A 54,266-nucleotide genomic window follows, 5' to 3' on the forward strand; every position below is an offset into this window, starting at 1 on the left:
CGGGCCGGGGCCGGTGTCAGCGTGCCTCGCGGAACAGAACGTGCTTGCCGGCGACCGGGTCGTACTTGCGCACGACCAGCCGGTCGGGGTCGGCCAGACGGTTCTTGCGCGTCACGTAGGTGAAGCCGGTGCCCGCCGTCGACCTGAGCGTGACGACGGGACGCGTGGTGCTGCGTGCCATGAGGACTCCTTCCACCACCACCGAGCACTTTGACTCGGTCATGTCATGCAGTGGTATGAACACGGCAGCCCATCACGTCATTCCCGACGGCGATCAGCAGGTCGAGTCGGCCGCGATCAGCACACGCCGAGCGGGGTTCCGCGGCGCGACCAGAACAGCCCCCATGCGACGACGGGCCGAGCAAGCGCAGCACCCCGAGCGCCCGGAGATCGGCAAGCCAACTTCCGCCGCCTGGTGGATTCTGACGGATACTCACTCTGGCAGGTACATGACCGAAGGCGGTGCCAGGGCATACCATCGCAACGCCCCGGAGGGGCGGTCGACGGCGTGCCCGGCCCCTGCCGGACCACCCGTACCGCTCCTTCGCGCTCCCGGTCCCGCCGGGGCCGGAGTCCCCCCACGGATGAAGGAGCAGCAATGCCCCTCGGCACTTGGCTCAAGGCAGGCACGTCCGCCGCAGCACTCGTCCTCGCCACTGCGGGGACCGCGGCCGCGGTCCCCGCTCCCGCCGCTGAACCGTCCGCCGCCCAGGCCGCACCGGTGACACTCCGCTACGACGACAGCCGCGCCGCAGGCTGGGAGAGCGCGGTCGCGGCCGCAGTGGCCACGTGGAACGCGAACGTGAGCAACGTCCATCTGGTGGAAGCGGCGCCCGGAGCCGCGGCCGAGATCGTGATCGTCGCGACCACCGGCTGGCCGCAGGCCACGCTCGGCCCCGTTCGTCCGGGCCGTCAGGTGCGCGTGGAACTCGGCAGTCAGGCCGTGGACCAGGGTTACAACAAGACCCGCATCGCCGCTCACGAAATGGGCCACAGCCTCGGCCTGCCGGACACCAAGCCCGGCCCCTGCTCCCAGTTGATGTCGGGATCGAGCGCCGGTACGGCCTGCACCAACGCCACGCCCAACGCCACCGAGCGCTCCCGCGTGCAGTCCGCCTACGCGAGCGCGATCACCACGCTCACACCGGCCCAGGAGCGGATCCTCGTCGACGCACCCTGAGGGCCCGGCTGTCGAACGGCCTGCCTTCCCGGGGACCTCTTGCCGAGGTCCCCGGGACATGACCCGCGGGGCGTGGATGGATTCACATGGATTCACATCCCACAGTTCTCAATTTCAGAACCAACAGTTGTTGGATTTCTGGATCGTCCATTTCTAGAGTGAGACCGCAGCGTCTCACCGCATCGCGCAATACGGGGGTTGCCCGACGAGGATGGAGTGACGATGACCGGAAGCAGAATTCGCAGCCGCAGCGGTCTCGGGGGCGCCCCTGACGACCAGTCCGCAGGCACCTCCGCCTGAAACGTTCACGTCACAGCGAAAGAGCCCCCATGAAGACCTTTACCCTGCCCGGCACCGACATGGTGGTCCCCAACGTCGTCCTGGGACTGATGCGCATCCAGGACATGACCGACGACGCGGTACGCACGCTCGTCAACACGGCACGCGACGCCGGCATCACGTTCCTCGACCACGCCGACGTCTACGGCACGGACGACCACGGTTGCGAGCGCAGGTTCGCTGAGGCCATGAAGCTCAGTTCGTCGGAGCGTGAGCAGTTCGTCATTCAGTCGAAGGCCGGCATCGTCAAGGACGGGCCCTACTTCGACTTCTCTCATCAGCACATCGTCGAGTCCGTCAACGGTTCACTCCGCGCACTGGACACCGACTACCTCGACATTTTGCTGCTGCACCGCCCCGACGCCCTCGTGGAGCCGGAGGAGGTGGCCCGGGCCTTCGACGAGCTGGCGGCGGCAGGCAAGGTGCGCGCTTTCGGCGTCTCCAACCAGACCCCCCGCCAACTCGACCTGCTGCGCAAGCACGTGACGCAACCCGTCGTGGCGAACCAGCTCCAGCTGTCGATCACCCACGCGCCGATGATCGCGCAGGGCGTCGCCGCGAACATGCAGGACCTCGATCAGTCGGTCGTCCGCGATGACGGAATCGTCGACTACTGCCGCCTGCATGACATCACCATCCAGGCGTGGTCGCCCTTCCAGGCCGGATTCTTCGACGGGCCGTTCATCGGTTCCGACCGCTTCCCCGAGCTGAATTCGGTGATCAACCGGCTCAGCGACAAATACGGGGTGCCGGCCGAGGCGATCGCGGTCGCCTGGATCACTCGTCATCCCGCGCAGATGCAGGTCGTCCTCGGCACGACGACGCCAGAGCGCGTGAGCGCCGCCGCGCTCGGCTCCGACCTCCCGCTCACCCGCCCCGAGTGGTACGAACTGTTCCGCGCCGCCGGATACAAGGTCCCGTAGCCTCAGCTCCCGGTTGTCAGGCCCGACAGCGCCGGAGCCCTTCGAAAAGCCACGACGACCACTGGTCGTGGAACTTTCGTCGGACTCCGGCGCACTCCTCGTGACAGGACCGGCGCCCCACGTCACCCCGCAGAAATGCGGAACTCGAACGTAGGCCGGTCCCACGGCACGGCCGGCGGGTTCGCGGGTGCGGTCCCGGTCCGCACCGCACCTACTCGGTGGTAGAAGTCCTGCGAGGGCACGTGCGACACGACCTCGACACGGTCGAGACCTGCAGCCCTCGCCTCCGACTCCATGTGCGCGACAAGCAGCCGTCCGAGCCCCCGTCCTTGCGCTTCGTCGGCGACGAACAGCAGGTCGAGCTCCGGTGGAGCGAGGACGAGCGAGTAGAACCCCAGGATCCGGCCGCCCTGTTCGTCAGCGCTCACGGCTACGAAGGTTCGGTGGGCTTCGATGTAGTCGGGACCGACCCGGTAGCCCGCGACCGCGGCTGCGTACTTGCCCGCATAGGCGCCCGAGCCTCGCACGAGCCGGGTGAGGCGTTTCGCATCCCGCGCGACCGCCCTCCGAATCGTGATCGGCCGGCTGGTCGGGGAAGTGCGGGAACTCATCGGAAGAGTAAATCGCACTGCGCAGTGCCTGCCGACGGCGGGTCGGCTGATGGCGGTCGTGCGCAGCAGGCGGGGGGCTGCTGCTGTCAGTCATGCGCAGCAGGCGGGGGGCTGCTGCTGCCGGTCATGCGCAGCAGGCTGGGGCTGCTGCGCGTGTTCCGTGGCTACCACCGTGGCCGTTCGGCCACGTGCCGGCACAGGATGCCTGCCCTACGGATTTGTCCCGGACTCTTGACGCCCACCTCCTGACTGCGTAGACATGTCTGCGCAGTCAGGCAGCGTTGCACTGCCGAAGCGACGGCCACCGGGAGACGTCATGGCGCGAGCACAGGGATGGGCCGTGAGTTCCGGCGCGTCCAGCGGTGCAGGACCGTCGACGGGCGCCGACTTATCCGCGCATCGGTAATCGGCAGCAACCTCCCCGAACCACCCGCCTCGTGGCCGTGCCCCACTGCTCCGTCGACCGGGACGCCGACGAGCAACCTCCCCTCGACCCGAGGGCAACACAACTCCCCCCAGGCCGATGAGCTTGACGCCTTCCCGTTCGCTCAGCCGTCACGGCCGAGCAGGCACCCCCGTACGAATACCTCACCCCCATGGTCCGACCTCCTCAGGTCGAACGACTTCGTCACCGTCGGGTGGCGAAGGGCCGCCCGGACGACGGCGGCCCGGATTCCGGCCGAAGCAGCTGATCAGGCGACGCGGTGACTCGTGCAAGCGGGTGTCCGCAGGCCGCGCCCACGCGGTCCGCCACAGGCCCTCGGCCCAACCGTGAGCAGGATGAAATGCGCGTAAGAAGCAGACTGACAAAGTTCGGCGCGGCGCTGGCCGCCGTCTGTGCCGTCATCGTGTCGCTCGTGGCGGCGCCGTCGGCCGGTGCCTACTCCCCCACCCCCGGGACCGTCTACCAACTCCCCTCCAACCAGGCGTGCCTGAAGGGGCGCGGCAACTGCGCGATCTACCCGAAGGCCGCGCAGCTGAACAACGGGCAGCTGGTCGCCTCCTTCGAGCTGGCGACGGTTCCCTCGTCCGGTTCGGCGGTCGGTGAGACGTTGCCGGTCTACCGCAGCAGTGACGACGGGACCAGCTGGTCCCTGGTCTCGCAGGTCCAGGCCCCGGCCTACCTGTCGAGCGACCCGCAGTACGCGAAGTACACCAGCGCATGGACCAACCCCTACCTGTACGTCCTGCCGCAGACCGTGGGCTCGCTCTCGGCGGGCACGCTGGTCATGGCCGCCGTGGTGTCCGGCGACGACTCCTACTACCTCGAACACAAGGCTGCCGACCCCAACTGGACCCCCTCCGGTGACGGCGACCGCAAGGACCTGGCGATCGCGCTCTACTCCAGCACCGACCAGGGCACCACATGGAGCTTCCTCAACATCATCACCGGCGGCGGCTGGCAGGGAGGCAGCGCCGGCAACATCGGCACCAACGTCTCGAACGCCAACACCTACCACCAGGTCGACCCGGTGTGGGAGCCGTACCTGATGGTCTACAACGGCCAGCTCGTGGCGTACTACTCCGACGAGAACGACTTCACGGCGTACGACAGCGGCACCGGCGCGCTGACCACGGACCCCGCCAACGGCACGGCGACGGACTCGCAGGGACAGATCATCGCCCACCGCACGTGGAACGGCTCGTCCGGCTCGGCCTGGAGCAGTGCCGTGGTGGACGTGACCGGGACGACCGTCACCATGGGCGGGACCAAGACGGAGATCGGCGGCGGACGCCCCGGCATGGCGAACGTCGTCCCCACCTCCGACGGCAAGTGGATGCTCACCTACGAGTACTGGGGCGGCGGCGACAACGTCCGGTACAAGGTCGCCAGTGACCCGCTGCACTTCTACTCCGTGGGCGGCACCGCCGGGACCGGTATCTCCACGCTGCCCGTAGCCGGCGGCTCCGCGGCCCTCGCACAGGGCGGCAGCCCCGTCGTCATCCGCCTGCCTGACGGCCGCCTGGTCTACAACGCGGCCGGAAGCGGCAGTGTCTGGATCGACTCGACCGGCAGCAGCACCGGAACCTGGACCCAGTTCCAGACCACCGTCCCCGGCGCCTACAGCCGTAATCTCACCTACGACGCGAACACCGGGCGTGTGGTGATCCTGGCCAACCAGGGCACCTCCACGATCATCAACGCCGACATCGACTTCGGTCACTCGCAGGGCACTCTGTACAAGATCGTCAACAAGCTGACCGGCCAGGTCATCGGCACCCACAACAACATCACCGACGCCAACATCGGCAACGCCAACTCCCCCGACGTCCGTCTGGAGGCCGCCGGTTCGGCGTCCAACGCCGAGACCCAGTACTGGCACATCACCACCAAGCCCAACGGCGTCACCCTGCTCAACGAGTCGGGCGGCCGGGCCGCGGAGATCTGGGGCAACAACGCGGTGGCGGGCGCGCAGATCGGCAGCTGGGTCGACAACACGAGCACGGCCCTGTGGACCATGGTCCAACTCGCCAACGGCAACGTGCAGTTCAAGTCCACCGGTAACACGAGCCTGTACCTGACCGGCGCCTCCTCCGGCGCGAACCTCACTCTCCAGACCGCCAGCAGCAACGGCTCGCAGGAATGGACACTCGTGCCGGCCAACGGCGGCACCCTCGCCGGCAGCGCGCGCAGCCTGACCAACGTCAACACCGGCACCTGCCTGGACGACTACCAGAGCAACACCGCCAACGGCGCGAGCGTGGACCTGTGGTCGTGCACCGGCAGCACGCTTCAGCAGTTCAACGTCAGCAGTGTCGGCAACGGCCAGTACACGATCAAGAACGTCAACTCCGGCACCTGCCTGGACGACTACCAGGCCGGCCTCACCAACGGGACGGCGGCCGACCTGTGGTCCTGCAACGGCGGCGCCAACCAGAACTGGTCGTTCATCCCGATCAACGGAGGCAGCTACCTGATCGTCAACCAGGCTTCGGGGCTGTGCCTCGACGACCCCACCTTCACCAAGACCAACGGCGTCCTCGTGGACCTGTGGACCTGCAACGGAGGCACCAACCAGCAGTGGCACTTCTAGCCCGACCCGGTGACGCCTGACCCTGTCCTGCGCTGCCGCCCGGTTCGACGATCCGGGCGGCAGCGCACCTGGCATCTGGCGTCAGGCATCTGGCATCAGGCATCCACGCGAAGGTCGTACGACTCAGTCCGCCCGCAGACCGAGCGCCAGCGTCAGTTCAAGGACCCGGTCCGGCGACGCGAGATCCGGGAACAGCTCACGCAGTTGCGACATCCGGTACCGGACGGTCTGGGGGTGGACGAACAACGCCGCCGCCACCTCGTCCCGCCGGCCCTGGTGCAGCAGCCACGCCCGCAGCGTCTCCTCCAGCCGCCGCGCGGTCGCGTCGGGCAAGGTCCGCAACGGCGCGAGGGCGCGGGCACGCAGGTCGGCGAACGCGTCCGTGTCGGCGGTGAGCACCAGCTCGGGCAGATGCTCCTCGGTGTCGCGGATGCCGGAGGAGAGGGAGCGGGCGCGCAGGGCTCGGCCGTACGACGCGGACGCCCGTGCCCATGGCCGGGCCGGGCCGACCACGGCGGTCCGGTCGGTCAGCTGCCGCAGCAGATGCGACCGGTCGGCGTCGGGGACGAACAGCACTCCGGTGGCGTCCGGCAGATCGTCTAGGACGAGGGTGCTCGGGTCGAGGGCGCGGTAGGCGGGCCGGGCCTGGTCGGCCGGCAGCAGGACCGCGGTCAGCGAGACCGGAGGCTGCCAGCCGGCCCGCTGAGCGGAGGCCAGCAGCACGTCCGGGCTCGCCCCGGCGAGGAGGTCACGGGCCAGGTGCTCCAGATGGCGCTCCTGAGCCCGGCCCCGGGCGGCCAGTTCGTCGGCGTGCCCTGCGGCGCTCGCCGCGGAGAGCTCGTCGATGTAGGCGAAGGTCAGCTCGGCGAACTTGGCGACCTCGGCGGCGGGCAGACCCGCGGGCACGGCACCCGCCGCCAGGCACCGCCAGGCCACGCGGGCACCGACCCGGTAGGCGCTGAGCAGGGCGTCCATCGACCGGCCGTCGCGCACCTCGCCGCGACCGAGTTCGTAGGCCGCGTCCCCGGCGTCGCCGCCCGTGGCGTTCCCGCTCGCGAGGTCCAGGTAGTGCCCGAGCGCGGTGCGGACGGCCCGGCGGATGGTGCCGCCCATGCTGCCCGACAGGGCGTTGGCGTACGGAGGCACCTCGTCGATGATGGCCTGGACGACCTCGTCGGCGGTGCTTCTCAGCTCGGCCCGCAGCGCGGTGACCGTCGTCTCATCCAGGGCCAGCTCACTGGCCCTCCGGACTGCATGGCTCACGTTTTTGTTCCCTGCGAACAATCCAACCCACCAGATTCACATCCTACGGTCAGGACTTTACGCCCTGAGGCGCAGCAAGCTGGAATCATGACGAGTACTGCCCTCCGCACCAGGGCGTGGAAACTGCTCGAGATGGTCACGACGCCACTGCTGCCGTCGGACTACCTCGACCTGGTCAGCCCGCTGCGTGCGGGCGCTGACCTGCGCGGCCGCATCGAGGCCGTGCACCCCGAGACGAGCGACGCCGCCACGGTCGTGATCAGGCCCGGGCGGGGCTGGCGGGGCCACACGGCCGGCCAGTACGTCCGCGTCGGGGTCGATGTCGACGGGGTGCGCCTGTGGCGTGCCTACTCCATCACCTCACCGACCGACCGCCGGGACGGCCGCCTCACCATCACCGTGAAGGCGATCCCCGACGGCAAGGTCAGCAATCACCTGGTCCGCAGAGCGAAGCCGGGCACGCTGATCCAGCTCGACCACCCCACCGGTGACTTCGTGCTGCCCCGGGCCAAGCCCGCAAAAGTGCTCTACCTGACGGCCGGCAGCGGCATCACGCCCGTGATGGGCATGTTGCGCGACACCGAGTTCGACGACGTCGTCATGGTCCACTCCGCACCCCAGCCGCAGGACGTGATCTTCCGCAAGGAGCTGCACGACCTGGTCGCCGGCAAGAAGCTGCGGCTCACCGAGGTGCACACCGCCACGGACGGCATGCTCGACATCGCCCGACTCGACGAACTCGTACCCGACTGGGCCGAGCGCGAGACCTGGGCCTGCGGGCCCGCGGGCCTGCTCGACGCCGCCGAGAAGCACTGGAGCGAGCACGGCGTACCGGAGCGCCTGCACACCGAACGCTTCCGCCCCACCGTGATCGCCACCGGCGACGGCGGCCAGGTCACCTTCAGCACCTCCGGCAAGACCGTCGACGCGGACGGCGCCACGCCGCTGCTGGACGTCGGCGAGGAGGCCGGTGTGCTCATGCCGTCCGGCTGCCGCATGGGCATCTGCTTCGGCTGCGTCTCACCGCTCAAGGCGGGCGCCGTCCGCGACCTGCGCACCGGTGAGATCACCGAGGCGGAGCCGGGCGTCCTCATCCAGACCTGCGTGTCCGCCGCCGCGGGCCCCTGCGACATCGAGCGTTAGGAACACCTTGACCGCCATCGACCCCACCGCCCACCTGACCGCCGAGCAGATCGAGGAGCTCGGCCGCGAGCTGGACGCGATCCGCGACGAGGTGATCGCCGGCCGCGGCGAGAAGGACGCCGCCTACATCCGCAAGGTCATCTCGGCGCAGCGCACGCTCGAGCTGGTCAGCCGGGGCGTGCTGCTGTTCTCGATGTTCCCGCCGGCGTGGGTGCTCGGCACCGCCGGTCTGTCCGTGGCGAAGATCATGGACAACATGGAGATCGGCCACAACATCCTCCACGGCCAGTGGGACTGGATGCGGGACCCGAAGATCCACTCCACCACCTGGGAGTGGGACCACGTCTCGCCGGCCGACCAGTGGAAGCACTCGCACAACGAGCTGCACCACACGTACACCAACGTGATCGGCAAGGACAACGACCTCGGCTACGGCATCATGCGCGTCGACGAGGACCAGAAGTGGCACCCCTTCCACCTCGGTCAGCCGCTGTGGAACTTCATCAACGCCTGCTTCTTCGAGTACGGCATCGCCGCCTACGACCTGGAGCTCGGCAAGAACCTGCACAAGCGCCGCCGCAAGAACCCGGAGTTCCGCGCGCGGGCCAGGGCCGTGGGCCGCAAGATCCGCAAGCAGGTCCTCAAGGACTACGTGATCCACCCGCTGCTGTCCGGCCCGTCCTTCCTGCCCACGCTCGCCGCCACGTTCACCGCGAACCTGGTCCGCAACCTCTGGTCCCACTCGGTGATCATGTGCGGCCACTTCCCCGAGGGCGTCCAGGTCTTCGAGCGCCGGTCGATCAAGGGCGAGACCCGCGGCCAGTGGTATCTGCGCCAGATGATGGGCTCGGCGAACATCAGCGGCAGCAAGGCCATGCACTTCATGACCGGCAACCTGTCCCACCAGATCGAGCACCACCTCTTCCCCGACCTGCCGAGCAACCGGTACGCCGAGGTCGCGGTGAAGGTGCGCGCGCTGTTCGAGAAGTACGAGCTGGAGTACGTCACCGGTCCGCTGCCCGTGCAGGTCTTCTCGGCGTGGCGCAAGGTCTTCCGGCTCTCGCTGCCGAACCGGAAGAAGCAGCCCGTGGTCCAGACGCCGGAGCGCGAGAAGGAACTCGTCGCGGCCTGACGGCCGGCACGGGTGCAGATGCGAGCGCGGTGGCGGCCCGAGAATGCGTCGAGGTGCCGCCGTGCTCCATCGGTCGATCGACGTGACGGGCGGCCGCCTCGGCCGCCGTACCCCTCGAACGGGTCGCCCGTGCCTGGGGACTAGCCTCAGCGGATGACTCCAGCGCCGCTGCCGAAGGTCGTCACCCGCCACCGCGACGGGCAGATCCATGCCTACGTCGTGGACTCCGACGCTCACGGGACGCTGGCGCCCGCCACGGTCTACCGGCCCCTGGCCGGCGACGAGGTCGTGGCGTCGGTGGTCCGGCGCGATCTGGAGCGGGTCGTGTACACCACGCTGAACAAGGTCGTCTGCCTCACGCGCGCCGGCGACCTCGGGTGGGCCTCCGACTTCGAGCCGCACTCCGACGTACGCCATGGCCACCGCCCTGGTTGCGCGCTGTCCCTGGACGGCCGAACGGTGTGGGTCTACCGGCCGGACGCGATGGCGGGACGCGCAGGCGGCGACCAGTGGGTCGTCCACGACGCCGAGACGGGGGTGATCCTCGCCCGCCGAGAGCTGGAGACGGTCGGACACGGCGCCTTCCACTTCGTGCACCCCGTGGACGGCAGCATCTACCTCGACATCGGGGAGGGGCAGGACGGCTCCGTGATCGTCCGAGGAGCGGCGGTCGGCCCGGACAGTGAGCCGGAGTTCGTGCCGTTCCCGTGGTCGGACCGCTGCCTGATCGACCTGGCCCCGTCCGGGCGGCAGTTCATGACCGTCGACCACAACCAGACGGACGTCGCCTTTCACACCCACCCCGACGGGGACGTTCTCTTCACCCTCCCCGTCGAGGCCTTCGGGTACGACCCGGACGCGTGCTTCGTGGAATGGAGCGGCGGCTATCTGACCGACGAGACGGCTGTCGTCACCCTGGGCGGTGAGAGCGAGGACGAGGAGGAGTGGTTCCGGCACCATCTCGTCGACGTGCGCACGGGCACGGTCGGCGGGGAATTCACCGTCGACGTGAGCAATCCGTATGCGCTGATGCCCTTGGGCGACGGATCCTGGCTCACGGACAGCGCCGAGGGTCATCCCGTGCGCTGGTCCGGCGCCCCGCAGCCGTTCTCACCCCGCAGTTGACGGAGGCGGAAACCTCGCTGCTGCCTATACTCCTGGCGTGTTGAACACCCCGCGCCACTTCCACGTCTCGTCCGTGCTCAACCGGCAGTCGATCGCCCGGCACGGCCTGGACTGGACCCGGATGGGAGCCGCACGGGGCATCGCCGGCAGCCGCCGCCCCGAGGTGGAGGGGATCTTCGTCTGCCGGGACGAGGACGTGTCGTTCTTCCTCCAGATCAACAACACCGGTGGGCCGGTTGACGTCTGGGCCGTGGACGACGTCGACGAGGAATCCCTCCTCGACAACGGCAACGGCTTCTTCTACCTGCCCGAGCGCATACCGGCCGCGCGCATTCGGTTGGTGCGGTCGGATGTTCCTGCTCAGTGACGTTCTTGACTTCGCGTGACCACACACCAGAGTGGGGAGTTCATGTCCTTCGGCTTCAAGACGTCCTGGCTGGCCGTGCGTGACACCGGGCCGGAAGAGGTGGCCGATGCCCTCGGGCTACGGCACCGACAGCGCATGGACTGGGAGACCGGCACCGAACTCGCCTACTCGCACGGTGTCTTCGTCGCCAGGCCGGTCCCGGGGTGGACACTCGCCCACGGCAGGATGCATCTGACGCACCCGGCGGAACCGGAGGATCCGGAGTTCCCCGCCTGGCTGCGGTCGCTGGCCTCTCGTGTCGGGGACCTCCAGTACTTCCGCAACGAGCGTGTCAGCGACTACCACGTCTGGGCCAAGGTCGAGTCCGGTGAACTGACCCGCGCCTACTCCTACATCGGCATGAGCGGGGAGGTTCCGCTGCGCCTGGGTGAACCCACCGCCGTCGAGAGGGAGCTCGGTGTCGGTCTGGTCGGGCGGGAAGAGGTCCGGCCGGACTGGGGAGACACCGAATGGGACGCCTGGCACGCGGCGATGCCGACGGAACACGAGGTGATGCGGATCGCCGCCGACTGGAGTGTCTGCCCGGCACTCATCGACGATGCGTCCGTCACCGAGCCCGGGATCCACGGATTCCCACCGGGTGTCGATCCGGATCGCGCATGACCGACCTGAAGCTCCGATGAGATCGGGTGGCGTGCGAGCGCACGGTCCGGCGCGGGCACCGCTCTACCCCAGCCCCGTCCCCGACGCCCGACCACCGATCACCTGACGGGGCGTTCACCGGTGGCCGGTCGCTCCAACTGGGAGGCGAGGACCGCTGCCTGGACGCGGCGCTGGACGCCGAGCTTGGCCAGCAGGCGGGAGATGTGGTTCTTGACCGTCTTCTCGGAGAGGTAGAGCTTCCTGCCGATCTCGCGGTTGGTGAGACCGTCGCCGATGAGGGCGAGGATGTCCCGCTCGCGGGGAGACAGTCCGGCCAGCTCGGGCGACATGGTCGGTGTGTCGGCGGGGTCGGCACGCAGGGAGCGCATCAGGCGGGCCGTGGTCGCGGGGTCGAGCATCGACTGGCCGGAGGCGACCGTGCGGACCGCCGAGACCAGGTCGGAGCCTCTGATCTGCTTGAGGACGTAGCCGGAGGCGCCGGCCATGATGGCGTCCAGCAGTGCGTCCTCGTCGTCGAACGACGTCAGCATGAGGCAGGCCAGCTCCGGCATGCTGCTGCGCAGCTCCCGGCAGACCGTGATGCCGTCGCCGTCGGGCAGGCGTACGTCGAGCACGGCGACATCGGGGCGCAGCGCCGGAGCGCGGACGAGGGCGTGCTCGACGGTGTCGGCGTCACCGACGACGGAGATGCCGGGTTCGGCGTCGAGGAGGTCGGTGATTCCGCGTCGTACGACCTCGTGGTCGTCCAGCAAAAACACCCGGATCGGGTTCTGCTCCGTGAAGGTGCGTGGCTCGGTCATGACGACCCCTCGTCCCTGGCGGCGTACGGGCTGCGGGCCGCCCGTCACGACGATCATCGCTCGCCGGGGCCGGATGCACTAGGGCCGACCGGCCCTACTCGGGGACTCCGGTGGCCGCAAGGGCTCGTGGCAGCCGCGGTCCAGGTCGAAATCCACGTCGACCACACCCTCCACGGCGCGCACCAGGCGGGCGGCCACCGGGACCAGGGACGTGTCCCGCACCCGCCCACTCAGCCGCACCACGCCGTCGTGGACCTGGACGTGGACCGCCGAGGCGGGGAGCGGGAAGAGGTAGGACACGATCTCGCGGCGGATCTCCTCCGCGAGGTCCTCGTCGTCGCGCAGGAAGACCTTGAGGAGGTCGGAGCGGCTGACGATGCCCTTCAGCAAGCCCTGCTCGTCGACCACGGGCAGCCGCTTGACCCTGGCGCGGGCCATGGTGCGGGCGGCTTCGGCGAGGGTGGCGCCGGGGCGGGTGGTGAGGGCCGGGGCGGTCATCAGCTCCCCCGCGGTCACGCCGCCGGCCTTGGCGAGGTCGGTCAGGCGGCGCAGTTGGGTGTACTGGTCGGGGTCGCTGTCGCGGAACTCCTCCTTGGGCAGCAGGTCGGCCTCGGAGACGACGCCGATGACGCGGCCGTAGCCGTCGAGGACGGGCAGCGCGCTGACCTTCCGGTCCTGCATGAGCCGCACGATCTCCTTGAAGGTGGTCCCGCGGCCGACCGCGGCGACCGTGCGGGTCATGACGTCGCTGACGATGTGCGGGGTGCCGTGCATGACCGCTCCTCCCGGTTCACACGGGGCTGCCCGCGCCGTAGGGCGCGTACAGGTCCAGCAGCCGGGTCCTGGCGGAGCGCAGGCGGTGGGCGAGCACGTCGCCGACCCACTGGGCCAGGGCGCAGCCCATCGCCGGGTCGTCCTGGCACATCAGGCGGACGGCCGTGGCGTCGAACTCGTAGGCCCGCACCGGTGTCGTCGCCTCGGCGCCCAGATGCCAGACGTGGGGAGTGAACAACCAGGACCAGCCGACGAGTTCGTTGTGCTGGAGGATCTCGATGACGGCGGCTCGGCGGCCGGGCACGTGCATGTCGAGTTCGACCGTGCCGGTGCGGACGATCCAGAAACGGTCGGCCTTGCCGCCCTCCTCGAACAGCCGTGTCCCCTGGGGGATGGACACCTCGCGGGCGACGCGCATGAGGCGCTCCCGGTGCTCGACGGGCAGGGCTCGCAGCATGCTGGGGGTGTGAGTGGTGACCATGACGCGCCTCCTGCGGGACGGGGGGACCTGCCATGGGCAGCTTGTGCCTGACGGCCTGCGGCGGGCCATGGGCCACCCGGCCCCTCGACCGGGCCGCTCGGCTCCTGCGAAGCGGGTCGACGGGGAGCAGGTCTATTCGGCGTCCGCCCGGGTCCAGAGGCGGTAGGCGGCCACCGCGCTCGGGAGCGTCGGGAAGATCCGGTCCGCGCCCACCGAGTCGGCGAGGCCGTACGCGCTGAGGTCGTCCAGCAGGTCCTGTTTCACCCTGGCCAGGGCGAACGTGATCTTGCGGGCGGTGAGTTCGCGGCGCAGTGCGTCCACGGCGTCGAGGGCGGTGATGTCGACCTCCACGTTGGCCTCGGTGTTGAGGAGGAACCACCGCACGGGCTCGGTCTGCATGTCGACCGCGGCCAGGGCCCGCCGGTGGAAGTCCTCCGCGTTGGCGAAGAACAGCGGGGAGTCGTAGCGGTAGACGAGCAGCCCGGGAATCGTGCGGGCTGTGGGGTAGTCGTCGATGTCGTGCATGCCTGCCACGCCCGGGACGAGGCCCTCGATCGCGTCGTGCGGGCGGGCCACCCGGCTCAGCAGCTCGGCGACCGACAGGCCGACGGCGACGAGGACGCCGTAGAGGATGTCCAGGGCCAGGACCCCGGCCAGACAGCCGAGCGCGAGCAGCAACTCGCGGCGGCGGAAGGCGGCCAGGCGGCGGAAGCCCGCCAGGTCGATCATGCGGACGGCGGCGTAGACGACGAGCGCGCCGAGGACCGCGGAGGGCATACGGGTGAGCAGGGGGCTGAGGAGGAGCAGGACGGCGACCACCGCGGCACCGGCGACCAGGGAGTACGCCTGGCTGCGGGCGCCGGCCGAGGCGGCGAGGGCGGTGCGGCTGGCGCTGCTGCTGACGGGGAAGCCGTGCAGGACACCGGCGCCGAGGTTGGCGGCGCCCAGGGCGAGGAACTCCTGGTCGGCGTCGAGCGCGGGGCCCTGGCCGTCGGACGCGAACGCCCGTGCGGTGAGGATGAAGTCCGTGTACGCGACCAGGAGCACGCCGAGGGCGGGAAGGACGAGCCGCGGCACCTCGCCGAAGTCCGGCCAGGCCACGGCGGGCAGGCCCGAGGGGACCTCCCCGATCACCTTGACGCCGTACCGGCCGTCGAGGTCGAGGACCACCACGGCGAGGGTGGCGAGGACGACCGCGAGCAGCGGTCCGGGCACGGCGGGGAGGTATCGCGCCATCACGAAGAGCAGGGCGAGCACGGCAGCGGAGAGGACGACGGTGGCCGGGTGGGCGTCGGTCAGGTCCCGTGCGAAGGACCACAGTTGAGGGAAGAACCGGGTCTCGGTCGTCCCGACGCCGGTGAGTCTGGGCAACTGGTCCACCACCATGATCAGTGCCACGCCCGCCAGATAGCCGATCAGTACGGGGCGGGAGAGCAGGTCCGCGAGGAAGCCCAGGCGTACGGCGCGGGCGACCAGGCACAGCAGGCCCACGGTGACCGCGAGCGTGGCCGCGAGGGTGGCGTAGCGGCCGGGGTGCCCGGCGGCGAGCGGGCCTACCACGGTGGTCGTCATCAGGGCGGTGGTGGACTCGGGGCCCACCGACAGCAGGCGTGAGGAGCCGAACAGCGCGTACAGCGCGAGGGCGGGCAGGATCGCCCACAGTCCGGCGACCGGCGGCAGCCCGGCCACGCCCGCGTAGGCCATCACCTGCGGCACCAGGTACGCGGCCACGGTGAGGCCGGCCAGCAGGTCGCCGCGCAGCCAGGCACGCCGGTAGCCGAGGAGGACGACGACTCCGGGGGCCAGGGGCCGTCGCCCCGTCCCGTGTCCGGCTGTGTCGCGTGCCATGGGCAGCCCCTTTCGTCCGGGCTCAGGATGCACCACCGTTCCCGGCACTCCGGCCGACGGAAGGCGACGGCCCACCCGACGGGCCCGCGCCGACCGCGGGCGGGGCTGCGGGCCCGGCGCTGTCGAAGACGTCCCGGTGGGGCCGATCGGCCCCACCGGCAGGGAAGTGCGGCCCCTGCCACGGGCCCCGTCCACGGACGAGTCTCATAGAGGAGCCCCCGATCCAAGAGGTGGAGATCATGACTCGCACCATCACCGTCGGCCTCGACGGTTCGAGCGAAAGCCGGGCTGCCGCCGAATGGGCGGCACGCGAGGCCGCACTGCTCGGTCTGCCGCTGAAGCTGGTGCACGTCTGGGAGCCGGTCCCCGCACCCATGGCCCAGGCCCCCCTCCTCGGCGCCGAGACGCAGCAGCACTGGACCGAGCGCGTTCCCCGCGAGGCGGCCGACGGCATCCGGCTGCGCCACCCGGGCCTTGAGGTCTCCGCTGAGCAGCTGTCCGGCCGGCCCGCCGACGTCCTGACGGACGCGGCGAAGGACGCCGAGCTGCTGGTGGTGGGCTCGCGCGCCCTGAGCGGCCTCGGCGGTTTCCTGGTCGGCTCGGTCGCTCTGGCCGTCGTGGCGCACGCCGAGCAGCCGGTCGTCCTGGTCCGGGCCGGGGAGCAGGCCGCCGACGAGCACGAGATGGACCCGGTCGGCATCCCGTCCTCCGCGACCCCGTTCCGGCCCGTGGTGCTCGGCCTCGACATCGAGAGCCCGGACGAAGCGCTGATCGAGTTCGCCTTCGCGGCAGCGGCCCGCCGCAACACGTCCCTGCGCGTCGTGCACGGCTGGAACCCGCCCCCGTACTACGCCTACGGCCTCGCCACCGACTTCGAACTCCACGCCGCCCTGGCCCGCCGCGAGTCCGTGGCCCTCGCCGAACTCCTGAGCCCGTGGCGCGACAAGCACCCGGACGTCGAGGTCACCGAGGAGTCCTCCTACGGCACCGCCGGGAACCACCTCGCCGACGCCTCCCGCGATTCCTCCCTCGTCGTCGTGGGTCGCCGCGTCCGCCGCAACCCGTTCGGCGCCCACATCGGTCCCGTCACCCATGCCGTGCTGCACCACTCCGTCGCCCCTGTCGCCGTAGTCCCCCATCCGTGAGGAGAGCAGCAACCATGAAGGCAGCAGTCGTACGAGCCTTCGGCGCACCCCTCGTCATCGAGGAACGTCCCGATCCCGAGCCGGGCCCGGGCCAGGTCCGGATCCGCCTCGAGGCGTCCGGGCTGTGCCACACCGACATCCACGCCGCCCGCGGTGACTGGCCCGTCAAGCCGATCCCGCCCTTCGTCCCCGGCCACGAGGGCGTCGGCCTGGTCGAGAAGCTCGGCGAGGGCGTCACCCACCTCGGCGTCGGGCAGCGGGTCGCCGTGCCCTGGCTCGGCAAGGCCTGCGGTCGGTGCGAGCACTGCCTGTCCGGCTGGGAGACCCTGTGCGAGCAGCAGGTCAACACCGGTTACGGCTGCGACGGCGGGTACGCCGAGAAGATGCTGGCCTGGGCCGACTTCGCACAGCCCGTGCCGGACGGCGTCAGCGCCCTCGACGCGGCCCCGCTGACCTGCGCGGGCGTCACGACGTACAAGGCGCTCAAGGTCGCGGGGGTTCGGCCCGCCCAGCTCGTCGCCGTCTCCGGCATCGGCGGGCTCGGTCATCTGGCCGTGCAGTACGCGAAGATCGCCGGCGCCCGGGTGGCCGCGATCGACGTCACCGACGACAAGCTCGAACTCGCCGCCGAACTCGGCGCGGACCTGGTCGTCGACGCCCGCAAGGACGACGTCGGCGCCGTCCTGAGGCAGGCCGGCGGGGCGCACGCGGCGATCGCCCTGGCGGTGAACGAGGACGCCTTCGCCGCCGTCAACTCCGGTCTGCGGCGCGGCGGAAAGCTCGTCATGGTCGCCCTGCCCGCGCACGGCACGATCCAGGTGCCGATCTTCGACACCGTCCTCAACGGGACGAGCGTGATCGGCTCGATCGTCGGCACCCGACAGGACCTCGCCGAGGTGTTCCAGCTGCACGCGGCAGGGCGCACCCGGGTGATCTCCGAGATCCGCTCGCTCGACACGGTCAACGAATCCATCGACGACGTGCTGCGCGGTCAGGTCAAGGCCCGCATCGTCTTCGACCTGGGCACGGGGAGGTGAGCGCGATGACGGCCGATCTGCCGATCGTCGTCGGCGTCGACGGTGGCGAGCCCGCTCTGCGGGCCGTGGACTGGGCGGTGGACGAGGCCGCCCGGCGCGGGCTGCCGCTGCGGCTGGTGTACGCGTCGCTGTGGGAGCGGTACGAGGGCACGCAGCTCACGGAGGGTCCCGGCAAGCCATCGGAGCAGGCGCGGGCCGAGGACATCGTGGCGAGCGCCGCCCGGCGCGCCTGGGAGCGACGGCCCGGCGTGGTCGTCTCCACCGACGTGCAGCCGGAGGAACCCGAGTACGCGCTGATACGGGAGAGCCGCAGCGCCTGCCTCCTGGTGACCGGGACCCGCGGCCGGGGCGGTGTCGCCGAGGCGCTGCTGGGGTCGGTGAGCCTCCTGGTGGCCGGGCACGCCCACTGTCCGGTGGTCGTCGTCCGCGGGCCCGCCGCTCCCCCGGTCCGGGGCCGCGTGGTCGTCGGGGTGGGCGAGCAGCAGGCGGCCGTGCGCTTCGCCGCCGAGGAGGCGCGGCAGCGGGGTGCCGCGTTGGAGGCCGTACGGGCCTGGCGGTGCCCGGCGCACGAGAGCACCGACCACCCGCTGCTCACCGGCGAGCCCGCCCGGCTGCACGAGCAGCAGGCGTCGGAGGTGCTGGAGAAGGCGCTGCTGGACGTCCCCGACGAGGTCGAGGTGCACCGCCGTACGGTCGAGGGGCACGCCCGGACCGTCCTGGTGGACGCCTCGCGCAACGCCGATCTCCTGGTCCTCGGGGCCCGCCGCCGGCAGCGGCACTTCGGGCTCCAACTGGGCCGGGTCGCCCACGGCGTGCTGCACCAGGCCGCCTGCCCGGTCGTGATCGTGCCCGAGCCGGTGTGAGCGATGACCAGCCGCTCAGAGGCTCGCCGCGTGGTCGGGGACGTAGGTCTGGAGATCACGCGGCGGGCGCTGGTAGCCGGTCGAGGGCGGGCGCGCGGGCAGTTCCAGCACCGGCGGCGGAACGTCGTCGTAGGGCACCGAATCCAGCAGGTGCGCGATCATGTTCAGACGGGCCCGCCGCTTGTCGTCGCTCTCCACGACGTACCAGGGAGCCTCGGAGATGTCGGTGTGCACCAGCATCTCGTCCTTGGCGCGGGAGTACGCCTCCCAGCGGCTGATCGACTCCAGGTCCATCGGGGACAGCTTCCAGCGCCGCAGCGGATCCTCCAGCCGCCGCCGGAACCGCTCCTGCTGCTCGGTGTCGCTCACCGAGAACCAGTACTTGCGCAGCACGATCCCGGCCTCGACGAGCATCCGCTCGAAGATCGGGCACTGGCGCAGGAACAGCCGGTACTCCTCCTGCGTGCAGAAACCCATCACGTGCTCGACTCCGGCCCGGTTGTACCACGACCGGTCGAACAGCACGATCTCCCCGGCCGCCGGCAGGTGCTCGACGTACCTCTGGAAGTACCACTGTGTGCGCTCGCGCTCGGTCGGCTTCGGGAGCGCCGCGATCCGGGCGATACGGGGGTTGAGGTGTTCGGCGACCCGCTTGATGGTGCCGCCCTTGCCCGCCGCGTCCCGGCCCTCGAAGACCACCACGAGCCGGGTGCCCTCCGCCCGCACCCACTCCTGGAGCTTCACCAACTCCGTCTGCAGGCGCAGCAGTTCGTTCTCGTACACCTTGCGCGGCAGCTTCGCCGCGTCCTTGCCGGCCATGCCGCCTCCACCCACCGATGACCTATTCAGGGAGCACACCCATGTCCGAGGTCGAACACCTGGACGCCACCGTACTTTCCGACGCCGAACTGCGCACCCTGGACGCCCGCTGACGGGCTTCGCCCGGCCTCGACGTACGCACCGCCGCTGTACGCCCGCAGACGGCCGACGCCCGCACCCGGCACGCCGCCCGGCTCCGCGAGCATGGTACTGATCGTCCCGAAGTGGCGGTGTGGACCCGGAATGCCTGAACGCCCGTCGCTGTAGATCGAGTTGACCAAGCATGGCCTCGTCGGCAGGGACGGCTTCGGCGGGACCAGTACAACAGCGAGTGAACTCCCTTGACAGGCTTGCTGCTATGAAGGCACCACGGCGACAGGACACCGTGACCTGGCCACGAGTCCGTGCGCCACTGCCGAGGAGGTGGCCCCCGCACTCCTGCCGACGACCAGCAGGCCGGCGTTCGCGGACTGTCGCACCAGGGCCTGGACGGGGCTCAGCAGCCGGACGTCCTCCAGTACGTCCACCTCCGGGTACTTCTCCCGCCACGGCCGCAGTGCGCCGGAGAGCAGGTGCACCTCGCGGTCCTCCCAGATGGCGCGATCGTCCTCCGGTATCCCGAAGTGGAATTCGGCGGCCTCGGCGGGAAGCTGCCAGCTGTGCACGGCCCGCAGCCGTACACCCCAGCGTCGGGCGGTGTCGAAGGCGAAGGCGACAGCCTCCGCCGCGGGGTTGCGGGCGTCCACTCCGAGGACGGTCTCTGCGGCGATCGGCTCCCTGGCCCGCTCGGGGACCAGCACGCACGGGCACGGGGACGCGGACAGGTCGTTCACGTCCGGCGCGCAGGCCACGACCAGCTCCGTCTCCTCGGAGGCGGGCGGGGTCCCGTCACGGTGCAGCTGGACCGGGAGCCCGCGTCGGGCCGCTTCCCAGGAGGCCCAGCGGGCGGCCGCCTCGCAGTCCGCGGAGCCGACGTGAACGACGATGACACGTTCCATGTGATCTGCCTTCTTCCTGCCGTCCGGCCGGATCAGCCGAAGCTTGAGTCACCAGCTCAGTGCGGGATGCACCCTTCGGACCTCAGCCGGTGCGGTGCCCCCACCTCGGCCCGACCAGGTCCCACTCCCGGTCCCAGCCCGCCATGCGCCGCTGGTCCAGCCGCCGGCGGACGAGGGCGCCCGTCGCACACACGGAACCGGCGAGGGCCAGCGCCGCGAAGCCGCCCATCACGGCCGCCTCAAGGGTGGCCTCCGTCGGGCCCGGCGGTTCGGTGACCAGCGTGCCCCGCGCGTCCTCCCACACCACGACCCGGGAGCCTACCCTCAGACCGACGGTGACCAGAGTGCGATCCACGCGCACTGAGCCGTCGGGAGCCCTCCAGCGCACCTTCGCGAGGTCCTTGTCACCCGACGACCACTTCCCCGACGTGGGCCTCGGTACGTCGGCGAGGAGGACGGCAGGCACGGAGTGCCGGTCCGCGCGCTGCCGGTCGAGTGTGCTCGCGGTGGCGTGTGCCGCGGCCAGGCCCACGATCGTGCCGCCCACCAGGACCAGGATCCATACGGCCAGGACGACCCAGGCCTCGGCGATGTCGTCGCGTCGGCGCAGCGGATTGCTCCGCCAGCGCCAGAACCGCTTTCTCCCCTGCCGCCCACGTCCCATGGTTCCGCACCTCTTCCGGTCGGTGGTCCCACCTCGAAGGTCGCAGGCCCGCCGCGTGCCCGACACGGGCTGACCGGCTGCTGTGCCAGGGCCGCGCGGCACTGGTCGGCGCCGGGACATGGGGCCGAACGGCCTGGATCGCCCGGGAACCAGGGACAACCCCTGACCGATCCGCGGGGATCTCGAAGACGGGCTGAACTTCGAAGACCCTGTCGAGCCCGGCGGCGCGCAGGAGCCTTGGGAAGTCCTTGTCATCGTTGACAAGTCGCAGCCGTCCGTTGCGGGCCCGCACCCGGTTGCGTGTCCGGCACAGGGCCGCCAGTCCCGCGCAGTCGATGAAGGTCACCTTGGTCAGGTCGACCACCAGGTCCGGGTCCGGGCCGCACGTCAGTGAGTCGAGGAGTGACATCAGCGGTATCGCCGTCACGAGGTCGATCTCGCCGAACGGCATCACCACGGTCGTTCCGGCGACCGTGCGGACCGTGTGGGCTGCTACAGGCCTCGTGAGCTTGTCGGACATGATCCGATCCAAGCCGCATCGACAGACGGTCCGGAAGGGCCGAACGGTCCCCTTCACCCCGGTCCGGTCGGCCTGGGCCGGGGGTCGCAGCGGCCCCCGGCCACCTTCGCGTGACGGTGCCTACGGGACCGGGCTGCGGGCGCGCGTGTGCGGATCGCCGCTGAGGCGGCGGCGGTGCTGGATTCCCTGGCCAGCGAGCGGACGGAGGGCCTGATGGACACCGATGTCCCGCGCCAGACGACGAGGGTGCGGGCGGCGGCGACCCTGGCCGGATCCCGCCCTGGGTGCGTCGGCCTCGGCTACTCCGGCCTCCCCCCGATCGCTCATTGACGGCCTGAGTTAACGTCGATAACTTAACGGCACTAACCTGAACCGGGAGCAGCCATGACCTCACTCGCAGCCGATGACGTCTACGCCCTGGCGCCGTACGCCAAGACGCTGGGTGTCGTGTTCGACGAGATGACCGCCGACGGTGTTCGGGCCACGCTGGCGCACGATCTCTCGCTCTCCACGGTGGGCGGTGGTCTGCACGGCGGAGCGTTGATGGGGCTCGCCGACGTGTGCGGTGCCGTGTGCGCCGCGCTCAACGGTCCGGCCGGTGCCGCTCCGGCCACCGTGGAGTCGACCACGCACTTCCTCCGGCCGGCCCGCACGGACGTGGTCGCGACGGCGCGTCCCCTGCGGGTGGGGCGCAACACCGTCGTCGAGGTCGATGTGCACGACGCCGAGGGCGAGTTGTGCGCCAGGGTGACGCAGGTGGTCACCGCCGTCGGTCAGAAGGCCTCCTGATGGCGACGTCTCTCCAGGGCTCACCGCCGTGACCGCCTCCCGAACTCGCGCCGCCAAGGGGCAGGGTGGCCTGCTGCGCGACCAACTGCTCGACATCGCCGGCCGGTTGCTCGAGGACGGAGGAGCCGACGCGCTGACGATCCGCGCGGTGGCGAGCAGCGCCGGAGTCACGCCCCCGGCCGTGTACCTGCACTTCTCCTCCAAGCGGGAACTCGTCCACGCCACGTGTCTGCGGGTGTGGAGTTCCCTGTTCGTCGAACTGGAAGCGGTGTCCGAGGGGATCTCGGACCCGGTGACGGCGCTCTACGAGACCTGCGTCGCCTACATCGCCTTCGGGCTTCGTCATCCCGCCCAGTACCGGCTGGTGATGGACGGCGAAGCCACCGAGGCCAGCCGCCACAACGAGGACGCGTGTTTCCGCTACTTCCGGGACAAGGTCACCGCCTGCCGTGAGGCCGGCGTGCCGGTGGAGAGCCCGACCGAGACGGCCAGGGTGCTGTGCTCCGCCGTGCACGGCGCGGTGTCCCTCCTCATCCACCAGGAACGGGACACCTGGCCTTCGGACACCGCCCGTTACATGGCCCGTGCCGCGTCCGCAGCCGTCCACGGTGCGCTGCTCACCGCTTCTCCCACTCCCCCGCCGTCGATGTCCGCGGTGACACGGCCGGACTGAACCACGAGACGGCCTCCCCGGGGCACGGTCGGCATGACGGTGCCCCGGGGAGGCCTGCATGGTGCTCCTGAAGGAGTCAGGTGCGGGTCCAGCGCTGGTTGCTGCCGCCCGAGCAGGTGTAGAGCTGGATCTGGGTGCCGTTCGCGGTACCGTTCCCGACGGCGTCGAGGCAGAGACCGGACTGGACTCCGACGATGGAACCGTCGGAGTTGAGGCGCCACTGCTGGTTGGCGCCGCCCCAGCAGCTGTAGATCTGCACCCTGGCGCCGTTGCCGCTGCCGGCGGCGTCCAGGCACTTGTTGCCGTAGACCCTGAGCTCACCGGCGCTGGTGTACGTCCACTGCTGGTTGGTGCCGTTGTTGCAGTCGTACAGCTGGACCTGGGTGCCGTCGGTCTGGCCGGCGTTGGGCACGTCCACGCAGCGGCCCGAACCGACGCCCTTGATCTGTCCGCCGCCGCCCGACGGAGGCGGCGTGGTGGTGCCGCCGTTGAGCGCGTTGAGGACGGAGGTGTAGGCGGCCTTCTTGCTGCCGTCACCGTTGAACAGCAGCGGCGTCTGCTCCGATCGCCAGGAGTCGCTGTCGCGCACGCCCCAGACGGTGACGCCGAGGCAGCGCGAGACGGCCAGGCAGTCGTTCACCACGTTGGCGTACGTCGTGGGCGAGGCGCCCTGGATGTCGAGCTCGGTGACGGCCACGTCGACGCCGAGAGCGGCGAAACTCTGCAGGGTGGTGCGGTAGTTGCTGTTGTACGGGCTGTCGTTGTTGAAGTGCGACTGGAAGCCGACGCAGTCGATCGGGACGCCGCGCTGCTTGAAGTCCTTGACCATGTTGTACACGGCCTGGGTCTTGGCCCAGGTCCAGTTGTCGGTGTTGTAGTCGTTGTAGCAGAGCTTGGCGGCGGGGTCGGCGGCGCGGGCGGTGCGGAAGGCGACCTCGATCCAGTCGTTGCCGGTGCGCTGCAGGTTGGAGTCGCGCCGGGCGCCCGAGTTGCCGTCGGCGAAGGCCTCGTTCACGACGTCCCACTGGGCGATCTTGCCCTTGTAGTGGGCCATCACGCCGTTGATGTGGTCGATCATCGCCTGGCGCAGGGAGCTGCCGCTGAGACTCTGCATCCAGCCGGGCTGCTGGGAGTGCCAGGCCAGGGTGTGCCCGCGGACCTTCTTGCCGTTCTGCACGGCCCAGTTGTATACGCGGTCGCCGGAGGTGAAGTTGAACTGGCCACGCTGCGGTTCGGTGGCGTCGATCTTCATTTCGTTCTCGGGCGTGACCATGTTGAACTCACGGTTCGCGATCGAGGTGTACGCCGAGTCGCCCAGTCTGCCCGAGGCGATGGCGGTGCCGAAGTAGCGGCCGCTCTGGGCCGCGGCCGCACCGAGGGTGCTTTCGGCGGCGTGTGCGGGCGGTGCCGTGACCAGCGCGGTGGTTGCGCCGAGGACGGGGATGATCAGTGCGAGCATCGCGCCGCGGATCCTCCGGCCGACACCGGATCTGGGTAGGGCGTACGAACCCATGGGCGTACCTCCAAATGGACGTCACGGACTGGCTGAAGCGCAGGTTGAAACCCCGGCCGCTCCCCCGCGACGGCAGGCGGGACGGGCCGGGCCCCGGGCAGCACGGGGAGACGGTGGAGGGGCTCGGCTCAGCTCGGCCGGGAAGTCCCCGAAGCCTGGTCGCCCCTCGGAGAAGGATGATTGAGGCGTTGACGGTGACTCGTCAATACATCCACGGAGAAAGTTTCCAATTCTGCTTCGAAACATTCGATGGCCAACAGCCCCTTCGGATGAACCGTTTGCAGACAGAACAGCCAAACACCTTGACCAACGGGGCCTGTATTTCTAACTTGTGGCGTCGAAGTATCCGTGGAAGGCGTCGAATGTTTCGAAGGATCGGCCGACCCCCCACCCGACCGCTCCACGGTTCGCCGACTCAGCGCCACCTCGCACCGCACCGCCCCGCCCCGTCCCCAAGGAGGCCCCCACATGCGGTTACGCTCCCCGTCCACGGTCCCGCTCAGACGCCTGCTCGCCGTCCTGGCGCCCCTGCTGCTGGTGGCCGCTTTCCTCGGCGCGCAGCCCGCCAGTGCGGCGACCGTCGACACCAACGCCTCGTACGTGCTGGTCAACCGCAACAGCGGCAAGGCCCTCGACGTCTACAACCTGGCCACCACCGACGGCGCCCGCATCACCCAGTGGACCAGGAACGACCAGAGCCAGCAGCAATGGCAGTTCGTCGACTCCGGCGACGGCTACTACCGCATCAAGTCCCGTCTCTCGGGCAAGGTGCTGGACATCTACAACCAGTCCACGGTCAACGGCGGATCCATCGTCCAGTGGGCCGACCTGAACGGCGCCAACCAGCAGTGGCGGCTGGCCGACAGCTCCGACGGCTACGTGAGGCTCATCTCGCGCCACAGCGGCAAGGCCCTCGAAGTGCAGGGCGCCTCCACCGCCGACAACGCGAACGTCGTCCAGTACGACGACTGGGGCGGCACCAACCAGCAGTGGCAGCTCGTGAAGGTCGGCGCCGACACCCCCGGAGCGTGTGATCTTCCGTCGTCCTACCGCTGGACCTCGACGGGCGCGCTGGCGCAGCCCAGGTCCGGGTGGGTCTCGCTCAAGGACTTCACCGTCGCCCCCTACCAGGGCAAGCAGCTCGTCTACGCGACGACGCACGACAACGGGTCGAGTTGGGGTTCCATGAACTTCAACCTGTTCACCAACTGGTCGGACATGGCCTCGGCCGGCCAGAACGCGATGTCCAACGCCGCCGTCGCGCCCTCGCTCTTCTACTTCGCGCCGAAGAACATCTGGGTGCTCACCTACCAGTGGGGCGGGACCGCGTTCTCCTACCGGACGTCGACCAACCCCACCAACGCCAACGGCTGGTCGGCTCCGCAGGCGCTGTTCACCGGAAGCATCTCCGGCTCCGGGACAGGGCCCATCGACCAGACGCTCATCGGCGACAGTCAGAACATGTACCTGTTCTTCGCCGGTGACAACGGCAAGATCTACCGGGCCAGCATGCCGATCGGGAACTTCCCGGGCAACTTCGGCTCGTCGTACACGACGGTCATGAGCGACACGGAGAAGAACCTGTTCGAGGCACCTCAGGTCTACAAGCTCCAGGGCCAGAACCGCTACCTCATGATCGTCGAGGCCCGGGGCGCCAGTGAGCAGCGCTTCTTCCGTTCGTTCACGGCCACCAGCCTGAACGGCTCGTGGACCCCGCAGGCCGCCACCGAGGGCAACCCCTTCGCGGGCAAGGCCAACAGCGGCGCCACCTGGACCAACGACATCAGCCACGGCGAACTGCTCCGCACCAGCGCCGACCAGACCATGACCGTCGACCCCTGCAACCTCCAACTCCTCTACCAGGGGCGCAGCCCCAACTCGGGCGGCGACTACGGCCTCCTCCCCTACCGTCCGGGGCTGCTGACACTGCAGCGCTGACGGCATGACAGGAACCGGGCGGGCTCGGCACGGCGCCGAGCCCGCCCCACCCCTGTCCCACCGGTGAGCGGACCGGTGGTTTCCGCGTCGGTCAGTCGAACAGGTCGGCCAATCCGTTCACCCAGATCGCGAGAAACGCGAGGACCGCGACCAGGCAGCCGGCACCCGCGAGCACGCCGCCGACCGTCCATGGCACGGAGGGCTCGTCCTCGTCCTGCTCCCGTCCCTCCCCGTAGGTCGCGGGGTCGTCCCAGTCGACGGGCCGCCCCAACTCCTCGGCGCAGACGGTCCGCAGAGCGGCCAGCTGCCGCTCCGCGAAGGAGGTGGCAGCCAGCGCCTCCGGGCCGCGCCATGCCAGGGCCCTCATCCGCCGGCCGGCAGACCGGTACCGCGCTTCGAAGGCAGCGGTCTCGTCGGCGGTGCGGTCCTCTTCGAGGAACATCCAGCGTCCGGCCTCGGCGGCGTCGCCGTAGAGCCGGTACACCTCGGCCAGACGCCGACGGAGCGTCAGATCCCAGGGAAACGACGAGACAAGACCGCGCAGCCGCTGACGCGCGACCGGCACCCGGCCGGCAGCCAGGTCCGCGTCGACTCGGGCAAGGGTCTCTCTGAGGGGCATGAACGCATGATCGGGTAAGGCGCCGACCGGCGTCGACCTGGTTTTCCTCGGCCCCTCCGGCGGCCTGCAGACGCATCGCCTCCCGACCGCGGGCGCTCACCGGGCGGTGGTCAGGCCCGTGGTGACGAGGGTGAGCCAGCGGGCACGGACCACCGGCGGCTGGTCGGTGGGGGCTGTGGAGAACAGCAGGTAGATGTCGTCGACGGTGACATCGGGGTGAATGTCGCCGTCGGCCTGTCCCGCGCGGATGAGGGCGGTGACGGCTGCCCCGGCGCGCTCCTCGTCGGTGCGGTCGCCGGGCTCCGCGCCCAGGGTCTGTGCGGCGGCCTTGATCGCCCGGTCGGTCGCGGACGCCTCGACGAGGCGGCCGAGGAACGCCGTCAGCTCGTCCACGGCGCGGGCGCCGGCGGTGACCCGTCCGAGGGTCTCCTCCGCGTCGCCGGCCACCCGCGTGATGTGCTCGGCGACGACGGCCGCGACCAGGTCGGTCTTGGTGGGGAAGTGCCGGTACAGCGTGCCGACCGCCACGCCGGCCGCGGCGGCGATCTCGTCCATCCCGACCTCGGGCCCATGCGTCGCGATCTGCTCGCCGGCCGCGGCGAGGATCTTCTTCCGGTTGCGGACCGCGTCGGCGCGCGGCGCCCTGGCCTGAGGCACGGGCCTGCCTTCCTCTCCACTTGCATTAACGTGAACCACGGTTCAGGATAGATGCTGAACCGAAGTTCATCTTACTAGCGGAGGACCCGCCATGCCCGCCAAGACCGCCCTCGTCACCGGAGCCTCATCGGGCATCGGCGAAGCCACAGCCCTCAAGCTCCAGGAACTCGGCTACACCGTCTACGGAGCCGCCCGCCGCACCGACCGACTGCACGGCCTCACCGACCGCGGCATCCGCCCCCTGGCCATGGACGTGACCGACGACGCCTCCATGCAGGCCGGCATCGAGAAGATCGTCACCGAGACCGGTCGCATCGACGTGCTCGTCAACAACGCCGGTTACGGCTCCTACGGCGCCCTCGAGGACGTTCCGCTGGAGGAGGCCCGCTACCAGTTCGAGGTCAACGTCTTCGGCGCGATCCGCCTGACCCAGCTCGCCCTGCCCCACATGCGCGCACAGCGTTCGGGAACCGTCGTGAACATCACCTCGATGGGCGGCAAGGTCCACACCCCGCTCGGCGGCTGGTACCACGGCACCAAGTTCGCCCTCGAAGCCCTGAGCGACTGCCTGCGCGTGGAGGCCAAACCCTTCGGAATCGACGTCGTCGTCATCGAGCCGGGCGGCATCGCCACCGAGTGGGGCGGTATCGCCGCCGACAAGCTGGAGAAGTCCTCCACCGACGGCGCCTACGCGGCCCAGGCCGCCGCCGTCGCCTCCGCCCTGCGCTCCGAGGCCAACGCCAAGCGCAACTCCCCGCCTTCCGTCATCGCCGACACCATCGGCAGGGCCGTCACCTCCCGCCGCCCCAGGACCCGTTACGCCAAGGGCTTCGGCGCCCGCCCGCTGATCGCCCTGCGCCGGATCCTGCCCGACCGCACCTTTGACGCGGTGATCTCCCGAGCGATCGGCCTTGCGCGTTGAGGACGCCGTAGCGACAGGGGATGCCTCACCCGCGGGTGCAGGCGTTCCGGCAGGGCCCGCCTCCGGCGTCGTACTTCCGCACCCGACTGGGCGCCACCACGCTCGCTGTGGCACCCAGCCGCCATGCGGTGAGGGTCAGCCGTCGACCCCCAGGGTCAGGGTGCCCAGGTAGCCGGAGGAGGGGGAACTCCCCAGGGCGGCGAGGGTCAGCAGGCCGGACGCGGCGCCCCCGCCGTCGTAGATCGAATCCTGGGCGAGGGTGGTGCGGGGCACCCTGTTGCTCGTGTACGGGGCGAGCCGCGCGACCGCCGCCGTGACCGTCTCCTTGAAGTAGAGCTGGCCCGTGTGGATCTCCCGGCCACCGGTGAAGTGGCCGTCGGGCGTGACCGTGACGCCGGTGTGGACCTTGACGTGGATGTGCACGCAGCGGCCGCGGTACCAGCCTGGGTAGATCGTGGTGAGGGCGGCGACTCCCCCGGCGTCGGTGAGGACTCCGCCGCGCAGGAAGGTGCCGTCGTCCGGTTCGTCGTGGCCGTTCTCGCCGACGAAGCCGGAGTACTCCCCGAGCACGTCCGCCTGCCAGACCTCGACCAGGGCGTTCCGGAGCGGTGCGCAGCTGTCGGCGTCGACGACGGTGAGGTTCAGCTTCAGCGGAACGCCGGTCTTGCCTTCGGTGATGTCGGAGCGGACGTACTGCCGATCCAGGTAGTAGGGACCCTCAGTCATCTCGCGGGTGAGGGTGCAGACGGCCGCGGCGGCGACAGGAGCGGTGTCGACCGCCTCGGCTGTGGGGGCCTCGTTCACGGCCGCCGACCCCAAGGCCAGGGCGGCGGCCGTGGCTCCGGTGGCCATGAGCACGGTACGGCGCGCTACAGGGGTGCGCGCATCTGAGGTGTCTGTCATGCCCACGACATTAGAAGCAACGGACGGGGAATATCTGATGAGTCAGGAAACACGATGCGCGTCAAGCAGGCGGTAGGACAAGGCGGGATCGGACCGGAAACCAGCCTGGAGACACAGCGGAGGGAGGCATTGGTCTACGGAAGGCGGATTCCTGACCAGGCGCCGACTTCGCACTGGCTGTCGGCATTGTTCCCGGCAGCCACGACCGTGCCGTCGCCCCGCAGGCCCAGGGTGTGTGTGGAACCGGCGGCCACCGCGACGACATCGCGCCAATCAGCGACGTCACATTGGCCGTGGGTGTCGTCACCCACGGCCAAGACCCGCCCGGAGGCTGTGACTCCGACGGTGTGGTAGCTGCCCGCGTCCAACGCCACGACATCCTCCCACGCGCCGACCTCACACGCCCCGGTTGCCCGCTCTCCGGTCGCCACGACCCGCCCGTCGGCTCTCAGACCGACGGTATGGAGATAACCGGCAGAGATCGCGGCCAGATCGCGCCACGCCTCCACGTCGCACTGGCCTCGCCGGTTGTTCCCCGAGGCCAGCGCGGAACCGTCGGAGCGGACGCCCACCGAGTGCCAGTCACCACACGAGAGGTCGACCATCTCGCGCCAGGACCGCACCTCGCACTGCCCTTCCGAGGCCCGGCCCACCGCCAGAACCCGGCCGTTCGCCAGTAACCCGAGGGTGCGACGCCAGCCTGCCGCCACAGCCGTGACGTCTCGCCATCCGCCGACCTCACACTGCCCGTCGCCGTTCCACCCCGTCGCCAACACCGTGCCGTCCGACCGGAGTCCCACCGTATGGGACCTACCCGTGTTCGGCGCCGTATGGACATGGCCGGCTGCCACCGCGACGACGTCCTCCCATCGCTCGACACGACCTTCGCCGGCTGTCGTCCTGCCCACGACGAGAACGGTCCCGTCCCAGCACCGTGCGACCGAATGACGCCTTCCGGCTGCCAGAACCGACGAGTTGGCGAGCAAGGGCGCTTCCTTCTGTCCAGGCGCGTCTGGCGGACGGGATACCACCCTATGTCGGCCTGGATCCGGCTGGTTCTCTGCCGTCCCCGGCAAGTGGCGGTCGGGGGATGTTCGAGCGGACGGCCACTACAGGTGCTCGGCGATCGCGTCCGCCACAGCGCTCATTCCGGCGCCGTTGGGATGGAAGGCTCCGGCGACGGAGGAAGGGCGGAGTCGCTCGGGCAGTCCGGTCACCCATGGTTCGAGCGAGCCGAGACCGTGCTCGCGACTGCGCTGCCGCATCGCGACGAGTTCCGCGCCGGAGCGGGCGGCGGCTCGGGTGAAGACGTCGGCGACCTGATCGCCCAGCCTGCGGAAGTCATCCAGAGTCGCCGCGTCGAAAGGGGTCGCGCGGCTGTCATGGGTGTCGGGTCCGACCACGGTGAGGTAGTCGACCAGAAGCACCCGCGCATGCGCGGCTGTGCGGCGGGTCTCCTCCACGACCCCGGCGAGACCGGCAGCCGCCCGGTCGACATCCGCCTGCGACGGCCGCGGCACACCCGTCCGCTGCAAGACGGTGCCCAACGGCCGGGTGAGGGCACGGGACGAGAAGCGGCCCGCCACACCGAGCCGCACCATGCTGCCGATGTAGCCGAGGTCGTTGCCACCGGCGGTGATCGTCACCAGGTCGGCGTCCTCCGGCAGGCCGGCCACCTGAGGCGCGAAGGTGTGGAGCAGCACGCGTTGGGGCGTGGTGGTGATCGTGTCCGTGGTCGCTCCGCTCACGGTGAGATCGGTGAGTTCGGCACCGAGCCGTTCGGCCAGCAGGTGCGGGTAGTTCCGTGCCGAACGGTTCGCCCGGCGGTCGGCGACCGGTTCGATGCCGGGACCCGCGGCGTACGAGCTTCCCAGCGCCGCGATCCGCCGGATCGGTGTGTCCGTCACCTTGAGTGCCTCCTTCTTCGGCTGAGGTGGTCTGCCCTCCCCCAGCGTCACAACCCCCGGTACCGGGAGGCCACTTGAGCACGAAAAACGCAACTTGGACATGGTCTGCCGGAGCGGCTAGCTTCACCTGGTCCTCGGCGATCGCACACGGTCGCACAGGAGTTCCTTCCGGCTGAGCCACCCGCGATGACACCCTGATCAGGGAGAGACGCATGCCCCATCTTGCTCTGTACACCTTCGGTGTCCTGAAGTCACCACTGGCTGATCCCGCACCGCTCACCCGCGAGTTCCACGACAGCGCCGGGCCCGTCTACCAGCAGATCGGTCACCACCCGGGCTATCTGGCGCACGCCGAAGTCGCTGAAGGCGGAACCGGCTCGCACTTCGACCTGGACTGGGGGGTGTGGGGAGAGTTCGTCGTACCGAACTGGTACAGCAAGGGCCGTACCGTGGAGGACATCGCCCTGGCCGCGACGCTCTCGCTCTGGACCGACCTGCGGTCCGCCCGCGACGCCGTCTACAGCGGCCTGCACCGCGCGGCGCTGAACCGGCGTCACGACTGGTTCGACAGGACGGGGCACCCGAGTCACGTGTTCTGGTGGCTCCCCGACGAGGTGACACCCACCTGGCAGGACGGGGTTTCCCGGCTGGAACACCTGCACGAGCACGGCTCCGCGCCGCACGGCTTCGCCTACCCTCACGCCTTCGCGCCGGACGGAACACCCGGCGGGAGCCGAGGTGTCGGGCCGCAGCCCGTACCTCCGGCGGGGTGACTCCGCAGCACCGCACCCACCTACGTTGCCACGGTCTCCCGGTCCACCGCGAGTCAGCGCGACGCAGTCCACCGCGGCGCGGTCCGAGCCCAAGCTGCTTCCCACCGCGCCAGGTTGAGCCGTTCGAGCCGGTGGTCGGCGTACGCGTAGGCGGCCGCGCCGAGCAGGCCCACGGTCATGGCTGCCAGGACGGCGCAGCCCATGGCGCGATCACGGACCTGTTCGGGGGTCAGGGGAGCGTCCGTGAGCTCTCCCCCGGCGGTGACCCATACGCGGACGGTGCTCCCCGCGGTGAGGCCGGGTTCGACGTCGGTCTCGGCCGTGCGGGTGTGTCCTCGGGGGTCGGTGAAGCGGACGGTGGCCGGGTACAGGGCCTTCTCCGCCTCGTCCGAACCCGGCTCCGGGTGACGGGGGGCGTCGTGAACCAGGACGGCGGGGAGGTCGTGCCGCGTCGCCATCTGGTGCCGGGCGGTTGTCGTCCAGTGGGCGTGAGCCGTGTCCCCGACCATGATCATGGCGACCGGAAGGGCTGCCAGCACGGCCAGGAAGAGGCCGAGGCCGATCCATGCCTGGGCGAGATCCGTGGCCCGGCGCAGAGGGTTGCGCCGCCATCGCCACAGCAGGACCCGAGGGAGTTCCTCGGGAGCGGGTTCTGGAGGTGTGGCGCGAGCCACGGTGTTTCTCCTTTCGTCCTCGGCGCGGGCGCGCGCCGACCTCGCCGTGTGCCTACAGCGCCCCGTGAAGGGGGCGGTGCCGCGGGGCGTCGGAGGCTTGGGTGGAGGACGGGTGGGCGTGTGCCGCTCGCAGGAGTTGAGCGGCGCCGCGGACCGCCGCGGTGTGAGGAGCGCGGACCGGCCGGACCGGAGCCCGCAGCCCTTCGCCGAGAGGGCCGGTGAGGTCTGCGCGCAGGGCACCGCCTCCGGCGAGAAGTGTCCCTCGGCGCAGGGCGTGCAGTGTGTGGGGCGTGTGGTCCTGGTCCAGCATGCCGGTCACCATGGCGACCACCGCGTCGGTGATCCGGGTGGGCGCGGTGCGGTCGTCCAGGTCGCTGGTGCCCAGGGCGGTCCGGCGGGCGTCGGTCACCGCGCCGTCGACGAGGAGCGTCACCTCGGTGAGATGGGCGCCGAGGTCCACGACGAGCAGCGGGCGGGCCAAGTCGGCTTTTGCAGCCACGGCCACCGCACGTGCGGTGGGGACGGTCAGCACGGTGCGGGGGCGCAGGACCTCGACCGCGGTGCGGGCTTCGGCACGGTAGGCGACGCCGCCGAGGACGGGCGTGGTCAGGATGAGCAGGGGACGGCCGTGGCGGGGCAGGCGGGGGGCGAGCAGCCGGTCGAGCATCCGGGCAGTTCCGGGCGTGTCCACGATGGTCCCGCGCTGGATGGGGCACGTGGCGTCCTCGCCCGGGGATGCCGGAAAGGTGACCGTGGGCACGTCGAGGATCGTGCGCCTCCCGGACGTCCAGGCGCGGGTGCGGGTGCTGCCCAGGTCGAGGGCGATGCCGGAACAGAGTCGGCACCAGGGCCATGAGCGGTGCCGGGGAGGCGCGGGGCGGCGCTTGGCCAGGGTGGTCATCGGCCTGCCTCCTTGACCTGTTGGCAACGCGCGCAGAAGCGGGCCTGCGGCACGATCAGCAGTCGTACTCGGGCGATCGGCCCGCGGCACAGGTGGCACGTGCCGTAGCGACCCAGGTCCATGCGGGTGAGGGCGGCTTCCACGTCGGCCAGGACCAGACGCGCGGAGGCCGCGAGCTTCACGCTCACTTCGAGTTGGGCGGTGGAGCGGCGGGCGGGCAGCGCGTCGGCACGGGACGCGGCGGCGGCTGCGAGCTGGTGCAGTTGCTCCTGGCGGAACCGGCGTTGCTCGTGCAGGTTCTCGCGCAGTGCGGCGAGGTCCTCGGCCGACAGCTCGGTGTTCTGGTCGTCGACGATCTGGTGGTTCACCAGGTCACCCCCTCAGCAGAGCGGAACAGGAAAGTCCGGCGGGTCCGACGGACGGGGAGTCCTACGGGTCCGACGGACGGGGAGTCCTACGAGTCCGACGGGCAGCGCGCGTTCGGGTTCGGCGGGTCCAACAGGCAGCGCGCGTTCGGGTTCGGCGGGTCCAACAGGCAGGGCGCGTTCGGGTTCGGCGGGGTCCGACGGACCCTCGTCAGCCGGCGGCCTTCCGTTGGCAGGGCACGCAGAACCGCGTGTACGGCAGGATCTCCAGCCGCTCCACGGGGATCGGCCGGGAACAGCCGCCGCAGATGCCGTAGCTGCCGTCACCCAGGCGGGCGACGGCCGCCTCCACCTCGGCGAGGACCCGCCGGACGGTGTCCCTCTGCGTGGCGATCACCTGGTCCTCCGCGTCGGCCCGGCCCTCCTCGATCGCCCGCAGCTGGGTGAGCCGGGAGGTGCGTTCGTGTTCGAGGCGCTGGAGGGCCTCGTGGGCCGTCAGCCGCTCGGGACGGGTTTCGGCCCGGGGCACGTCGAGGGACATGGCAGATCCTTCTTTCCGTGAGGAGGCAGCCGAACGGCGGGCTCCGTCCGGGCGCCCTGCTGACTCCGTCGGGGCGCCGTGTTCGTGCCTCCACCGTGGCCGAGACGCCGCGCGGAGCCCATCGGGCGCGATACCCATCTCCGACCCGGCACGGGGTCCATCGGCACGTGGGCGGATGGGGACCCGGGAAATGGGGCCTGGCACCCATCGACAGCCCGAGCGGCAGCGGGCAGCCTGGGCAGTTGGCCGGGCAGGAACCAGCTGACACAGCTCACGCCCGGATCGTGCGGTGACCGACGGTGCGGACAGACCGCGTCACACGGAGAAAGGCGACGTCGCGGTGTCCCTGTTCTGGCGGATCTTCGCCCTCAACGCGGTCGTGCTCGGAAGCGCCACCGCGCTGCTGCTGTGGGCTCCGGTCACCGTCTCCGTGCCGGTGCTGCTCACCGAGGCGGTCATCCTCGTGGGCGGTCTGGTCGTCATGCTGGTCGCCAACGCGGCCCTGCTGCGCATCGGCCTGGCCCCGCTCGACCGGCTCACGCGGCTCATGTCCACGGTCGACCTGCTGCGGCCCGGGCAGCGTCTGCCGGAAGGCGGCCACGGTCAGACCGCCGAACTGATCCGCACCTTCAACGCCATGCTCGAACGCCTCGAACACGAACGGGCGGCCAGCAGCGCCCGCGCCCTCTCCGCACAGGAGGCGGAACGGCGTCGCATCGCGCAGGAACTGCACGACGAGGTGGGCCAGAGCATGACGGCGATCCTGCTGTCGCTGGAGCGGGCCGCCGACGAGGCGGACGAGCCGTTGCGCGGTGAGCTGCGGCAGATGCAGGAGATCACCCGGGGCAGTCTGGACGAGGTGCGCCGTCTGGTGCGCCGGCTGCGGCCGGGCGTGCTCGAAGACCTCGGCCTGGTCAGCGCCCTGACCTCGCTGACCGGCGAGTTCGCCACCCACGTGGCACTGCGTGTGATGCGCCGCTTCGACACCGGCCTGCCCGCGCTGGACCAGCAGACGGAACTGGTGCTCTACCGCGTCGCCCAGGAGGCCCTGACCAACGCGGCTCGCCACGCCGAGGCCGACAAGGTCGAGGTGAGCCTGCGGCACAGCGGCGAGACGGTGGTGCTGACCGTCGTCGACGACGGCCGCGGTACCCAGGCCGCCCCCGAAGGCGCCGGTATGCGCGGCATGCGGGAACGGGCTCTGCTCGTCGGAGCCACGCTCGACGTCACCTCCCAGCCGCGGGCCGGAACCGAGGTCCGGCTCACCGTGCCCCTCAGGAAGCAGCCATGACCACGCCCCACACCCCTGTGATCCGCATTCTCCTCGCCGACGACCACGCGCTGGTACGCCGCGGTGTGCGGCTCATCCTCGACCGGGAGCCCGACCTCGAGGTCGTCGCAGAGGCGGGCGACGGGGCGGAGGCCGTCGAACTGGCCCGTACCCACGCGATCGACCTGGCGGTGATGGACATCGCCATGCCCCGGATGACCGGCCTCCAGGCCACCCGCGAACTCGTCGCGCGCAACCCCGGCCTGCGCGTGCTGATGCTGACGATGCACGACAACGAGCAGTACTTCTTCCAGGCGCTCAGGGCCGGGGCCGACGGATACGTGCTCAAGTCCGTGGCCGACCGCGATCTCGTGGCGGCCTGTCGAGCTGCCATGCGCGACGAGCCCTTCCTGTATCCGGGCGCGGTCACCGCCCTGATCCGCACCTACCTCGACCGGGTCCGCGACGGCGAACAACCGCCCGAGCAGGTGCTGACCCCGCGCGAGGAGGAGGTCCTCAAGCTGGTGGCCGAGGGCCACTCCTCCAAGGAGATCGCCGAGCTGCTCTTCATCAGCATCAAGACCGTCCACCGGCACCGGGAGAACCTGCTGCACAAGCTCGGCATGCGTGACCGTCTGCAACTCACCCGCTATGCCATCCGCGCCGGACTCATCGAGGCCTGAACAGGCGGGCCGGCAGGGGCAGTTCTGCCGCTACGACACCTCGGACAGGGAAGGAGGAGCAGGGATGGCCCGTTCCGCGTACGCCGTTTCGCGCATGCGGAACCCGGGGGCGGCTGCTGCCGTACGGGCCGTCGTGCTCGCTGTCTTCCTCACCCTGCTCGGCTCGGCCCTCCCGGGCGCTGCGCAGAGCCGTACCGCAAGCAACCCGGTGGTCGTGGCCGGATCCGAACCGGCCTCCGCCCAAGCCCACCTGGAAGCCGCAGAACCAGCGGTCTCCCCCGCCGCCGTGCGCAGTCAGGCGGAGGTCACCGGCGAACGCCATGCACCACCTGGTACCGCGCCGTGCCCGACGCCCCTCGCGGCCCCCGATCTGCTCCAGCCCATGCCGCCCGTGGCGACAACGGAGTGCCCGCCCGCACGGGCGGCATTCCGTCACGCGGGACGGGCGCCGCCCTCCCCCTCCGGCATCTGAGCTCTGTCCTTTCCTTCCCCCGGCCGTGGCCACCGTCTCGGCCGGGGTGTGCTCGCCGGAGGCCCCCGTGCACCGTCCCGTGAACCGATCCGCACGCGTCAGAGGACTGATCGCCCTCGCCGCTGTCGCCCTTTCCCTGTATGTCGCGCTCACCGTGCCCGTCCATCTCGGACTCGATCTGCGAGGCGGCACCCAGATCGTGCTGGAGACCCGACCCACGACCGACGGCGAGGCCGACGGCGAGGCCACGGACCGCACGGTGGAGGTGCTGCGCGGCCGGGTCGACGCCCTGGGTGTCGCCGAACCCTCGATCACCCGCTCCGGCAGCGACCGGATCATCGTCGAACTCCCCGGACTCCAGGATCCCCGCAAGGCGGCCGACGTCCTCGGCCGCACCGCCCGGCTCGCCTTCCACCCGGTGGGCGGCACCGACGACTCCCCCGAACCGCTGCCCGAGCGCCCCCGCGGGACGGTGCTGCCGGACGAGTCCGGGCAGTCGCTGCGCCTGGAGCCGGCCGCGCTGACCGGCAAGGACGTCGAGAAGGCAGCCGCCCGCTTCGATCCCCAGGGCGGCGGATGGCACGTGAGCGTCGACTTCAAGGGCGCGGGCGAGAAGGGGTGGGCCCGGCTGACCGGCGAGGCGGCCTGCCATCCTGCGGGGGAACCGGGTCGCCGGGTCGCCATCGTCCTCGACGACAAGATCATCTCTTCGCCGCAGGTCGACCCGTCCGTCGCCTGCCGCTCCGGCATCGGCGGCGGCTCCACGCAGATCACCGGCTCCTTCGACGACAGCGAAGCCAAGGAGCTCGCCCTGCTCATCAGCGGCGGCGCGCTACCGGTGCCGGTGGAGACTGTCGAGCAGCGCACCGTCGGCCCCACCCTGGGCTCCGAGGCCATCACGGCCAGCGCCTGGGCGGCCGTCATCGGCACCGCGCTGACCTCGCTGTTCATCATCGTCGTCTACCGGCTCGTGGGACTCCTTGCGACCGTGGCGCTCCTCTCCTACGGCCTCATCTCGTACGCCGCCCTCGCCGCCCTCGGAGCCACCCTCACGCTGCCTGGCCTCGCCGGATTCGTGCTGGCCATCGGTATGGCCGTCGACGCCAACGTGCTCGTGTTCGAACGTGCCCGTGAGGAGTACGCCTCGGGCCCCCGCCGCACCCCGCGGTCGTCGCTGAACGCCGGGTTCCGCAGGGCCTTCAGCGCGATCGCCGACTCCAACGTCACCACCCTCATCGCGGCCGGTCTGCTCTTCTTCCTGGCATCCGGGCCGGTGCGCGGGTTCGGCGTCACGCTGGGCATCGGCGTCCTGGCGTCCATGGTGAGCGCGCTGGTCATCACCCGTGCCCTGGCCGAGTTCGCCGTCGCCCGTCCTCGTCTGCGCCGTCGCCCCCGGCTGACGGGCATCGCGCACACCGGCGCCGTCCGCGACCGTCTCGGCCGGAGGAACCCGGACCTGATGCGGCACCCGCGCCGCTGGCTGGCCGTCTCCGCGGCCGTGCTGGTCCTGGCCGTCTCCGGCATCGCCGCGCGAGGCCTCGACTTCGGCGTCGAGTTCACCGGCGGCCGGCTCATCGAATACAGCACGGACACGCCCGTCGACCCCGGCCGGGCCCGCACCGCGCTCGCCGACGCCGGGTTCCCGCAAGCCGTCGTCCAGACCTCCGGTGAGAACCGGCTCACCGTTCGCACGCACCACCTGGACAACACGCAGGCGGCCGCCGTCACCGACACCGTCGCCGGTCTGACAGAGCGAGCCGACAAGGTCCGTGACGAAGCCATCGGCCCCAGCCTCGGCGAGGAACTGCGCCGAGGCGCCGTCGTCGCCCTGGTCGTCGCCCTCGGCGCTCAACTCGTCTACCTCGCGGCCCGTTTCCGCTGGCTGCTGGGCACGTCCGCGGTCGCCGCGCTGGCCCACGACGTCGCGATCCTCGTCGGTGTCTTCGCCTGGCTCGGCAAGAGCATCGACGGTGTCTTCCTGGCCGCGCTGCTGACCGTCATCGGCTACTCGGTCAACGACTCCGTCGTCGTCTTCGACCGCGTCAGGGAACTCGGCCGCGGGGACCGGAGACTGCCCTTCGACCGTGTCGCCACCCTGGCACTGCTGCAGACCCTGCCCCGCACCGTCAACACCGGGATGGGCGCCGCGTTCATCCTCACCTCGCTGGCCGTCCTCGGCGGCGACACCCTGACCGACTTCGCCCTGGCACTCCTCATCGGTCTCGCGGTGGGCACCTACTCCTCGATGTTCACCGCCACACCGCTGGCCGTGGAACTGCACCGGCGGACGACCAGGCAACCAACCGCGTCCCCACGGTCGTGATGATCGTCGCCGAGCGCAGGACTGCCGGGCACCGGCCCGAACGTGGCTCCGGCTCCCAGGAGTTCGGCGAACCTCCTCTCGACCCGTCCCACGACGTGAGACATCCTGCTCATGCCGGTGCCACGGAACCGTCGTTGTGGTTATCTGGCTCCATGACCGTGCTTGTGACCCGCCGCCACGTGGACTACGTGCGTGTCACCACCACGGGTTGTCACGCCGCGAGCTGACGCCGCGCTCCGGCTTCTGAGCACCATCTTTCTCACTCTCTCCGTTTCACGCTGACCGCCGCCCACTTCCTGGCGGCGGTCCGCAGCGTCGCGGTTCCCGCACGCCTTCGCACCCTCACCCTCCGCACCGGGAGCAACACCATGAGCCAGCCACTCGACTCCGTCACCGCCGGCCACACCCCCGACGAGACACCCGCAGGACCCGACACCTCCGCCTGGTCGTTCGAGACCAGGCAGATCCACGCCGGAGCGGCACCCGATCCGACGACCGGCGCCCGCGCCACGCCCATCTACCAGACGACCTCGTTCGTCTTCCGCGACACCCAGCACGCCGCCGACCTGTTCTCGCTGGCCGAGCCCGGCAACATCTACACCCGTATCCACAACCCCACGCAGGACGTCTTCGAGCAGCGGATCGCCGCCCTGGAAGGCGGAGTCGCAGCCGTGGCGCTCTCCTCCGGGCAGGCCGCGGAGACCCTCGCGATCCTGACGCTCGCGAGCGCGGGTGACCACGTCGTCTCCAGCACCTCGCTGTACGGCGGCACCTACAACCTGTTCCGGCACACACTGCCCAAGTTCGGCATCGAGGTGTCCTTCGTCGACGACCCGGACGACGTCGAGGCATGGCGGGCGGCGATCCGGCCGAACACCAAGGCGCTGTTCGCCGAGACGCTGGGCAACCCGCGCGGCAACGTGCTCGACGTGCGGGCGGTCGCGGACGTGGCGCACGAGGCCGGGGTGCCGCTGATCGTGGACAACACGGTCCCGACCCCCTACCTGCTGCGGCCCCTTGAGCACGGGGCCGACATCGTCGTGCACTCGGCGACCAAGTTCCTCGGCGGTCACGGCACCGCCATCGCGGGTGTCGTCGTGGACGGCGGCACCTTCGACTTCGGCGCCCACGCCGACCGCTTCCCCGACTTCACCGAGCCCGACCCCAGCTACCACGGCCTCCAGTACTGGCCCGCCCTCGGGCCCGGCGCCTTCGCCATCAAGCTGCGAGTGCAGCTGCTGCGCGACCTCGGCCCGGCGCTCTCCCCGCACTCCGCGTTCCTGCTGCTCCAGGGCGTGGAGACGCTGAGCCTGCGCATCGAGCGGCACTCCTCGAACGCCTTGGCGCTGGCGCAGTGGCTGGAGCAGCGCGACGAGGTCGCGGCCGTCCACTATCCGGGACTCGAGTCCAGCCGCTGGTACGAGGCGGGACAGAAGTACCTGCCGCGCGGTGCCGGTGCCATCGTCTCCTTCGAGCTGCGGGACGGGGTCGAGGCGGGCAGGCGGTTCGTGGACGCCGTCGAGCTGTTCAGCCACCTCGCCAACATCGGTGACGTCCGCAGCCTCATCATCCATCCGGCGTCCACCACCCACAGCCAGCTCGACGAGGCGCAGTTGGCGGCCACCGGCACCTCCCCCGGGCTGGTGCGGCTGTCGGTCGGCATCGAGAACCTCGCCGACCTCAAGGCCGACCTGGAGGCGGGGTTCCGCGCGGCCAAGGGCGCGTCCTGAACACCGTACCGACGCCTTCCGAGGTCCCCCTCCCGCCGGCCACCGGGGCCTGGCGGGAGGGGGACCCGCCCGGGCGCCGCCAGTGGTACGCCGGCGAGAAGCCGCTCGCGTTGGAAGCCGGTGGTGAACTGCCCGCCGTACGGCTGGCGTTCGAGACGTGGGGACGGCTGTCGTCGGACGCCTCCAACGCCGTTCTCGTCCTGCACGCCCTCACCGGGGACAGCCACGTCGCCGGCCCCGCCGGTCCGGGGCACCCGACGCCCGGCTGGTGGGACGGTCTCATCGGGCCTGGGCGGGCCCTGGACACGGACCGCTGGTTCGTCGTGGCACCGAACGTTCTCGGCGGCTGCCAGGGCAGTACCGGGCCGTCCTCTCTCGCCGCGGGCGGCCGCCCCTGGGGCGGCGGCTTTCCCTTCCTGACCCAGCGCGACCAGGTCGCGGCCGAGACCGGCCTGGCCGACGCGCTGGGGATCGACCGGTGGGCGCTGGTGGTGGGCGGCTCGATGGGCGGCATGCGGGCACTGGAGTGGGCCGTCACGCATCCGCAGCGCACGGGGGCCTTGCTGCTGCTCGCGACGACGGCAGCGGCGAGCGCCGAGCAGATCGCCCTGTCCGGCATCCAGTTGCACGCCATCCGTTCCGATCCGCACTGGCAGGGCGGCGACTACCACGACACCGGCCGCGGGCCGCACACTGGGCTCGGTCTGGCCCGGCGGCTCGCGCACGTCAGCTACCGCAGCGAGCCGGAACTCGCCGTCCGCTTCGGCCGCACGCCCCAGGCCACGGAGGATCCCTGGAGGGGCGGCCGGTACCAGGTCGAGTCCTATCTCGACCATCACGCGGCCAAGTTGGTGCGCCGCTTCGACGCCGGCAGCTACGTCGTCCTGTCCGAGGCCATGAACAGTCACGACGTCGGCAGGGACCGTGGCGGCCTGCGCGCCGCGCTGCGCCGGGTGACGGCCCCCACGCTGGTGGCCGGCGTCGACTCCGACCGCCTCTATCCGCCGTCGCAGCAGGCGGAGTTGGCCGCGGGCATCCCCTCAGCCGACGATCTCCGACTGATCGAATCCTCCTACGGACATGACGGCTTCCTGATCGAGGTGGAGCAAGTGGCAGCGCTCGTACGTGAGTTGCTGACGACTACGGCGACCGGCATTGCGTGATGCACACCGAATCACCGCGGAATCACTGATCGCGGACGCCGGGTCTCGGCGTCCGCGGGCGGCACGGGCGGTGCGTGGGACGCGCGGTGAGGAGCTCCAACACGCCTGGTTATGCTGTCGGTTCGGTTCCGGGGCTGTGGGGGGTCAGCGTGACTGGTGGCTACGACGTCGTTCGCGAAGTGGCGGTGCCGTCCGGCTTGGGAGTGATCGTCGATCTGGCACCGGTGCACGACGGTGCGCGGCCCGCTTGGTTGGCGCTGGGCGAAGACGGCACAATCAGCCGTTGGGACGTGGCGACCGGCCGTCACGAGGCCGTCGCGACCACCACCGTCCCGGAGGAACCCGACCACGATCCCTTCGACGGCCGTCAGCTGCGCAGGCACCTGCACGCCTCCCACGACGGCAGGTTCGCCGCGGTGGTCAACGACTACGGCCGGTTCGGGGAGGTGCTCGACCTGCGGGCCGGTGAGATCACGCTGGACCTGGAGAACGACGGCGGCCACCAGGAGACCGTGCCGTTCTCGCTGGCGTTCGGGCAGAGCCGTGGGCGCTGCGTGGTGATCCACCGCACGGAATGGAACCGCCTGGACGTGTCGGACGCGCGAACGGGGTCGCTGCTGACGGACAGGTCTCTCCCTGAGCCGCCGGAGCGGGGACCCCTGCCGGAGCATTACCTCGACTACTTTCACGGCGCCCTGTATGTGAGCCCCGACGGTAAGCGGATCCTGGACGACGGCTGGGTGTGGCATCCGATCGGCTTGCCGTCCGTGTGGAACCTCGACCACTGGATCGGGGACAACAAGTGGGAGTCCGAGGACGGCCCGAGCCGGGTCAACGTGTGCGACCGTGCGTACTACTGGAACCACGCCATGACCTGGATCGACTCCGTCCGGATAGCCGTCGAGGGACTCGGCGACGACGACGAGGAGATGCTGCCCGGCGCACGGATCTTCGACACGACTCGCACCGACGAACACGGGATGGCAGTGGAACTCCTGGCGTTCGAGGGCCCGGTCGGCCCGTTCTTCAGCGACGGCACGCGTCTCTTCAGCGGCGGGGCGAGCGGTCTGTCGATCTGGGATCCGGAACAGGGGGAACTCCTGGGGACCGTCCCCGGGATCTCTCCCACCCGTCATCACGCGAGCGCCGGGCAGTTCCTTGAACTCGTCGAGGGCGTGGTCCGTCTGTGGGATGCGGGAAGGGTCGGGGCCGGTTCGATGGGCTGACGTCCGATCGCAGCGGGTGCTCCTTGAGCCCGGCCACCCGCTCCGGGGCTGTCGATGTTCTATCGCCCGGCAGCGCTGCCCTCGCCGTCGATCTCATAGATCCGTTCCTGAAGTCGCTCACCAGCCCAGTCGAGGTCGACATCCAGGTCGAACCAGTGCCGGTCCTTGCGGTCGCCGGGCCCTGAGAGGTTCACCGCCGCCCAGGAGAACACTCCCAGGAGGACGGAGCGGCCGTGCTGTGCGGTGCGTACGGACAGCGCGAACGGTGCCGCGAGTGCCGCGCGGGTGACCAGCATGAGCTCCGCGTCCTCGGAATGCCGACGGCCGCCCGTGAGAAACCGGGGCGTCTGAGTGATCTTGACCCACTCGACCACCGCGTCCGCGACCTGGGCGCGCAGGCACTCCTCGACGCCCTCGCGTACGGCGATCGCCGGGTCGTCGCCGAGCCAGCCCAGCCAGTGATCAGGATCCGTGAGCTTGCCGAAATCGTCCTGGGGTGCCCCGTGCCGGGGATTCTCCCGGTACTCACCCGTCAGTTTCCCGTGGTCGTCCACCACCCACGCGCCGCGGATCGCCTCGGGAGGCACATAGCCGTTCGGGTCGTCGATGTACGCCGGGTCGATCTCGGCGACGCTGCCTCCCGGGTTCTCTGCGGCCGCGGCCAGGAGGGCCGGTTCGTTCGGTATGCCCTTACGCCGGGACCACCAGCCAAGACGCCCCACGTCCCCACCCAATCCTTCGCCCGCCACTGAAGCGCGATTGTGCCGTACCGGTCGTGATCGCGTGCGGGGCGGGTGGGTCATCGGTAGCGCCACGAGGTGGGGTCCTGGCCTCGGCGAGCGACGTCGCTCAGGAAAGAGGTGGTGGCCCATCCGGTGCAGAGGGAAACGGCGGCCGCAGACGGCGTTCTCGCACCTCAGCGGGCGGCGTTACGGCGTATACCGGTCCCCCGAACGGTCCGCCAGCCGCGACAGGTGTCAGCGAGGGGGATTTCATGGACGCCATGTCCCCCATCGACAGCGCATGCCACCGGCCCCTTCGCTCCGCCGCGGCACTGGGCCTGGTGGCGGCGCTGGCCGTCGGCTGTACCCAGGCTGATGCCGACACCGCCGCCGTGGCCCGCCCGGCCGCCAAGACCTCGCCGCTGCCCACGGTCCCACCCGCCCAGCCACCGTCACAGCTCACCCGCGCCAAGGTCGAGACCGCGGTGAGCCAACTGGACGGCGTCGTACAGGACGCCATGCGCCGCACCGGCGTACCCGGAGTCGCCGTGGGCGTGGTGTACGACGACAAGGTGATGTACCTCAAGGGGTTCGGCACACGGAAGGTGGGCACCAAGGACCGGGTCGGAGCGGACACGGTCTTCCAGCTCGCCTCGGTCTCCAAACCCCTCGCCTCCACCGTGGTCGCCGCGGCCGTGGGCGAGAAGACCGTCGGCTGGGACGACCCGGTCGTCAAGTACACCCCCGGCTTCGCGCTGAAGGACCCGTGGGTCAGCCGCCATGTCACGCTGGCCGACCTGTTCTCGCACCGCAGCGGACTGCCCGACCACGCCGGAGACCTCCTGGAAGACCTCGGCTACGACCGCTCCTACATCCTGGACCACCTGCGCTACGAACCGCTGGCCCCCTTCCGGGCCCACTACGCGTACACCAACTTCGGGCTGACCGAAGCCGCCGTCGCCACCGCGCGGGCGGCGGGGACCAGCTGGGAGAAGCTGTCCGCCGACAAGGTGTACCGGCCGCTGGGGATGAACTCCACCAGCTCTTCGTTCGCCGACTACAAGAAGGCGGAGAACAAGGCCACCCTGCACGTGAAGACCGACGGCACCTGGCGTGCGGAGTACGTGCGCGACGCGGATGCCCAGAGCCCGGCGGGCGGGGCCAGCTCCACGGTCCGGGACATGACGAAGTGGCTGCGCCTGCAATTGGGCAACGGAGAGTTCGAGGGCCGCAAGGTCGTCGACGCCGACGCTCTGGAGGAGACCCACCTGCCGCACATCGTCTCCGAGCCGCCGCACTCCCCCGCGGGCAGGGCCGGGTTCTACGGGCTCGGCTGGAACGTGAGCTACGACGACCAGGGCAGGCTGAAGCTCGGCCACTCCGGCGCCTTCGCACTGGGGGCGGCCACCAACGTGGCGTTGTTGCCGTCGGAGAAGCTCGGCATCGTCGTTCTGACCAACGGTGAGCCGATCGGTGTGCCCGAGGCGATCTCCACCACGTTCCTGGACACCGCGCAGACCGGCGGGCCGACCGTCGACTGGCTGACATTCCTCGGGCCCATCTTCAAGCAGGCGACGGAAGGCGAACGCTCGCCGGTCGACTACACCAAGCCGCCGGCCACGCCCAAACCCGCCAAGGCGACCAGCACCTACACCGGAACATACGCCAACGACTACTACGGCCCACTGACCATCAGCGCCCAAGGGGACGAACTCACCATGCAACTCGGGCCCAAGAAGCAGCGATTCCCCCTGCGCCACTACGACGGAAACACCTTCAGCTACCGCACCACCGGCGAAAACGCCGTCGGCCTGTCCGGCGTGACGTTCACCGTCGGATCCGGCGGACGCGCCGACAAGGTCAAGGTCGAGAACCTCGACGCGAACGGTCTCGGCACTTTCACCAGGAGCGACTGAAGTCGGCGAGGACGAGACACCGGTGGGCCATGCGCTCGGAGCTTGGACAGTCATGTCCGAGCTCCGAGCTCCGAGCTCCGAGCTGAGCCGGGGCCGTGGCAGTCAGGTCCGAGCTCCGAGCTGAGACCGGGCTGTCCGGCCGGTACCCATCACCCGGCCGACACCTCTACGCTCCGGACATGGTGACTCAGCCCGAGGACCAGGGCAGGGACGTCGTCGAGAACGTCGGCGCGGACCGTCCGCTGCTCGGGGAGCGCTGGCGGGCATTGTCGCGCCGCGCCCGGATGACGATCGCGGTGTCGTCCGGCTCTGTCGCCCTGGGCGCGGTCCTCGGCTACGTCGCGGCCACGCGCCCCCCGCCTCCACCGCCCGACCCGGTCGCCGCCACCACCGTCCGGATCACGGGCGTCCAGATGCCGCAGGGCTCCAGCCTCGATTTCGGCGTCACCATCCGTATCGCCTCCGCCTCCGCCGTGACGCTCACGGGATCGCGACAGGGCTACGACGGCTTCCTCCAGACCCGGCCCGTACCGGTCGCCGTTCTCCCGCCAGGTCGCGCGCTCGTCCTGCACACGCGCCTCAACGTCTACTGCCAGTTGCCGCTCCCGCCGCCCGGAACGCCGCTGCTGTTCGTGACCGTGCGCAACGACCGCCGAGAGGGCCGGGCTCCGGTCGTACCCACCGCGGCCCAGACCGCAGCCATCGACGACGCCGTGCAGCGGATCTGCGTGCACTGAGCCGAGCCACCCCGCCCACGGCACGACCAGCCCCGGGTGCGGTGAGCCGTCGCGGCGGCCCGAGTGTCCACGCAGGCTGCGGCGGCGAGGAACGGCCCGGCGTGTGTCGGTCGTCCCCCGTTCCGCCCCCCCGGAGCCGATCGTGCCCGACGGCCCATCTCCCGTGTGATTCCGCATCAGTTGGAGGAGGGCGTCAGCCCTGCGTGCCGTTCTGGTCGACGGGGTACAGGCCGAGCGCGTTCTTCGGGTCCGACGGGTTCACGCCCTTGACGTCGCCGACGTAAAGGTTGGTGCGGGCCTTGTAGCGGTCGAGGGCTGCGCGCGCCGACTCAGCGAACACCTCCTCCAGCCGGACGACGGCCTCGACCACCGCCACGGCCCCGGCCATCCCTTCGGCCGCCGCGTAAGCTCCTGCCATGCACTCCCCCGACCTTGAGCAGCTGATAAAGCCGCTCTCCCAGCACGACGCCCGCCCTGAGCGCGATCTCCTGGCGCCCGGCAGCTCCTGGAACCTCTCCCAGACGGTTCAGCACTGCGCCCAGACCATCCGTTACTCCGTGACCGGATACCCCGTGCTCAAGCCGGGCCTGTACCGGGCCACGGTGGGGCGACTCGCCAAGCAGGTCTTCCTGCGCCGGGGTGCGATGAAGCATCCGCTCGGTGCGGAGATCGAGGGGGCGCCGCCACTGGACCCGGACCTGCCGGTGTCCGACGCGGCGGCCGGTCTCGCCGAGGCGGTGGCCCTGTTCTCCGGCCACACCGGAGCGCACGCCACCCACCCCGCCTACGGGGACTGCACGCACGACGAGTTCGCGCAGCTCCACGCCATGCACCTGGCCGAGCACCTGCCGGGGCTGGCGAAGAACTGACAGCAGGCCATGAACGTACGACAAACGGGGCGCCCCCCCCAGCGGCGCCCCGTCTGGTGTCGTCGTCGCCGGTCAGTCGGCCGGGGTCAGGGCGACCTCGGCGCTGCCCGAGAGGGACGGCAGGCCGGCCGGGGGTGTGTCGGTGTAGGTGGCGTTGAAGACCGCCTTGAGGTTGTCCGAGCCTGAGTGGCCGCCGTCCACGAAGGTCTTGAACGATCCGGAGCAGCCGTTGCTCGTCGACAGCGGGTGCCCGTGCGAGTCGTGGCCGAGGATGAACGAGACGCTGACCTTCGCGCAGTCCACCGGTTGGTCGTCGGTGACGGTGACCTGCCAGGTGACCGTGTCACCCCAGTGGAACGGGGTGCCGCCGTGCGGGGCCGGGTCGGTGGTGAGCGCGACGACCGGCGCCTTGTTGCCGACGACGACGGGAACCGACGCGGAGGCCGAACGCCCGGTGCTGTCGGTGACCTTCAGCGTGGCGTCGTAGACGGCGTTCTCGGTGAACGTGTGCTTCGGGTTCGCCTCCCTGGAGTCGACCGTGCCGTTCGCGTCGAAGTCCCAGGCGTAGCGCAGGGCGTCGCCGTCGGCGTCCGTCGTGCCGGCGCTGGAGAACTGGACGGTCAGCGGGGTGGTGCCGTTGACCACGTCGGCCGCCACCTTGGGCTCCGGGGTGCGGTTGCCGCGGGTGAAGTCGATGCGGGAGAGCTGGGCCTCGGGCAGTTCCGCGAAGTAGCCGGTGCCGTATTCGAGGACGTACAGGGCGCCGTCGGGGCCGAACTCGGCGTCGATCGGGCCGTCCGTCTTGATCGTGGGGATCGCGTCCTCGATCTTGAGGACCTCGTTCTTCTTGCCGAGGGTGATGGCCTTCATCTGGTCACGGGTCCACTCGTAGAAGAGCGGCTTGCCGTCGAAGTACTGCGGCCAGCGGTTCTGGGCCTTGTTGCCCTTGTCGTACTGGTAGACCGGGCCGCCCATGGGGCCGATGCCGCCCGTGCCGAGCTCCGGGAACTCCGCGGAGGCCCCGTAGCCGTACACGATCTCCGCGTCCTCGACCGGGGGCAGCACGCTGCGGCCGGTGTTGTGGCGCGAGTCGTTGACCGGCTTCGCGCAGTCGAAGGCGCCGCTGGAGGTCTGGGTGGCGAAGTCGTAGTCCTGGTACGGCATGTCCTGGGTCACGCAGAACGGCCAGCCGTAGTTGGCGGGGCGGTCGATGACCATCCAGCGTCCGTGGCCGGCGGGGCCGCGGCCCGGGTTGGCGGTGTTGGCGTCGGGCGAGTAGTCGCCGACGTAGACCTCGCCGGTCTTGTCGTCGACGCCGAAGCGGAAGGGGTTGCGCAGGCCCATGGCGTAGATCTCGGGGCGGGTCTTCGGGGTGCCCGGTGCGAAGAGGTTGCCGTGCGGGATCCGGTATCCGCCACCGGGCTTGACCTGGATACGCAGGACCTTGCCGCGCAGGTCGTTGGTGTTGCCCGCGGTGCGCCGCGCGTCGTAGGCCGGGTTGCGCTCGACGCGGTCGTCGAGCGGGGCGTAGCCGTCGGAGGAGAAGGGGTTGGAGTCGTCGCCGGTCGACAGGAACAGGGTGCCCTTGCGGTCGAAGTCGATCTTTCCGCCGACGTGACAGCAGATGCCGCGGTCGGCCGGTACGTCGATGACCTTCTGCTCGGTGGCGAAGTCGAGCTTGTTGCCCACGAGTTTGAACCGCGACAGGCGGGTGACGCCCTTGTACTTGGCGAAGTCCGCGTCCGTGCCGAACTGGGGTGCGTCGCCCTCGTTGACTCCCGGGGTGGCCGGGTCGTCCATGGGGGTGTCGAGGCGGGGCGAGTAGTAGAGGTACACCCAGTGGTTCTTGGCGAAGCCGGGGTCCACGGCGATGCCCTGCACACCCTCTTCGTCGTGCTGGTAGAGCCCCGCCGGGCTCTTCTTCATGTCGGCGGCGAGGAAGTTCACGCCGCTCTTGGGATCGTGGATGCGGACCTCGCCGGTACGTGCCGTGTGCAGCACCCGCCGGTCGGGGAGCACGGCGAGGGCCATGGGCTCGCCGGGGCGGTCGTTGAGGGTGACCTTCTGGAAGTCCGACGCGGCCGGCGGTGCGGGGTCCGGTTTGGCGGCCTGCGCCGGGGTGAGGGGCAGGAGCCCGACGGCTCCGGCCAGGGTGGCGGCCCCTAGGAGGGTGACGATCCGTCTGGTGCGCACTCAGAACTCCTTCGGTCTGGTCTGCCGGCCGGCCGCGAAGCGGTTCGCAAGGCCGGCCGGCCGCTGCGGGTTGGAGGCGGATCAGGAGCCAGGCGCGCTCTGCACGTCGGACGGCGAAGCGCGCCTGGTGGGTGGACGCATGACGCTTCGTCAGCGACGGACAGTCGCGTGACGCTTCGTCAGGGCACAGTGCGAGGAGGGTGCTTCGTCAGTGGCGGGCGCGCAGGGCCGCCAGGTTCTGGTAGCCGATGCGGGCGAAGTCCAGGGACTGGCCGGGCACGGTCGTGCTGGGCGCGTTGTCCTGCTCGACCATCGGGTTGCGGTAGTTCTTCGCTCCCACCCGGGTGAAGAAGCGCCGGTAGTCGATGTCACCCGTGCCGAACGGCACCATGTCGTAGCCCAGACCGCTCTGCGGGTTGACGACACCGTCCTTGGCGTGGAAGAGCGGGAAACGGGCGCTGTTGCGCTGGACGAGTGCGGCCGGGTCGAAGACGTTCTCGCGCTGGGAGCCGTCGTGGGCGGTGTAGGTGTGGAACTTGTACTGGGCCACGTGCGCCCAGAAGACGTCGAGCTCCAGGTAGACGCTCTTGCGGTCGGTCACCTTCAGGAAGTACTCCAGCTTGCGGATGCCGGAGCTGCGCGTGGGCCGGCCCTGGGCGTCGAGCGGCCCGCCGTCGAGCAGGAAGTCGTAGGCGGCGTCGTGGTTGTGGGTGTACAGCTTGATGCCTTCACGGCAGGCGATGGCGCCCAGCGTGTTCCACTTCTCCGCGGCGACGTCCCAGTCCGCCCGGTAGGCCGTGTTGGTGGGGTCGGCGCCGGTGCCCATGTGGTCCATGCCGATGATGTTGGCGATCTCCAGCCAGCGCTTGAAGGTGTCCCGGTCCGCCGTCGTGAGCGGCCAGGACGGCGGGATGTAGCCGTGGCTGCCCTGTGCCCGCAGGCCGTACTCGTCGAGCCAGGAGCGCAGCAGCTTCGCGCCCTGGACCGTGCCCAGGTCGGCGCCACCGGCCGCGTTGGCGTGCTGGCCGTATCCGGCGAACTCCACCTGGTGGTAGCCGAAACGCGACAGCTGCTTGAACACCTCGCGGAAGCCGGAGGGCAGGTCCGAGGCGAGCGGGTCGCGGGCTATCGCGTCCCTGACGGTGTAGAGGATGATGCCGCGCTTGTGCGGCGGGACCAGGGCGGAACGGCCGTGGTCGTGGCCGCCGGCCTGCGCTCTGTCCTGCGCCAGGGCGGGGCCGGCGCCGAAGACCGGGGCCGCGATCGCCGCCCCGGTGACGGCCGTGCAGGTGCTGAGGAAGCGGCGGCGGCTGACGCCGAGGGTGCGGCGCAGGGCGTCGCCGGTGACGGCTTCGTCGTTGAACGCGGTCACAGGGTTCTCACTTTCGTCGTCGCGGTGCTGCGGGTGCCTCGCGGCTTCCGTCTCCGCCTCGGGCGGGGCCGGCGAGCCGCGGGAGAAGGGACTTCACTTCGGTGGCCGCTGCACGGCCGGGTACTGCGCGGGGTGGAGCAGCGGGGGGTGGAGAAACGGGGGGTGGAGAACAGGACGAGCGGACCGGGGTCGACGCTCGTAAGGAGGCCGCATCGCGGGGTGACGGGCCGAGGGGGTGACGAGCGGGTGCCATCGCTCTACGGCGACGCAGTCGGCCCTTGCCGTGGGGTGGCCGGTAGCCGGAAGGGGCGCGTCACGGTGCCTCCCGCAGGCGGTCGGCGAAGGACAGCAGGGCGGTGAACTGCTCCGAGAGACCCGCCGGCCCCCCGTCGGGATCCTTGAAGTAGAAGCCCAGTTGCGGCAGCGGGCCGGACAGGCCCGCTTCATGGGCGCGGGCGACGAGGCGGGCCAGGTCGAGCACGAGGGGCGCGGCCAGGGCCGAGTCGCAGCCCTGCCAGGTGGTCTGGAGGACCATCCGCGTGCCGAGGAAGCCGTCGAAGGCGATGTGGTCCCAGGCGGTCTTCCAGTCGCCGAGCGCGGGTACGTCGTCGATGTGCACCTCGCCCTGCGGTGTGCGCCCGAGGGTGTCGGCGAGGACGCGTTCCTTGCCGGCGTTCTTCGCCGCTGCGGCGGCCGGGTCGGCCAGGGCGGCCCCGTCGCCGCCGCCCAGCAGATTGGTCCCGGACCAGGCGCGGACCGTGAGGGCCCGCTGGACGAACATCGGCGCCAGTACGGCCCGTAGCAGGGTCTGGCCGGTCTTGCCGTCCCGGCCCGCGTGCGGCAGCGCCCGGGCGGCGGCGGCTTCCGTGAGGGCCGGGGTGCGCAGCCCGGTGGACGGTGTGAAGTTGACGTGGGGGCACCCGGCTCGTACGGCAGCGGCCGCGTACAGGGAGCTGGGCGGCAGCCGCACGGCGTCCGGCGCCGGGACCGGCTCGGTGGAGGAGAGGTTGACGACGACCACCCGGGCCAGTGCGTTGCGCACCCGGAACGAGGTGAGGTCGGCCGAGAAGTCCGCGATGAGCTCCTCGTCGCTTCGCGGGTCGTCGGGAAGCGGGCCGCCGAGCCGTATCTCCTCGTCGGCGGCCTGGAGTTCGGCGCGTACGGCGGGGGCGAGTCCGTGCGGCAGGACGCCCGCTTCGGTGAGGTGTTCGGCCCGCTTGGGCAGCGGGGAGTGGACGGTGTCGTGGCCGCCGAAGACGAGTGAGGTCAGGGGCGGCAGGCCGGTGCCGTCGAAGGGCGCGGTCTCGGTGACCATGCCGGTCGGCGGGTGCAGTCCGGCGGCGACGGCCGCGCATCCGGCGACGGCGGTGGTGGCGACCGATCCGCGGGCTCCGACGAACCAGACACCGGTACGTGCGGTGGTCCCGGCGGTCCCGGGCTTCGATGCGTTCCCGTCGTTGTTCACGGGCTGCCTCCCTGCCATGTCGTTGGTCCGGTGCGGTTGGAGGACGGTCGGCGGGGGCGCGGGGCCCCTCGCCCACCGTCGGCATGGGGACGGCTTCGGCCGCGCGGTCCGGAGGGCTGCTCCGTGGTGGTGGACGCGGCTGCGCTGTGCGGGGCGGCAAGGAGCCGCCGGTCCGAGATGCGGGTGTCTTGGGGCTGTTGGCCCTGTGCGGTGCGAGGTCTGCGGGACTGCGAGTCTGCGGATCTGCGGGGTCTGCGGGGTCTGGCGGGGTCGTCCTTCGTCGGTCGGTCGAACGAGGGTGCGCCGTACGGCCTCAACGCGTCGTCAGTTGCGAACCACTGTGTGGTTCCTGTGCTCGAAGGGACCGTAGCCCCGTTCGTCCTTGGCCGGAACCCCTTGCGCAGCGAAACGGCGAACTTCTTCCAGAATCAGGACAAAGGCGGGGCGGGGCAGCCCGAATCGACCTGGCGGCCGCGTTGTGACGGTTTGTCAGCGGCCTGCCCGGTTCACGCTCGTGCGATGGACGGCCTAGTTCTCGCCGCCTGCGAACGCGGCGTCGAAGGAGGCCGACGGGGCCTCGAAGTCGTAGCGCTTGAGACTCTTCAGCGCCTCCGGGGCGCCCTGGAGCCGGTCCATCCCGGCGTCCTCCCACTCGACCGAGACGGGCCCCTGGTAGTCGATCGAGCGCAGCATGCGGAAGACGTCTTCCCAGGGGACGTTGCCGTGGCCGGCGGAGACGAAGTCCCAGCCGCGGCGGGGGTCGCCCCAGGCGAGGTGGGAGCCCAGGCGGCCGTTGCGGCCGTCCAGGCGGGTGCGGGCCTCTTTGCAGTCGACGTGGTAGATCCGCTCGCGGAAGTCGTAGAGGAAGCCGACCGGGTCCAGGTCCTGCCACACGAAGTGGGAGGGGTCGAAGTTCAGCCCGAACGCGCTGCGGTGACCGACCGCTTCCAGGGCGCGGTGGGTGGTCCAGTAGTCGTAGGCGATCTCGCCGGGGTGGACCTCGTGGGCGAAGCGCACGCCCTCGGCGTCGAAGACGTCCAGGATCGGGTTCCAGCGCTCGGCGAAGTCCTGGTACCCGCGGTCGATCATCGCCTGGGATGCGGGCGGGAACATCGCCACCAGATGCCAGATCGCCGAGCCGGTGAAGCCGATGACGGTCCGGACACCGAAGGCGGCCGCCGCCCGCGCGGTGTCCTTGATCCGCTCCGCCGCCCGCCTGC

52 protein-coding genes and 1 pseudogene are annotated in these 54,266 nt (G+C 70.6%); 26 read left to right on the plus strand and 27 right to left on the minus strand.

Features of this window, described 5'->3' with window-relative positions:
• Positions 1-16: 16 nt before the first annotated feature.
• The gene (gene rpmG / locus AQJ54_RS34160; protein ID WP_062244029.1) at positions 17-181 is read right to left on the minus strand and encodes a 50S ribosomal protein L33; all 165 of its coding nucleotides are present in this window, start codon (positions 179-181) and stop codon (positions 17-19) included.
• 417 nt (positions 182-598) lie between these two features.
• Between rpmG and AQJ54_RS34165 the strand changes: the two genes are divergently transcribed.
• Both AQJ54_RS34165 and AQJ54_RS34170 read left to right on the plus strand, forming a co-directional pair.
• Positions 599-1,180 carry a snapalysin family zinc-dependent metalloprotease gene (locus tag AQJ54_RS34165; protein WP_062244032.1) on the plus strand — a complete coding sequence of 194 codons (582 nt, stop codon included), beginning with the start codon at positions 599-601 and terminating at the stop codon, positions 1,178-1,180.
• 329 nt (positions 1,181-1,509) lie between these two features.
• Positions 1,510-2,442 (plus strand): aldo/keto reductase, encoded by a 933-nt coding sequence (locus AQJ54_RS34170; RefSeq protein WP_062244034.1) that lies wholly within the window; start codon positions 1,510-1,512, stop codon positions 2,440-2,442.
• Positions 2,443-2,564: 122 nt separating this feature from the next.
• Here AQJ54_RS34170 and AQJ54_RS34175 read toward each other — a convergent pair whose 3' ends face one another.
• Positions 2,565-3,053, minus strand: a complete 489-nt coding sequence (locus AQJ54_RS34175; protein ID WP_079070140.1) for a GNAT family N-acetyltransferase — start codon at positions 3,051-3,053, stop codon at positions 2,565-2,567.
• Between the two features lie 785 nt (positions 3,054-3,838).
• Here AQJ54_RS34175 and AQJ54_RS34180 point away from each other — a divergent pair.
• The gene (locus tag AQJ54_RS34180) at positions 3,839-6,088 is read left to right on the plus strand and encodes an RICIN domain-containing protein (RefSeq protein ID WP_063806483.1); all 2,250 of its coding nucleotides are present in this window, start codon (positions 3,839-3,841) and stop codon (positions 6,086-6,088) included.
• 123 nt (positions 6,089-6,211) lie between these two features.
• On the opposite strand, the gene AQJ54_RS34185 is transcribed toward AQJ54_RS34180, so the two are convergent.
• Positions 6,212-7,351 (minus strand): PucR family transcriptional regulator, encoded by a 1,140-nt coding sequence (locus AQJ54_RS34185; RefSeq protein WP_062033194.1) that lies wholly within the window; start codon positions 7,349-7,351, stop codon positions 6,212-6,214.
• A gap of 87 nt (positions 7,352-7,438) precedes the next feature.
• Between AQJ54_RS34185 and AQJ54_RS34190 the strand changes: the two genes are divergently transcribed.
• From AQJ54_RS34190 to AQJ54_RS34210, 5 genes are all read left to right on the plus strand, one after another.
• A complete protein-coding gene (locus tag AQJ54_RS34190) occupies positions 7,439-8,494 on the plus strand; it encodes a ferredoxin reductase (RefSeq protein WP_062244042.1) in 1,056 nt (351 codons plus the stop codon).
• A gap of 7 nt (positions 8,495-8,501) precedes the next feature.
• Positions 8,502-9,626 carry a fatty acid desaturase family protein gene (locus tag AQJ54_RS34195; protein WP_062033188.1) on the plus strand — a complete coding sequence of 375 codons (1,125 nt, stop codon included), beginning with the start codon at positions 8,502-8,504 and terminating at the stop codon, positions 9,624-9,626.
• Between the two features lie 153 nt (positions 9,627-9,779).
• Positions 9,780-10,751, plus strand: a complete 972-nt coding sequence (locus AQJ54_RS34200) for a hypothetical protein (RefSeq protein WP_062033185.1) — start codon at positions 9,780-9,782, stop codon at positions 10,749-10,751.
• A gap of 37 nt (positions 10,752-10,788) precedes the next feature.
• The gene (locus AQJ54_RS34205; protein WP_062033182.1) at positions 10,789-11,118 is read left to right on the plus strand and encodes a hypothetical protein; all 330 of its coding nucleotides are present in this window, start codon (positions 10,789-10,791) and stop codon (positions 11,116-11,118) included.
• 15 nt (positions 11,119-11,133) lie between these two features.
• Positions 11,134-11,781 (plus strand): hypothetical protein, encoded by a 648-nt coding sequence (locus AQJ54_RS34210; protein WP_246091259.1) that lies wholly within the window; start codon positions 11,134-11,136, stop codon positions 11,779-11,781.
• A 98-nt stretch (positions 11,782-11,879) separates the two neighbouring features.
• On the opposite strand, the gene AQJ54_RS34215 is transcribed toward AQJ54_RS34210, so the two are convergent.
• The 4 genes from AQJ54_RS34215 to AQJ54_RS34230 form a co-directional block, all read right to left on the minus strand.
• On the minus strand, positions 11,880-12,581 hold the full coding sequence (locus AQJ54_RS34215) for a response regulator (protein ID WP_062033331.1): 702 nt from the start codon (positions 12,579-12,581) through the stop codon (positions 11,880-11,882).
• Positions 12,582-12,659: 78 nt separating this feature from the next.
• Entirely contained in the window at positions 12,660-13,355 is a 696-nt protein-coding gene (locus AQJ54_RS34220; RefSeq protein ID WP_062244044.1) for a CBS domain-containing protein, read from the minus strand.
• A 16-nt stretch (positions 13,356-13,371) separates the two neighbouring features.
• On the minus strand, positions 13,372-13,836 hold the full coding sequence (locus AQJ54_RS34225; RefSeq protein ID WP_062244046.1) for a Crp/Fnr family transcriptional regulator: 465 nt from the start codon (positions 13,834-13,836) through the stop codon (positions 13,372-13,374).
• A 132-nt stretch (positions 13,837-13,968) separates the two neighbouring features.
• Positions 13,969-15,684 carry a SulP family inorganic anion transporter gene (locus tag AQJ54_RS34230; RefSeq protein WP_062244048.1) on the minus strand — a complete coding sequence of 572 codons (1,716 nt, stop codon included), beginning with the start codon at positions 15,682-15,684 and terminating at the stop codon, positions 13,969-13,971.
• A gap of 239 nt (positions 15,685-15,923) precedes the next feature.
• On the opposite strand from AQJ54_RS34230, the gene AQJ54_RS34235 reads away from it, so the two are divergent.
• Genes AQJ54_RS34235 through AQJ54_RS34245 form a run of 3 tightly spaced genes read left to right on the plus strand, consistent with a single transcriptional unit; the run spans position 15,924 to position 18,729 of the window.
• Positions 15,924-16,829, plus strand: coding sequence for a universal stress protein (locus tag AQJ54_RS34235; RefSeq protein ID WP_062244403.1), 906 nt, complete (start codon positions 15,924-15,926; stop codon positions 16,827-16,829).
• A 14-nt stretch (positions 16,830-16,843) separates the two neighbouring features.
• On the plus strand, positions 16,844-17,866 hold the full coding sequence (locus tag AQJ54_RS34240; RefSeq protein ID WP_062244050.1) for a zinc-dependent alcohol dehydrogenase: 1,023 nt from the start codon (positions 16,844-16,846) through the stop codon (positions 17,864-17,866).
• Between the two features lie 5 nt (positions 17,867-17,871).
• The gene (locus AQJ54_RS34245; RefSeq protein WP_062244052.1) at positions 17,872-18,729 is read left to right on the plus strand and encodes a universal stress protein; all 858 of its coding nucleotides are present in this window, start codon (positions 17,872-17,874) and stop codon (positions 18,727-18,729) included.
• A gap of 15 nt (positions 18,730-18,744) precedes the next feature.
• Here the strand turns inward: AQJ54_RS34245 and ppk2 are convergent, their stop codons facing one another.
• The 4 genes and pseudogenes from ppk2 to AQJ54_RS44120 all read right to left on the minus strand — a co-directional run.
• Positions 18,745-19,548 (minus strand): polyphosphate kinase 2, encoded by an 804-nt coding sequence (gene ppk2, locus AQJ54_RS34250; RefSeq protein WP_030326838.1) that lies wholly within the window; start codon positions 19,546-19,548, stop codon positions 18,745-18,747.
• Positions 19,549-19,904: 356 nt separating this feature from the next.
• Positions 19,905-20,546, minus strand: coding sequence for a universal stress protein (locus AQJ54_RS46965; RefSeq protein ID WP_079070141.1), 642 nt, complete (start codon positions 20,544-20,546; stop codon positions 19,905-19,907).
• Positions 20,547-20,628: 82 nt separating this feature from the next.
• A complete protein-coding gene (locus AQJ54_RS34265) occupies positions 20,629-21,210 on the minus strand; it encodes an Rv1733c family protein (protein ID WP_062244056.1) in 582 nt (193 codons plus the stop codon).
• Positions 21,211-21,412: 202 nt separating this feature from the next.
• Positions 21,413-21,730 (minus strand): annotated as a pseudogene (locus tag AQJ54_RS44120) (STAS domain-containing protein); the annotation flags it as partial.
• 384 nt (positions 21,731-22,114) lie between these two features.
• Between AQJ54_RS44120 and AQJ54_RS34275 the strand changes: the two are divergent.
• Together AQJ54_RS34275 and AQJ54_RS34280 are read left to right on the plus strand one after the other, a co-directional pair.
• A complete protein-coding gene (locus AQJ54_RS34275) occupies positions 22,115-22,519 on the plus strand; it encodes a PaaI family thioesterase (RefSeq protein WP_062033155.1) in 405 nt (134 codons plus the stop codon).
• Positions 22,520-22,547: 28 nt separating this feature from the next.
• Positions 22,548-23,192, plus strand: coding sequence for a TetR/AcrR family transcriptional regulator (locus tag AQJ54_RS34280; RefSeq protein ID WP_062244067.1), 645 nt, complete (start codon positions 22,548-22,550; stop codon positions 23,190-23,192).
• 76 nt (positions 23,193-23,268) lie between these two features.
• Here the strand turns inward: AQJ54_RS34280 and AQJ54_RS34285 are convergent, their stop codons facing one another.
• The gene (locus AQJ54_RS34285) at positions 23,269-24,705 is read right to left on the minus strand and encodes an endo-1,4-beta-xylanase (protein WP_062244072.1); all 1,437 of its coding nucleotides are present in this window, start codon (positions 24,703-24,705) and stop codon (positions 23,269-23,271) included.
• A gap of 468 nt (positions 24,706-25,173) precedes the next feature.
• Here AQJ54_RS34285 and AQJ54_RS34290 point away from each other — a divergent pair, with 468 nt between their 5' ends.
• Positions 25,174-26,643, plus strand: a complete 1,470-nt coding sequence (locus tag AQJ54_RS34290) for a non-reducing end alpha-L-arabinofuranosidase family hydrolase (RefSeq protein WP_062244075.1) — start codon at positions 25,174-25,176, stop codon at positions 26,641-26,643.
• 91 nt (positions 26,644-26,734) lie between these two features.
• On the opposite strand, the gene AQJ54_RS34295 is transcribed toward AQJ54_RS34290, so the two are convergent.
• On the minus strand, positions 26,735-27,262 hold the full coding sequence (locus AQJ54_RS34295; protein ID WP_062244077.1) for a DUF6584 family protein: 528 nt from the start codon (positions 27,260-27,262) through the stop codon (positions 26,735-26,737).
• Between the two features lie 96 nt (positions 27,263-27,358).
• The gene (locus AQJ54_RS34300; protein ID WP_062244079.1) at positions 27,359-27,919 is read right to left on the minus strand and encodes a TetR/AcrR family transcriptional regulator; all 561 of its coding nucleotides are present in this window, start codon (positions 27,917-27,919) and stop codon (positions 27,359-27,361) included.
• A gap of 91 nt (positions 27,920-28,010) precedes the next feature.
• On the opposite strand from AQJ54_RS34300, the gene AQJ54_RS34305 reads away from it, so the two are divergent.
• Positions 28,011-28,841: an oxidoreductase gene (locus tag AQJ54_RS34305; protein WP_062244082.1), complete on the plus strand. Its 831-nt coding sequence runs from the start codon at positions 28,011-28,013 to the stop codon at positions 28,839-28,841.
• A 135-nt stretch (positions 28,842-28,976) separates the two neighbouring features.
• Here AQJ54_RS34305 and AQJ54_RS34310 read toward each other — a convergent pair whose 3' ends face one another.
• From AQJ54_RS34310 to AQJ54_RS34320, 3 genes are all read right to left on the minus strand, one after another.
• Positions 28,977-29,744: an intradiol ring-cleavage dioxygenase gene (locus tag AQJ54_RS34310; RefSeq protein WP_062244084.1), complete on the minus strand. Its 768-nt coding sequence runs from the start codon at positions 29,742-29,744 to the stop codon at positions 28,977-28,979.
• Positions 29,745-29,878: 134 nt separating this feature from the next.
• The gene (locus AQJ54_RS34315) at positions 29,879-30,730 is read right to left on the minus strand and encodes an RCC1 domain-containing protein (protein WP_062244086.1); all 852 of its coding nucleotides are present in this window, start codon (positions 30,728-30,730) and stop codon (positions 29,879-29,881) included.
• Between the two features lie 123 nt (positions 30,731-30,853).
• A complete protein-coding gene (locus tag AQJ54_RS34320) occupies positions 30,854-31,651 on the minus strand; it encodes an SGNH/GDSL hydrolase family protein (RefSeq protein WP_079070142.1) in 798 nt (265 codons plus the stop codon).
• A 212-nt stretch (positions 31,652-31,863) separates the two neighbouring features.
• Here AQJ54_RS34320 and AQJ54_RS34325 point away from each other — a divergent pair, with 212 nt between their 5' ends.
• A complete protein-coding gene (locus tag AQJ54_RS34325) occupies positions 31,864-32,424 on the plus strand; it encodes a DUF3291 domain-containing protein (RefSeq protein WP_062033134.1) in 561 nt (186 codons plus the stop codon).
• Between the two features lie 53 nt (positions 32,425-32,477).
• Here the strand turns inward: AQJ54_RS34325 and AQJ54_RS34330 are convergent, their stop codons facing one another.
• The 4 genes from AQJ54_RS34330 to AQJ54_RS34345 all read right to left on the minus strand — a co-directional run bounded on the left by AQJ54_RS34330 (position 32,478) and on the right by AQJ54_RS34345 (position 34,905).
• On the minus strand, positions 32,478-33,098 hold the full coding sequence (locus tag AQJ54_RS34330; RefSeq protein ID WP_062033132.1) for an Rv1733c family protein: 621 nt from the start codon (positions 33,096-33,098) through the stop codon (positions 32,478-32,480).
• A gap of 52 nt (positions 33,099-33,150) precedes the next feature.
• The gene (locus AQJ54_RS34335) at positions 33,151-33,999 is read right to left on the minus strand and encodes an acetate and sugar kinases/Hsc70/actin family protein (RefSeq protein ID WP_062033129.1); all 849 of its coding nucleotides are present in this window, start codon (positions 33,997-33,999) and stop codon (positions 33,151-33,153) included.
• Positions 33,996-34,370, minus strand: a complete 375-nt coding sequence (locus AQJ54_RS34340; protein ID WP_062244089.1) for a TraR/DksA family transcriptional regulator — start codon at positions 34,368-34,370, stop codon at positions 33,996-33,998. The genes AQJ54_RS34335 and AQJ54_RS34340 overlap by 4 nt, the downstream gene beginning before the upstream one ends.
• Positions 34,371-34,575: 205 nt before the next feature.
• Positions 34,576-34,905, minus strand: a complete 330-nt coding sequence (locus tag AQJ54_RS34345) for a TraR/DksA family transcriptional regulator (RefSeq protein ID WP_062033124.1) — start codon at positions 34,903-34,905, stop codon at positions 34,576-34,578.
• A gap of 340 nt (positions 34,906-35,245) precedes the next feature.
• Here AQJ54_RS34345 and AQJ54_RS34350 point away from each other — a divergent pair, with 340 nt between their 5' ends.
• The 7 genes from AQJ54_RS34350 (at position 35,246) to AQJ54_RS34375 (ending at position 43,772) form a co-directional block, all read left to right on the plus strand.
• Complete coding sequence (locus tag AQJ54_RS34350; protein ID WP_062244411.1) at positions 35,246-36,196, plus strand: HAMP domain-containing sensor histidine kinase; 951 nt, start codon at positions 35,246-35,248, stop codon at positions 36,194-36,196.
• On the plus strand, positions 36,193-36,858 hold the full coding sequence (locus AQJ54_RS34355) for a response regulator (RefSeq protein ID WP_062033121.1): 666 nt from the start codon (positions 36,193-36,195) through the stop codon (positions 36,856-36,858). The genes AQJ54_RS34350 and AQJ54_RS34355 overlap by 4 nt, the downstream gene beginning before the upstream one ends.
• 64 nt (positions 36,859-36,922) lie before the next feature.
• Positions 36,923-37,330: a hypothetical protein gene (locus AQJ54_RS45825; RefSeq protein ID WP_159055590.1), complete on the plus strand. Its 408-nt coding sequence runs from the start codon at positions 36,923-36,925 to the stop codon at positions 37,328-37,330.
• 79 nt (positions 37,331-37,409) lie between these two features.
• Positions 37,410-39,653, plus strand: a complete 2,244-nt coding sequence (gene secD / locus AQJ54_RS34360) for a protein translocase subunit SecD (RefSeq protein WP_062244414.1) — start codon at positions 37,410-37,412, stop codon at positions 39,651-39,653.
• A 368-nt stretch (positions 39,654-40,021) separates the two neighbouring features.
• Entirely contained in the window at positions 40,022-41,383 is a 1,362-nt protein-coding gene (locus tag AQJ54_RS34365) for a bifunctional o-acetylhomoserine/o-acetylserine sulfhydrylase (RefSeq protein WP_079070143.1), read from the plus strand.
• Entirely contained in the window at positions 41,380-42,546 is a 1,167-nt protein-coding gene (metX, locus tag AQJ54_RS34370) for a homoserine O-acetyltransferase MetX (protein WP_079070144.1), read from the plus strand. The genes AQJ54_RS34365 and metX overlap by 4 nt, the downstream gene beginning before the upstream one ends.
• A gap of 290 nt (positions 42,547-42,836) precedes the next feature.
• Positions 42,837-43,772 carry a WD40 repeat domain-containing protein gene (locus AQJ54_RS34375; protein WP_248845492.1) on the plus strand — a complete coding sequence of 312 codons (936 nt, stop codon included), beginning with the start codon at positions 42,837-42,839 and terminating at the stop codon, positions 43,770-43,772.
• A 59-nt stretch (positions 43,773-43,831) separates the two neighbouring features.
• Here the strand turns inward: AQJ54_RS34375 and AQJ54_RS34380 are convergent, their stop codons facing one another.
• Positions 43,832-44,494 (minus strand): hypothetical protein, encoded by a 663-nt coding sequence (locus AQJ54_RS34380; protein WP_062244096.1) that lies wholly within the window; start codon positions 44,492-44,494, stop codon positions 43,832-43,834.
• A 281-nt stretch (positions 44,495-44,775) separates the two neighbouring features.
• Between AQJ54_RS34380 and AQJ54_RS34385 the strand changes: the two genes are divergently transcribed.
• Both AQJ54_RS34385 and AQJ54_RS34390 read left to right on the plus strand, forming a co-directional pair.
• Complete coding sequence (locus AQJ54_RS34385; RefSeq protein ID WP_381012776.1) at positions 44,776-46,410, plus strand: serine hydrolase; 1,635 nt, start codon at positions 44,776-44,778, stop codon at positions 46,408-46,410.
• 179 nt (positions 46,411-46,589) lie between these two features.
• Positions 46,590-47,147 (plus strand): hypothetical protein, encoded by a 558-nt coding sequence (locus tag AQJ54_RS34390; protein ID WP_062244101.1) that lies wholly within the window; start codon positions 46,590-46,592, stop codon positions 47,145-47,147.
• A 193-nt stretch (positions 47,148-47,340) separates the two neighbouring features.
• On the opposite strand, the gene AQJ54_RS46970 is transcribed toward AQJ54_RS34390, so the two are convergent.
• Complete coding sequence (locus AQJ54_RS46970) at positions 47,341-47,565, minus strand: hypothetical protein (protein ID WP_248845493.1); 225 nt, start codon at positions 47,563-47,565, stop codon at positions 47,341-47,343.
• On the opposite strand from AQJ54_RS46970, the gene AQJ54_RS34400 reads away from it, so the two are divergent.
• Positions 47,564-48,016 carry a DUF1569 domain-containing protein gene (locus AQJ54_RS34400; protein ID WP_062244106.1) on the plus strand — a complete coding sequence of 151 codons (453 nt, stop codon included), beginning with the start codon at positions 47,564-47,566 and terminating at the stop codon, positions 48,014-48,016. The two genes, AQJ54_RS46970 and AQJ54_RS34400, sit on opposite strands and share 2 nt — an antisense overlap.
• Positions 48,017-48,088: 72 nt before the next feature.
• Here the strand turns inward: AQJ54_RS34400 and AQJ54_RS34405 are convergent, their stop codons facing one another.
• The 4 genes from AQJ54_RS34405 to AQJ54_RS34420 form a co-directional block, all read right to left on the minus strand.
• The gene (locus tag AQJ54_RS34405; RefSeq protein ID WP_062244108.1) at positions 48,089-50,209 is read right to left on the minus strand and encodes a PQQ-dependent sugar dehydrogenase; all 2,121 of its coding nucleotides are present in this window, start codon (positions 50,207-50,209) and stop codon (positions 48,089-48,091) included.
• Between the two features lie 208 nt (positions 50,210-50,417).
• On the minus strand, positions 50,418-51,581 hold the full coding sequence (locus tag AQJ54_RS34410) for a sugar phosphate isomerase/epimerase family protein (protein WP_062244111.1): 1,164 nt from the start codon (positions 51,579-51,581) through the stop codon (positions 50,418-50,420).
• A 313-nt stretch (positions 51,582-51,894) separates the two neighbouring features.
• A complete protein-coding gene (locus tag AQJ54_RS34415) occupies positions 51,895-53,046 on the minus strand; it encodes an inositol-3-phosphate synthase (protein WP_062244113.1) in 1,152 nt (383 codons plus the stop codon).
• Between the two features lie 528 nt (positions 53,047-53,574).
• A partial coding sequence (locus tag AQJ54_RS34420) for a sugar phosphate isomerase/epimerase family protein (RefSeq protein WP_062244116.1) occupies positions 53,575-54,266 on the minus strand: 692 nt, incomplete at its 5' end.

The organism is Streptomyces griseorubiginosus (assembly GCF_001514195.1).
Taxonomy (GTDB): Bacteria; Actinomycetota; Actinomycetes; order Streptomycetales; family Streptomycetaceae; genus Streptomyces; species Streptomyces griseorubiginosus.

What these genes read in the sequence shown, in the direction of transcription:
- AQJ54_RS34335 (WP_062033129.1), bottom strand. Translation starts at nt 33,999, where the DNA reads ATGACCACCCTGGCCAAGCGCCGCCCCGCGCCTCCCCGGCACCGCTCA.
- AQJ54_RS34245 (WP_062244052.1), top strand. Translation starts at nt 17,872, where the DNA reads ATGACGGCCGATCTGCCGATCGTCGTCGGCGTCGACGGTGGCGAGCCC.
- AQJ54_RS34230 (WP_062244048.1), bottom strand. Translation starts at nt 15,684, where the DNA reads ATGGCACGCGACACAGCCGGACACGGGACGGGGCGACGGCCCCTGGCC.
- AQJ54_RS34290 (WP_062244075.1), top strand. Translation starts at nt 25,174, where the DNA reads ATGCGGTTACGCTCCCCGTCCACGGTCCCGCTCAGACGCCTGCTCGCC.
- AQJ54_RS34400 (WP_062244106.1), top strand. Translation starts at nt 47,564, where the DNA reads ATGCACTCCCCCGACCTTGAGCAGCTGATAAAGCCGCTCTCCCAGCAC.
- AQJ54_RS34240 (WP_062244050.1), top strand. Translation starts at nt 16,844, where the DNA reads ATGAAGGCAGCAGTCGTACGAGCCTTCGGCGCACCCCTCGTCATCGAG.
- AQJ54_RS34305 (WP_062244082.1), top strand. Translation starts at nt 28,011, where the DNA reads ATGCCCGCCAAGACCGCCCTCGTCACCGGAGCCTCATCGGGCATCGGC.
- AQJ54_RS34175 (WP_079070140.1), bottom strand. Translation starts at nt 3,053, where the DNA reads ATGAGTTCCCGCACTTCCCCGACCAGCCGGCCGATCACGATTCGGAGG.
- AQJ54_RS34325 (WP_062033134.1), top strand. Translation starts at nt 31,864, where the DNA reads ATGCCCCATCTTGCTCTGTACACCTTCGGTGTCCTGAAGTCACCACTG.
- AQJ54_RS34355 (WP_062033121.1), top strand. Translation starts at nt 36,193, where the DNA reads ATGACCACGCCCCACACCCCTGTGATCCGCATTCTCCTCGCCGACGAC.
- AQJ54_RS34285 (WP_062244072.1), bottom strand. Translation starts at nt 24,705, where the DNA reads ATGGGTTCGTACGCCCTACCCAGATCCGGTGTCGGCCGGAGGATCCGC.
- AQJ54_RS34200 (WP_062033185.1), top strand. Translation starts at nt 9,780, where the DNA reads ATGACTCCAGCGCCGCTGCCGAAGGTCGTCACCCGCCACCGCGACGGG.
- AQJ54_RS45825 (WP_159055590.1), top strand. Translation starts at nt 36,923, where the DNA reads ATGGCCCGTTCCGCGTACGCCGTTTCGCGCATGCGGAACCCGGGGGCG.
- AQJ54_RS34345 (WP_062033124.1), bottom strand. Translation starts at nt 34,905, where the DNA reads ATGTCCCTCGACGTGCCCCGGGCCGAAACCCGTCCCGAGCGGCTGACG.
- AQJ54_RS34225 (WP_062244046.1), bottom strand. Translation starts at nt 13,836, where the DNA reads ATGGTCACCACTCACACCCCCAGCATGCTGCGAGCCCTGCCCGTCGAG.
- AQJ54_RS34385 (WP_381012776.1), top strand. Translation starts at nt 44,776, where the DNA reads ATGTCCCCCATCGACAGCGCATGCCACCGGCCCCTTCGCTCCGCCGCG.
- AQJ54_RS46965 (WP_079070141.1), bottom strand. Translation starts at nt 20,546, where the DNA reads ATGGAACGTGTCATCGTCGTTCACGTCGGCTCCGCGGACTGCGAGGCG.
- AQJ54_RS46970 (WP_248845493.1), bottom strand. Translation starts at nt 47,565, where the DNA reads ATGGCAGGAGCTTACGCGGCGGCCGAAGGGATGGCCGGGGCCGTGGCG.
- AQJ54_RS34365 (WP_079070143.1), top strand. Translation starts at nt 40,022, where the DNA reads ATGAGCCAGCCACTCGACTCCGTCACCGCCGGCCACACCCCCGACGAG.
- AQJ54_RS34235 (WP_062244403.1), top strand. Translation starts at nt 15,924, where the DNA reads ATGACTCGCACCATCACCGTCGGCCTCGACGGTTCGAGCGAAAGCCGG.
- AQJ54_RS34190 (WP_062244042.1), top strand. Translation starts at nt 7,439, where the DNA reads ATGACGAGTACTGCCCTCCGCACCAGGGCGTGGAAACTGCTCGAGATG.
- rpmG (WP_062244029.1), bottom strand. Translation starts at nt 181, where the DNA reads ATGGCACGCAGCACCACGCGTCCCGTCGTCACGCTCAGGTCGACGGCG.
- AQJ54_RS34165 (WP_062244032.1), top strand. Translation starts at nt 599, where the DNA reads ATGCCCCTCGGCACTTGGCTCAAGGCAGGCACGTCCGCCGCAGCACTC.
- AQJ54_RS34170 (WP_062244034.1), top strand. Translation starts at nt 1,510, where the DNA reads ATGAAGACCTTTACCCTGCCCGGCACCGACATGGTGGTCCCCAACGTC.
- AQJ54_RS34310 (WP_062244084.1), bottom strand. Translation starts at nt 29,744, where the DNA reads ATGACAGACACCTCAGATGCGCGCACCCCTGTAGCGCGCCGTACCGTG.
- AQJ54_RS34215 (WP_062033331.1), bottom strand. Translation starts at nt 12,581, where the DNA reads ATGACCGAGCCACGCACCTTCACGGAGCAGAACCCGATCCGGGTGTTT.
- AQJ54_RS34295 (WP_062244077.1), bottom strand. Translation starts at nt 27,262, where the DNA reads ATGCCCCTCAGAGAGACCCTTGCCCGAGTCGACGCGGACCTGGCTGCC.
- ppk2 (WP_030326838.1), bottom strand. Translation starts at nt 19,548, where the DNA reads ATGGCCGGCAAGGACGCGGCGAAGCTGCCGCGCAAGGTGTACGAGAAC.
- AQJ54_RS34390 (WP_062244101.1), top strand. Translation starts at nt 46,590, where the DNA reads ATGGTGACTCAGCCCGAGGACCAGGGCAGGGACGTCGTCGAGAACGTC.
- AQJ54_RS34265 (WP_062244056.1), bottom strand. Translation starts at nt 21,210, where the DNA reads ATGGGACGTGGGCGGCAGGGGAGAAAGCGGTTCTGGCGCTGGCGGAGC.
- AQJ54_RS34220 (WP_062244044.1), bottom strand. Translation starts at nt 13,355, where the DNA reads ATGCACGGCACCCCGCACATCGTCAGCGACGTCATGACCCGCACGGTC.
- AQJ54_RS34180 (WP_063806483.1), top strand. Translation starts at nt 3,839, where the DNA reads ATGCGCGTAAGAAGCAGACTGACAAAGTTCGGCGCGGCGCTGGCCGCC.
- AQJ54_RS34275 (WP_062033155.1), top strand. Translation starts at nt 22,115, where the DNA reads ATGACCTCACTCGCAGCCGATGACGTCTACGCCCTGGCGCCGTACGCC.